The sequence below is a fragment of the Streptomyces pilosus genome, from assembly GCF_014649835.1.
Taxonomy (GTDB): Bacteria; Actinomycetota; Actinomycetes; order Streptomycetales; family Streptomycetaceae; genus Streptomyces; species Streptomyces pilosus.
Genome location: NZ_BMTU01000015.1, coordinates 55258 through 110303, shown reverse-complemented (window position 1 = coordinate 110303; position 55046 = coordinate 55258). Strand labels below are relative to the sequence as shown.

56 protein-coding genes and 1 tRNA gene are annotated in these 55046 nt (G+C 73.5%); 29 read left to right on the top strand and 28 right to left on the bottom strand.

Annotation, left to right across the window (positions count from 1 at the left end):
• Positions 1-72 precede the first annotated feature (72 nt).
• The gene (locus IE118_RS28905) at positions 73-2280 is read left to right on the top strand and encodes an aminoglycoside phosphotransferase family protein (RefSeq protein ID WP_373303239.1); all 2208 of its coding nucleotides are present in this window, start codon (positions 73-75) and stop codon (positions 2278-2280) included.
• Positions 2281-2286: 6 nt separating this feature from the next.
• On the opposite strand, the gene IE118_RS28900 is transcribed toward IE118_RS28905, so the two are convergent.
• The gene (locus tag IE118_RS28900) at positions 2287-3174 is read right to left on the bottom strand and encodes an NAD(P)-dependent oxidoreductase (protein ID WP_189561027.1); all 888 of its coding nucleotides are present in this window, start codon (positions 3172-3174) and stop codon (positions 2287-2289) included.
• A gap of 50 nt (positions 3175-3224) precedes the next feature.
• Between IE118_RS28900 and IE118_RS28895 the strand changes: the two genes are divergently transcribed.
• Positions 3225-3575 (top strand): winged helix-turn-helix transcriptional regulator, encoded by a 351-nt coding sequence (locus IE118_RS28895; RefSeq protein ID WP_189561026.1) that lies wholly within the window; start codon positions 3225-3227, stop codon positions 3573-3575.
• Positions 3576-3792: 217 nt separating this feature from the next.
• Positions 3793-5037, top strand: coding sequence for an aminotransferase class V-fold PLP-dependent enzyme (locus IE118_RS28890; RefSeq protein ID WP_189561025.1), 1245 nt, complete (start codon positions 3793-3795; stop codon positions 5035-5037).
• A 40-nt stretch (positions 5038-5077) separates the two neighbouring features.
• Here the strand turns inward: IE118_RS28890 and IE118_RS28885 are convergent, their stop codons facing one another.
• Together IE118_RS28885 and IE118_RS28880 are read right to left on the bottom strand one after the other, a co-directional pair.
• Positions 5078-5677: a DinB family protein gene (locus IE118_RS28885; RefSeq protein WP_189561024.1), complete on the bottom strand. Its 600-nt coding sequence runs from the start codon at positions 5675-5677 to the stop codon at positions 5078-5080.
• Complete coding sequence (locus IE118_RS28880) at positions 5674-6570, bottom strand: alpha/beta fold hydrolase (RefSeq protein WP_189561023.1); 897 nt, start codon at positions 6568-6570, stop codon at positions 5674-5676. Before IE118_RS28880 ends, IE118_RS28885 begins: the two co-directional genes overlap by 4 nt.
• 141 nt (positions 6571-6711) lie before the next feature.
• On the opposite strand from IE118_RS28880, the gene IE118_RS28875 reads away from it, so the two are divergent.
• The 3 genes from IE118_RS28875 (at position 6712) to IE118_RS28865 (ending at position 8483) form a co-directional block, all read left to right on the top strand.
• Positions 6712-7287 (top strand): helix-turn-helix domain-containing protein, encoded by a 576-nt coding sequence (locus IE118_RS28875; protein WP_189561022.1) that lies wholly within the window; start codon positions 6712-6714, stop codon positions 7285-7287.
• 79 nt (positions 7288-7366) lie between these two features.
• Positions 7367-8023 (top strand): hypothetical protein, encoded by a 657-nt coding sequence (locus IE118_RS28870; RefSeq protein WP_189561021.1) that lies wholly within the window; start codon positions 7367-7369, stop codon positions 8021-8023.
• A gap of 127 nt (positions 8024-8150) precedes the next feature.
• The gene (locus tag IE118_RS28865) at positions 8151-8483 is read left to right on the top strand and encodes a DUF2516 family protein (RefSeq protein ID WP_189561094.1); all 333 of its coding nucleotides are present in this window, start codon (positions 8151-8153) and stop codon (positions 8481-8483) included.
• A 45-nt stretch (positions 8484-8528) separates the two neighbouring features.
• Here the strand turns inward: IE118_RS28865 and IE118_RS28860 are convergent, their stop codons facing one another.
• The 3 genes from IE118_RS28860 to IE118_RS28850 all read right to left on the bottom strand — a co-directional run bounded on the left by IE118_RS28860 (position 8529) and on the right by IE118_RS28850 (position 12464).
• A complete protein-coding gene (locus IE118_RS28860) occupies positions 8529-9899 on the bottom strand; it encodes a PP2C family protein-serine/threonine phosphatase (protein ID WP_189561020.1) in 1371 nt (456 codons plus the stop codon).
• Positions 9900-10279: 380 nt separating this feature from the next.
• Positions 10280-11371 carry a C40 family peptidase gene (locus IE118_RS28855; RefSeq protein WP_189561019.1) on the bottom strand — a complete coding sequence of 364 codons (1092 nt, stop codon included), beginning with the start codon at positions 11369-11371 and terminating at the stop codon, positions 10280-10282.
• Between the two features lie 301 nt (positions 11372-11672).
• Positions 11673-12464, bottom strand: a complete 792-nt coding sequence (locus IE118_RS28850) for a class I SAM-dependent methyltransferase (protein ID WP_189561093.1) — start codon at positions 12462-12464, stop codon at positions 11673-11675.
• 233 nt (positions 12465-12697) lie between these two features.
• Here IE118_RS28850 and mshA point away from each other — a divergent pair, with 233 nt between their 5' ends.
• Both mshA and IE118_RS28840 read left to right on the top strand, forming a co-directional pair.
• Positions 12698-14035: a D-inositol-3-phosphate glycosyltransferase gene (gene mshA / locus IE118_RS28845; RefSeq protein ID WP_189561018.1), complete on the top strand. Its 1338-nt coding sequence runs from the start codon at positions 12698-12700 to the stop codon at positions 14033-14035.
• On the top strand, positions 14028-14561 hold the full coding sequence (locus IE118_RS28840) for a type III secretion system chaperone family protein (RefSeq protein ID WP_189561017.1): 534 nt from the start codon (positions 14028-14030) through the stop codon (positions 14559-14561). The genes mshA and IE118_RS28840 overlap by 8 nt, the downstream gene beginning before the upstream one ends.
• Here IE118_RS28840 and IE118_RS28835 read toward each other — a convergent pair.
• Positions 14515-15363, bottom strand: coding sequence for an AraC family transcriptional regulator (locus tag IE118_RS28835; RefSeq protein WP_189561016.1), 849 nt, complete (start codon positions 15361-15363; stop codon positions 14515-14517). The two genes, IE118_RS28840 and IE118_RS28835, sit on opposite strands and share 47 nt — an antisense overlap.
• A gap of 49 nt (positions 15364-15412) precedes the next feature.
• On the opposite strand from IE118_RS28835, the gene IE118_RS28830 reads away from it, so the two are divergent.
• Positions 15413-15835, top strand: coding sequence for a DUF2000 domain-containing protein (locus tag IE118_RS28830; RefSeq protein WP_189561015.1), 423 nt, complete (start codon positions 15413-15415; stop codon positions 15833-15835).
• A gap of 46 nt (positions 15836-15881) precedes the next feature.
• A complete protein-coding gene (locus IE118_RS28825; RefSeq protein ID WP_189561014.1) occupies positions 15882-16550 on the top strand; it encodes a GNAT family N-acetyltransferase in 669 nt (222 codons plus the stop codon).
• 9 nt (positions 16551-16559) lie between these two features.
• On the opposite strand, the gene IE118_RS28820 is transcribed toward IE118_RS28825, so the two are convergent.
• Positions 16560-17333: a methyltransferase domain-containing protein gene (locus tag IE118_RS28820; protein ID WP_189561013.1), complete on the bottom strand. Its 774-nt coding sequence runs from the start codon at positions 17331-17333 to the stop codon at positions 16560-16562.
• 58 nt (positions 17334-17391) lie between these two features.
• On the opposite strand from IE118_RS28820, the gene IE118_RS28815 reads away from it, so the two are divergent.
• The gene (locus IE118_RS28815; protein ID WP_189561012.1) at positions 17392-17604 is read left to right on the top strand and encodes a hypothetical protein; all 213 of its coding nucleotides are present in this window, start codon (positions 17392-17394) and stop codon (positions 17602-17604) included.
• A 230-nt stretch (positions 17605-17834) separates the two neighbouring features.
• Here the strand turns inward: IE118_RS28815 and IE118_RS28810 are convergent, their stop codons facing one another.
• Positions 17835-18056, bottom strand: coding sequence for a hypothetical protein (locus IE118_RS28810; protein WP_189561011.1), 222 nt, complete (start codon positions 18054-18056; stop codon positions 17835-17837).
• A 195-nt stretch (positions 18057-18251) separates the two neighbouring features.
• Complete coding sequence (locus IE118_RS28805) at positions 18252-19013, bottom strand: phosphoglyceromutase (protein WP_189561010.1); 762 nt, start codon at positions 19011-19013, stop codon at positions 18252-18254.
• Positions 19014-19189: 176 nt separating this feature from the next.
• On the opposite strand from IE118_RS28805, the gene IE118_RS28800 reads away from it, so the two are divergent.
• Positions 19190-20452 carry an MDR family MFS transporter gene (locus IE118_RS28800; protein ID WP_189561009.1) on the top strand — a complete coding sequence of 421 codons (1263 nt, stop codon included), beginning with the start codon at positions 19190-19192 and terminating at the stop codon, positions 20450-20452.
• Positions 20453-20510: 58 nt separating this feature from the next.
• On the opposite strand, the gene IE118_RS28795 is transcribed toward IE118_RS28800, so the two are convergent.
• Entirely contained in the window at positions 20511-20666 is a 156-nt protein-coding gene (locus IE118_RS28795; protein WP_189561008.1) for a hypothetical protein, read from the bottom strand.
• A gap of 348 nt (positions 20667-21014) precedes the next feature.
• Positions 21015-21716, bottom strand: a complete 702-nt coding sequence (gene phoU / locus IE118_RS28790) for a phosphate signaling complex protein PhoU (protein ID WP_189561007.1) — start codon at positions 21714-21716, stop codon at positions 21015-21017.
• Positions 21717-21915: 199 nt separating this feature from the next.
• Here phoU and phoR point away from each other — a divergent pair, with 199 nt between their 5' ends.
• The gene (gene phoR, locus IE118_RS28785; RefSeq protein ID WP_189561006.1) at positions 21916-23235 is read left to right on the top strand and encodes a two-component system sensor histidine kinase PhoR; all 1320 of its coding nucleotides are present in this window, start codon (positions 21916-21918) and stop codon (positions 23233-23235) included.
• Positions 23232-23912 carry a two-component system response regulator PhoP gene (phoP, locus tag IE118_RS28780; RefSeq protein WP_030829297.1) on the top strand — a complete coding sequence of 227 codons (681 nt, stop codon included), beginning with the start codon at positions 23232-23234 and terminating at the stop codon, positions 23910-23912. Before phoR ends, phoP begins: the two co-directional genes overlap by 4 nt.
• An 85-nt stretch (positions 23913-23997) precedes the next feature.
• Here phoP and IE118_RS28775 read toward each other — a convergent pair whose 3' ends face one another.
• Entirely contained in the window at positions 23998-24708 is a 711-nt protein-coding gene (locus tag IE118_RS28775) for a copper chaperone PCu(A)C domain-containing protein (RefSeq protein WP_189561005.1), read from the bottom strand.
• Between the two features lie 712 nt (positions 24709-25420).
• Between IE118_RS28775 and IE118_RS28770 the strand changes: the two genes are divergently transcribed.
• The 6 genes from IE118_RS28770 (at position 25421) to IE118_RS28745 (ending at position 31930) form a co-directional block, all read left to right on the top strand.
• Positions 25421-25903, top strand: a complete 483-nt coding sequence (locus tag IE118_RS28770) for a CarD family transcriptional regulator (protein WP_003953493.1) — start codon at positions 25421-25423, stop codon at positions 25901-25903.
• A gap of 356 nt (positions 25904-26259) precedes the next feature.
• Complete coding sequence (ispD, locus tag IE118_RS28765) at positions 26260-27036, top strand: 2-C-methyl-D-erythritol 4-phosphate cytidylyltransferase (protein ID WP_189561004.1); 777 nt, start codon at positions 26260-26262, stop codon at positions 27034-27036.
• Entirely contained in the window at positions 27026-27520 is a 495-nt protein-coding gene (gene ispF, locus IE118_RS28760; RefSeq protein ID WP_189561003.1) for a 2-C-methyl-D-erythritol 2,4-cyclodiphosphate synthase, read from the top strand. Before ispD ends, ispF begins: the two co-directional genes overlap by 11 nt.
• Positions 27521-27666: 146 nt before the next feature.
• Positions 27667-29067 (top strand): cysteine--tRNA ligase, encoded by a 1401-nt coding sequence (cysS, locus tag IE118_RS28755; RefSeq protein ID WP_189561002.1) that lies wholly within the window; start codon positions 27667-27669, stop codon positions 29065-29067.
• A 122-nt stretch (positions 29068-29189) separates the two neighbouring features.
• Positions 29190-30131: a 23S rRNA (guanosine(2251)-2'-O)-methyltransferase RlmB gene (rlmB, locus tag IE118_RS28750; RefSeq protein WP_189561001.1), complete on the top strand. Its 942-nt coding sequence runs from the start codon at positions 29190-29192 to the stop codon at positions 30129-30131.
• A gap of 140 nt (positions 30132-30271) precedes the next feature.
• Positions 30272-31930 (top strand): DoxX family protein, encoded by a 1659-nt coding sequence (locus tag IE118_RS28745; RefSeq protein WP_189561000.1) that lies wholly within the window; start codon positions 30272-30274, stop codon positions 31928-31930.
• Between the two features lie 199 nt (positions 31931-32129).
• On the opposite strand, the gene IE118_RS28740 is transcribed toward IE118_RS28745, so the two are convergent.
• The 4 genes from IE118_RS28740 to IE118_RS28725 all read right to left on the bottom strand — a co-directional run bounded on the left by IE118_RS28740 (position 32130) and on the right by IE118_RS28725 (position 35937).
• The gene (locus IE118_RS28740) at positions 32130-32861 is read right to left on the bottom strand and encodes a nucleotidyltransferase family protein (RefSeq protein ID WP_189560999.1); all 732 of its coding nucleotides are present in this window, start codon (positions 32859-32861) and stop codon (positions 32130-32132) included.
• 161 nt (positions 32862-33022) lie between these two features.
• Positions 33023-33481: a hypothetical protein gene (locus IE118_RS28735; protein WP_189560998.1), complete on the bottom strand. Its 459-nt coding sequence runs from the start codon at positions 33479-33481 to the stop codon at positions 33023-33025.
• Positions 33482-33670: 189 nt separating this feature from the next.
• Entirely contained in the window at positions 33671-34759 is a 1089-nt protein-coding gene (locus IE118_RS28730; protein WP_189560997.1) for an ABC transporter ATP-binding protein, read from the bottom strand.
• Between the two features lie 176 nt (positions 34760-34935).
• Positions 34936-35937 (bottom strand): helix-turn-helix transcriptional regulator, encoded by a 1002-nt coding sequence (locus IE118_RS28725; protein WP_189560996.1) that lies wholly within the window; start codon positions 35935-35937, stop codon positions 34936-34938.
• Between the two features lie 109 nt (positions 35938-36046).
• Here IE118_RS28725 and IE118_RS28720 point away from each other — a divergent pair, with 109 nt between their 5' ends.
• Positions 36047-36457, top strand: a complete 411-nt coding sequence (locus tag IE118_RS28720) for a DUF3224 domain-containing protein (protein WP_189560995.1) — start codon at positions 36047-36049, stop codon at positions 36455-36457.
• 85 nt (positions 36458-36542) lie between these two features.
• A tRNA-Thr gene (locus IE118_RS28715) sits at positions 36543-36616 on the top strand.
• A 41-nt stretch (positions 36617-36657) separates the two neighbouring features.
• On the opposite strand, the gene IE118_RS28710 is transcribed toward IE118_RS28715, so the two are convergent.
• Genes IE118_RS28710 through IE118_RS28700 form a run of 3 tightly spaced genes read right to left on the bottom strand, consistent with a single transcriptional unit; the run spans position 36658 to position 39775 of the window.
• The gene (locus IE118_RS28710; protein WP_189560994.1) at positions 36658-37545 is read right to left on the bottom strand and encodes an aminoglycoside phosphotransferase family protein; all 888 of its coding nucleotides are present in this window, start codon (positions 37543-37545) and stop codon (positions 36658-36660) included.
• Positions 37546-37585: 40 nt separating this feature from the next.
• Complete coding sequence (locus tag IE118_RS28705; RefSeq protein WP_189560993.1) at positions 37586-38560, bottom strand: zinc-binding dehydrogenase; 975 nt, start codon at positions 38558-38560, stop codon at positions 37586-37588.
• 54 nt (positions 38561-38614) lie between these two features.
• Positions 38615-39775 carry an NAD(P)-binding protein gene (locus tag IE118_RS28700; RefSeq protein ID WP_189560992.1) on the bottom strand — a complete coding sequence of 387 codons (1161 nt, stop codon included), beginning with the start codon at positions 39773-39775 and terminating at the stop codon, positions 38615-38617.
• Positions 39776-39936: 161 nt separating this feature from the next.
• Here IE118_RS28700 and IE118_RS28695 point away from each other — a divergent pair, with 161 nt between their 5' ends.
• Complete coding sequence (locus IE118_RS28695; RefSeq protein ID WP_189560991.1) at positions 39937-40614, top strand: pentapeptide repeat-containing protein; 678 nt, start codon at positions 39937-39939, stop codon at positions 40612-40614.
• 16 nt (positions 40615-40630) lie between these two features.
• Here IE118_RS28695 and IE118_RS28690 read toward each other — a convergent pair whose 3' ends face one another.
• Entirely contained in the window at positions 40631-41131 is a 501-nt protein-coding gene (locus IE118_RS28690) for a hypothetical protein (protein WP_189560990.1), read from the bottom strand.
• 50 nt (positions 41132-41181) lie between these two features.
• On the opposite strand from IE118_RS28690, the gene IE118_RS28685 reads away from it, so the two are divergent.
• Complete coding sequence (locus IE118_RS28685) at positions 41182-42606, top strand: M1 family metallopeptidase (protein WP_189560989.1); 1425 nt, start codon at positions 41182-41184, stop codon at positions 42604-42606.
• An 85-nt stretch (positions 42607-42691) separates the two neighbouring features.
• Here the strand turns inward: IE118_RS28685 and IE118_RS28680 are convergent, their stop codons facing one another.
• Complete coding sequence (locus IE118_RS28680) at positions 42692-43267, bottom strand: TerD family protein (protein ID WP_048459028.1); 576 nt, start codon at positions 43265-43267, stop codon at positions 42692-42694.
• A 164-nt stretch (positions 43268-43431) separates the two neighbouring features.
• Here IE118_RS28680 and arfB point away from each other — a divergent pair, with 164 nt between their 5' ends.
• A complete protein-coding gene (gene arfB / locus IE118_RS28675) occupies positions 43432-43869 on the top strand; it encodes an alternative ribosome rescue aminoacyl-tRNA hydrolase ArfB (RefSeq protein WP_189561092.1) in 438 nt (145 codons plus the stop codon).
• A gap of 241 nt (positions 43870-44110) precedes the next feature.
• Here arfB and IE118_RS28670 read toward each other — a convergent pair whose 3' ends face one another.
• A complete protein-coding gene (locus IE118_RS28670) occupies positions 44111-44695 on the bottom strand; it encodes a flavin reductase family protein (RefSeq protein WP_189560988.1) in 585 nt (194 codons plus the stop codon).
• Between the two features lie 316 nt (positions 44696-45011).
• Between IE118_RS28670 and cdgB the strand changes: the two genes are divergently transcribed.
• Positions 45012-46700: a diguanylate cyclase CdgB gene (gene cdgB / locus IE118_RS28665; protein WP_189560987.1), complete on the top strand. Its 1689-nt coding sequence runs from the start codon at positions 45012-45014 to the stop codon at positions 46698-46700.
• Positions 46701-46816: 116 nt separating this feature from the next.
• Positions 46817-47746, top strand: a complete 930-nt coding sequence (locus tag IE118_RS28660) for a carbohydrate-binding protein (protein ID WP_189560986.1) — start codon at positions 46817-46819, stop codon at positions 47744-47746.
• On the opposite strand, the gene IE118_RS28655 is transcribed toward IE118_RS28660, so the two are convergent.
• The 3 genes from IE118_RS28655 to IE118_RS28645 form a co-directional block, all read right to left on the bottom strand.
• Positions 47743-48672, bottom strand: coding sequence for a 1-phosphofructokinase family hexose kinase (locus IE118_RS28655; RefSeq protein ID WP_189561091.1), 930 nt, complete (start codon positions 48670-48672; stop codon positions 47743-47745). The two genes, IE118_RS28660 and IE118_RS28655, sit on opposite strands and share 4 nt — an antisense overlap.
• Positions 48673-48791: 119 nt before the next feature.
• The gene (gene nagA / locus IE118_RS28650) at positions 48792-49937 is read right to left on the bottom strand and encodes an N-acetylglucosamine-6-phosphate deacetylase (RefSeq protein WP_189560985.1); all 1146 of its coding nucleotides are present in this window, start codon (positions 49935-49937) and stop codon (positions 48792-48794) included.
• The gene (locus IE118_RS28645) at positions 49937-50929 is read right to left on the bottom strand and encodes an ROK family protein (RefSeq protein WP_189560984.1); all 993 of its coding nucleotides are present in this window, start codon (positions 50927-50929) and stop codon (positions 49937-49939) included. The genes nagA and IE118_RS28645 overlap by 1 nt, the downstream gene beginning before the upstream one ends.
• A gap of 119 nt (positions 50930-51048) precedes the next feature.
• On the opposite strand from IE118_RS28645, the gene IE118_RS28640 reads away from it, so the two are divergent.
• Positions 51049-52317, top strand: a complete 1269-nt coding sequence (locus tag IE118_RS28640) for an extracellular solute-binding protein (RefSeq protein WP_444545599.1) — start codon at positions 51049-51051, stop codon at positions 52315-52317.
• Positions 52318-52327: 10 nt separating this feature from the next.
• A complete protein-coding gene (locus IE118_RS28635; RefSeq protein ID WP_189560982.1) occupies positions 52328-52582 on the top strand; it encodes a DUF3263 domain-containing protein in 255 nt (84 codons plus the stop codon).
• Between the two features lie 73 nt (positions 52583-52655).
• Here IE118_RS28635 and otsB read toward each other — a convergent pair whose 3' ends face one another.
• Entirely contained in the window at positions 52656-53519 is an 864-nt protein-coding gene (gene otsB, locus IE118_RS28630) for a trehalose-phosphatase (protein WP_189560981.1), read from the bottom strand.
• A 56-nt stretch (positions 53520-53575) separates the two neighbouring features.
• The gene (locus IE118_RS28625) at positions 53576-54979 is read right to left on the bottom strand and encodes an alpha,alpha-trehalose-phosphate synthase (UDP-forming) (protein WP_189560980.1); all 1404 of its coding nucleotides are present in this window, start codon (positions 54977-54979) and stop codon (positions 53576-53578) included.
• Positions 54980-55046 lie beyond the last annotated feature (67 nt).

Here is a 55046-nt window from a genome sequence, read left to right as displayed (position 1 = left end):
ACCCCCGCGCGCGGGCCCGGAGATCCCGTGGCCAGCTTGTCGTGAGTCCCCTCGTACCTCCCGGAGCGGCCCGTGGGCGCAGCACCCCTTCCCCGACTCGCCCCCGGGGGACCCACAGCACCCGCGGTCACGGCCGAGATCTCCGACACCCGGATCCGCGCCGTCGTGCGACGCGCCGTCCGGGACGGGCTCGCCGGCGGCGGCCGGCACCACCGGCACCACGTGCTCCCGCTGACCGAGCCGGAGGCACGGCTGCTGGGACGGGAGGCAGGGACCTGCGTGACGGTCCGGATCCGCCGGGCCGGGGCACTGCCCGCCGGAATCATCACCTGGGACGACGAGGAGGAGATCCTGGGCGCGGTCAGGGGGATCCTGCCGCACGTGCCGCAGTGCCTGGCCAAGGGGCCCGGCTTCGCCATCCACAGCCATGTGGAAGGGGTGCCGCTGTCCGCCGTCTGCGGGGACGACCAGCCCGTGGACACGCCGCTGATCAAGGACCTGGCCGGGTTGCTCGCCCGGCTGGCCCAGGTGCGGCGCGGTGTCCTCCCGCCCCTGCCCTCCTGCTGGCCCCGCAACGACACCGACAGCCAGGGCTTCCTGCGGACGCTCGCCCTTCTGGCCGACCGGCAGATCCGCCGGCCCCATGAGGCCGCCTTCGGCGGGCTCTTCGCGGCCCTGGGCATCCCGGAGGACGCCCTGCCGGGGCTGGCCGGCCGGGCGCCCCTCATGGCGCGGCGACCGTACAGCCTGCTCCACGGCGACCTGCACCGTGACAACGTGATCGTCGCCCCCAGCGGCACGCTCCCCCTCGTCTGCGTCGACTGGGAGCCGGCGACCTACGGCGATCCGCTCCACGGCCTGGCGACCCACCTGCTGCGCACGCGCTACCCGGACCACCAGTGGCCGGAGGTGATCGCGGCGTGGGAGGAGGCCGTGCGGCGCGTCCGCCCCGCCGCCGTCAACGGGCTCGCCAAGGACCTCGGCCACTACCTGGCCTTCGAGCGGGCGCAGTCCGTCTTCCCGGACGTCGTGCGGGCGGCGCGGTCCCTGGAGGGGCACTTCTCGCAGCAGAACCTGGACGCGGCGACGGCAGAGGTCGGCCGGGCACTGGAGGCGGCCGCCGCACCCCTGCGCCTGCGGAACGTGCCCGGTGAACGGGAGGTCGGACGGGCGCTGTTCCGCTGGCTGGCGTCCCGCCGCCGGGGCCGGGCGGACCGCGGCCTGTCCGCCCGGGCCTTCGGCTGGCAGCCGGACCGGCGGCTGTCCCTGCCCGCCGACTTCCCCGAGACGGCCGTCCGGAACGCCCTGGCCGTGGAGGGCGCGGCCCCCGCGAGCCGGGTCTTCAGGGGCACGGCCCACCTCAACACCGTGGTGCGGGTGCCGGGCGTCGAGCATCCCGTCGTCGTACGGCGGAGGCTGCCCGGGGCCGGCGGACAGGAGCCCCGCTTCCTCAGCGAACACGCCGTGCTGCGCGCCATCGAGGAGGCGGCCGTCGCCGTGGCGGCGCCGAGAGCGCTGGCCCTGGGGGCGACGTACCTGAACGACCCCTTCGCCATCCACACCTACGTGGGCCCGCGCGACATCGACCGTCCTCCGCGCCACCCCGTGAACGGCCTGCTGCCGCACGAGGCGGACGGACTCGTGGACCAGCTCCGCGCCCTGACCCGGGTGGACTACCGGCAGCTCGACCCGGCGGCCGGGGAAGGGGGCTTCTACCGCTGGCTCAAGGACCAGCTGGTCCGTCTCGTCAAGGGACTGCCCAGCAGGACGCAGCAGCTCGGCCGGCAACTGGGACTGCCGGACGCCGAGCGGCTGGACCAGATCCTGTCCCGCCAGGAGGTCGGACACCGGGAGCCGTCGCTGCTGCACGGCGACCTCAACCCGTGGAACCTCGTCCGCCGTGACGACCCGTACGCGCTGACCGTCATCGACTGGGAGATGGCCCTGGTCGGCGATCCCCTCTACGACCTGGTCCGGCACATGCACCTCACCCCCACCCGGCCGGAGATCCGGGAGCGGATGTTCCGCCGCTGGGAGGCGGGCCTGCCGTCCGAGTACACCCGGGACTGGCGCGGGGACTGGCAGGCCTACCGCCGGCTGGAGATCGTGCGCTCCGCCTACATCGACCTGGACCGCATCGTGACCGGCGCGAGCCTGGACGCGCCCAACGTCCGCCGCGCGGTGAGCTCCTACGCGGCGACCCTGGCCGTCGCCGGTGGCTCGCTCGGCCTGCCCCTCCGCCTCCCGGCCCACCCGGACTTCGCCCCGGTGCGGACGTAGGGGCCGTCAGCGCCGCGCGATCAGCTCGGCGACCCGCGTGTACCCGTCCGTGCCGTGGCCCAGGGCGATGACACGGCGGGCCTGGCCCTCGACGACGCGCATGACGCTCGCGTCGATGCCGTGGGCCTCGGAGGCGTGGACGACGTGGGCCATCGTGGACACGGCCGAGGTGACCGGGTTCAGTTCGCCGGAGTACGTGCCGGCGTCGGCGTCGGCCGCGAACTCGGTGAACAGCGGCGGCAGGATCGCGGCGATGCCGTGGGCGAAGGGGGCCAGTTCCGCGCCGGTGACGCCCTCGGCCCGCGCCAGGGCGAGGGCGTGCGTGTAGCCGGCCATCGCCGTCCAGAAGATGTCGAGCAGGGCGATGTCGTACGCGGCGGCCCGGCCGGCGTCCTCGCCGAGGTGGGTGTGGGTGCCGCCGAGCGCCGCCAGTACCGGCCGGTGCTCCTCGTACAGGTCGGCCGGGCCGCTGTGCAGGAACACCGCGTCGGCGGTGCCGATGGTCGGCGTCGGGGTCATGATCGCGCCGTCCAGGTAGCGGACGCCGTGCCGGGCGGCCCAGTCGGCCGTGTCCCGGGCACGGCCGGGGGTGTCCGCGCTGAGGTTGACGACCGTGCGGCCCTTGAGGGCGGTGGTGACGGCGGCCCGGCGCAGAACGGCGTCGGAGGCGTCGTAGTTCACCACGCAGACGACGGTCAGCGGGGCGGCGGCCACCGCCTCCTCGGGCGAGGCGGCCGCGACCGCGCCCCGGGCGACCAGCTCGCCGTCCCTTCCCGGGGTGCGGTTCCAGACGGTGGTGCGCACGCCCGCGTCCAGGAAGGCGGCGGCCAGCGCTCGGCCCATCGGGCCGAGACCGAGGACGGTCACGGAGGGGCGGGAGGTGGACTCGGACATGGGACAACTCCGTTAAGGTAAAGGTGTATTGGTGAGGAAAGGGGCGCGCTGTGGTGCACCGGCGGCACGATCCGGACGTGTGCGGGGTGACCGCCGCGATCGCCGTGATCGAGGGCAAGTGGAAGACCACGCTGCTGTGGCTGCTGGAGTCCGGCCCGCACCGGCCGGCCGCACTGCGGCGGAAGGTGCCCGGACTCAGCGAGAAGGTGCTGACCGACGCCCTGCGCGAGATGGAGGCGGACGGTCTGGTGCACCGGGAGGTGTACGACGTGCTGCCGCCGAAGACGGTCTACTCGCTGACCGGGTTCGGCCGTGAACTGGCCGGGGCGCTGGGGCCCGTGTCGGACTGGGGGCACCGCCGCCTGGAGCGGCTGGCCGAGGCCGTCCCCCCGGCCTCCTAGGCCGTCCCTCCGGCCGTCTGAAAGCCGTCCGCACCACCTCGCTCCCTCCGCGCGCCCCGATCGGCTCACCACCAGGCTGGACCAGCCGCGGCGGGGTGCCAAGTACGCACAAATAAGTGGGTGTGTCCCGGCCCGGGACGACCGCGGTGTCCCCCGGGACGGGTGAGGACCTGATACTCGGTCCGACAGTGGGATGTCCCTCGCGGATGGGAGTCATGTGAGCGAGACCGAGGTCACCACCGCACCCCGCCCCCTGCTGCTGGCCGACGGCCGGCCGGCGGCGCGGGCGTGGTCGCTGGACCCCGCCCTGCGCCACCTCAACCACGGCTCCTTCGGTGCCGTACCGCTGGCCGCCCAGGAGCGGCAGCAGGAGCTGCGGGCGGAGATGGAGCGCGCGCCGGTGGTGTGGTTCCCGGAGCTGCCGGGCCGGATCGCGGCGGCCCGGATCGGGCTGGCGGCCTTCCTGGGCGCGGACCCCGGCGACCTCGCCCTGGTGCCGAACGCGAGCGCCGGAGCGAGCGTCGTGTACGCCGGTCTGGAGCGGCGGGACGGCGGGGAGATCGTGGTCACCGACCACGGCTACGGCGCCGTGACGACGGGCGCCGAGCGGCTCGCCCGCCGCTGGGGCGGCCGGGTGCGCACGGCGAGGGTGCCGCTGGACGCGGACGAGGAGGTGGCGTACGAGGCCGTGACGGCCGAGGTGGGGGAGCGCACCGCGCTCGTCGTCGTCGACCAGATCACCTCGGCGACCGCCCGGCGCCTCCCGGTGGAGCGGATCGGCGCCGCGCTGCGCAGGCGCGGCGTCCCGCTGCTCGTCGACGGCGCGCACGCACCCGGACTGATCGCCGCCCCCCTCGCGGGACTGGCCTGCGACTTCTGGGCGGGGAACCTGCACAAGTGGGGCTGCGCGCCGCGCGGTGCCGCCGCCCTGGTGGCGCGCGGTCCGCTGCGCGACGGCCTCCACCCGCTGATCGACTCCTGGGGCGCCCACGACCCCTACCCGGACCGCTTCGACCAGCAGGGCACGGTCGACGCCACCTCGTACCTGGCCGCCCGGACGTCCCTCGACCTCATCGAGTCCGCCTGGGGCTGGCCCGCCGCCCGCCGCTACATGGACGAGCTGGCCGGGTACGGCGAACGGGTCGTGGGCGCCGCGTTCACGGCGCTGACCGGCGAGGACGCCCGGGTCGACGTCGGTATGCCGGTGCCCGGGATGCGGCTGGTGCGGCTGCCCGACGGCCTCGCCGGCAGCCGCCTCGCCGCCGACGCGCTGCGCGACCGGGCCGCCGGTGAGCTGGGCGTCGAGGCCGCGTTCACCAGCTTCGGCGGGGTCGGTTACGTGCGGCTGTCCGCGCACGTCTACAACACCGCCGAGGACTACGAGTACTTCGCCGAACGGTGCGTACCCGTGCTCGGCGAGTGGGCCCGCGCGGCACGCGCCCAGCGGCACGGCACCGCCTGACGCGGCCCGGCCACGGCACCGGCCGGGGCCGGCGCCCCGGTCAGGGTTCCCGCCCGGCCTCGCGGGCGGCGCGCTCCAGCCGCTCGCGGTAGGCCTGCCACCAGGCCGGGTCGGTGGACGGCAGGCCGGTGCCGGTCCCGGCCGTTCCCGCGGTGCCGTCCAGCAGTTCGCGCAGGATGTCGGCGTGGCCGGCGTGCCGCTGGGTGTCGGCGATCACGCGGACCACGGCGTGGTGCAGCGTCACCCCGTCCCCGCCGTCCGGCCACCACGGGACCCGGCCGGGCGTGTCCAGCGGCAGGGCACCGATGGTGGCGTCCGCGTGCGCCCACGCCCGGCGGTACAGCGCCACGACGGACGCGCGTGACTCCTCGGCGGTGGCCCACATGTCGGCGTTGGTCTCCGCCGCCTCCGCCAGCCAGGGCAGGGGCTCCCCCGACGGACGGCCGAAGGTGTCGCCGAGGTAGCCGAGCTCCACGCCGGCCGCGTGCTTCACCAGCCCCAGGAGGTTGGTGCCGGTCGGCGTCATCGGCCGGCGGACGTCGTACTCGGAGAGGCCGTCGAGTTTCCACAGCAGGGCGTCGCGGGCCGACTGGAGGTAGTGGAGCAGGTCGGCCCGCGCGGCATCCTCCGGCGCGGTCACGCGGCCGGTCCGTCCTCCGCGGGCCGCCGCGCGGCACTGGCGGGCACCGCGAGCTCCGACAGCAGCGCGGCGGCGGGCCCCGGGTGGACGAGCCAGTGCAGGTGACTCCCGTCCAGGGTGTGGACGTCGAAGGGGTTGTCGGGGGTGAGCGCGTCGGCTTCGCGGATCATCCGGTCCTGCACGGCGGGCGGCACACTGGCGTCGGCGGCCAGGCGGACGTACGTCCGGGGGATCCGGCCCCAGGTGGCGGCCCGCGCCCGGTCGGCGGACGTGCCGGCGTCGAGGTTCTCGTCGGGCTGGAAGGTGTTCAGGAAGGTCCGGAACTCGTCGTCGGTGAGGTCGGCGGCGAACGCCTGCTTGAACGCGGCGAGCGCCCCCGGGTCGGCGGTGCGGAAGTTGGTGCGGAGCAGGCCCAGTTCGGCCGGGTTCCCGACGAGCGCGGCGGCGAAGGCGCCCGGGTCGACGTCCGCCATCTCCGGCTCGGCGTAGTAACCGCCGACGTCCAGGGTGACGGGGCACCAGGCGGAGACGTAGACGATCCGGTCGATCAGCTCGGGCCGGGCGTTGCCGACGGCGGTGATCGTGGCGCCGCCCCGGCTGTGGCCGACGAGGACGGTGGGCCCGTTCCGCCTGGCCCGTTCGAGGACCTCGATCACGCGGGCGGCGTTGTCGGCGAGGGTGACGCCCTTGATGCCGCCCGGCTCCGCGCCCAGGGCGTCCAGGTCCTGGGGAGCCTGGTAGGCGGCGGGGAAGGTCGCCTCGAAGCCGTGCCCCGGGAGGTCGACGGCGACCGAGCGGTGCCCGAGCAGGCCGAGCTCGGCCTGCAACGGCGCGAAGGAGAACGAGTTGGCGAAGGCCCCGTGGACGAGGACGAAGGTCGGTGTGTTCGGCATGCCCCAGCGTCCAACACGACGATCACCGCCACAAGATCACATCACGCCACCCGCCGTCGGCCGCGTGCCCCGTTCTGTGGCGCGGCGCACTTTTGCAAGCAGGTGCTTGCAATAGTTAGCGGGGTCGTGCAGGGTGGAGACATGGCATCGCTCAACGTCGGCAATCTCGGTGAGTACCTGCGCGAGCAGCGGCGCAACGCACAGCTGTCGCTGCGGCAGCTCGCCGACGCCGCCGGGGTGTCCAACCCGTACCTCAGCCAGATCGAGCGCGGACTGCGCAAGCCCAGCGCGGAGGTGCTGCAGCAGGTCGCCAAGGCGCTGCGGATCTCCGCCGAGACGCTGTACGTCCGGGCCGGCATCCTCGACGCGGAGCGCGACCGGGACGAGGTGGAGACCCGCGCCGCGCTGCTGGCCGACCCCACGCTGACCGAGCGTCAGAAGCAGGTGCTGCTCCAGATCTACGAGTCCTTCCGCAAGGAGAACGGGTTTGGCGGCGCCGAGGACGGTGAGGCGACGGAGGACATCGGGACGGCGGAAGCGGCCGGGGTGTCCGCGGCCGCCGACGCGGACGCCCGCGCGGTGGACGTCCCGCAGGGCGATGCCGTGATACGCCGGAGCCGTACGGCCCGCGGGGGCTCGTCCGGCACGGGCCGGCCCGGCGCGGCCGGCGGAAGCGACAACGACAGCGACAGCGATCCGCGGCGGACGGCCGGCTAGCCGGACCAGGGCACCGGCCGCCCACCGCGGACCACACACCAACCCTCAGCCGAGAACGACATCCGGGAGAACCATCACCATGGCCATCACCGACGACCTGCGCAAGACCCTCAGCGACCCGACTCCGCTCTACTTCGCCGCCGGCACCGCCGACCTCGCGCTGCAGCAGGCCAAGAAGGTGCCGGCCCTGGTGGAGCAGCTGCGCGCCGAGGCCCCGGCCCGCATCGAGGCCGTGCGCAACACCGACCCCAAGGCGGTCCAGGAGCGGGCCACCGTCCGCGTCCGGGAGACGCAGGAGACCCTCCAGGCCCGGGTCGGCGAGCTCATCGGCTCGCTCGACACCGACCTGAAGAAGCTCGGTGAGAACGCCCAGGACCTCGCCCTGCGCGGGGTCGGCATCGCCGCCGAGTACGCGGTCAAGGCCCGGGAGACCTACGAGAAGGTCGCCGAGCGGGGCGAGCAGACCGTGAAGACGTGGCGCGGCGAGGCCGCCGAGAGCATCGAGGACATCGCCGTGGCCGTCGAGCCGTCCCCGGAGCCCGTCACCGAGCCGAAGCCCGCGCCCCGGCCGCAGCCGGTCGAGGTCACCGGTGACAAGCCCGCCGCGGCCACCGGCGCCAACGGCTCCGCCAACGGCGCCACGAACGGGTCCGCCGAGGCGGGCAAGCCCGCCGCCGCCAGGAAGCCCCCGGCGCGCAAGCCCGCCGCGAAGAAGACCACCCCGCCCGCGAAGTAGGACGGGCCGGGGCGACGGGCCGGGCACTTACCGGAAGCCCGGCCCGTTCCCCGGATAGCCGGACCGGGGTTGCGGGTACGGTGACGGCGTAGATGACGAGCCGAGTCGGGTGGTGGACGTAGTGCTGATGCAGGGCTTCGCCGGGTTCATGTGGCTGCTGAGCATGGCCCTGATCGTGTTCAGCGGTTTCGCGCTGATCGACGCGGCCACGCGCCGTGAGGACGCCTACCGCGCGGCGGACAAGAAGACCAAGCCGTTCTGGCTGATCATCCTCGGCCTCGCCTTCGTGGTGAACCTGGTCTTCAACATCCTGTCGTTCCTGCCGATCATCGGTCTGATCGCGACCATCGTGTACATGGTCGACGTCCGTCCGGCCCTGCGCGGGCTGTCCGGCGGCGGCCGCGCCCGCGGCGGCTCCAGCAGCGACGGCCCCTACGGCCCGTACAACGGCAACCGCTGATCCAGGGCGGGGCGGTCCCCGCGCCGGGAAGGGCGCGGGGACGGCTCACACGCCCCGGTCCAGCAGCAGCACCGCCACGTCGTCCGTCAGCTCGCCCCCGTTGAGGTCCCGTACCTCGTTGACGGCGGTCCGCAGCAGTTCCTCACCGCGGAGTCCCGCCGCGAGCTGCCGGCGGATCATGTCCACCATGCCGTCCTGGCCGAGCCGCTCACCGGTGTCGCCGACCCGGCCCTCGATCAGGCCGTCGGTGTAGAGCATCAGGCTCCACTCGGCGCCCAGCTCCACCTGCGTCCGCGGCCAGCGGGCGCCGGGCAGCAGTCCGAGCGCGGGTCCGTTGTTGTCGAACGGCAGCAGGCGCGCGGGCGTCCCGGGGCGGGCGACCAGGGGTGAGGGGTGGCCGGCCAGGCACAGGCCCGCCCGGCGGCCGTCGGGCGCGATGTCGACCGTGCACAGGGTCGCGAAGATCTCGTCGTCCGAGCGCTCGTGCTCCAGCACCTCCTGGAGGGTGCCGAGCAGCTGGTCCCCGCACAGTCCCGCCAGGGTCAGCGCGCGCCAGGCGATCCGCAGCTCCACGCCGAGGGCGGCCTCGTCCGGGCCGTGCCCGCAGACGTCGCCGATCATGGCGTGCACGGTGCCGTCCGGGGTGCGGACGACGTCGTAGAAGTCCCCGCCGAGCAGGGCGCGCGAGCGACCGGGACGGTAGCGGGCGGCGAACCGCAGCGAGGAGCCGTCCAGCAGGGGCGTCGGCAGCAGGCCGCGTTCCAGCCGGCGGTTCTCCTGGGCGCGCACCCGGCCCTCGGCGAGCCGCCGCTCGGCGGAGTCGGACCGCTTGCGCTCCACCGCGTAGCGGATCGCGCGGCTCAGCAGCCGGCCGTCCAGCTCGTCGCGGACGAGGTAGTCCTGCGCGCCCACCCGTACGGCCTCCGCGCCGCGCTCGGTGTCGTCGGCACCGGTGAGGGCGAGGACCGCGTGCCGGGGCGCGAGTTCCAGTACGTGCTTGAGCACGGCGAGCTCGTCGCCGTCGCCCGTGCGGCCCGGAGCAGGCAGCGCGAGGTCCAGCAGGATGCAGTGGACGTCGTCGGTCAGCAGCCGCTCGGCCTCGGTGAGGTTGCGGGCGGTGCGGACGCGGATCGGCTTGCCGGACTGGTCGAGCAGGTCCGGCACGATCGGTGAACCACCGGGGTCGTTCTCGATCAGCAGCAGTGTGAGGTTGGTGTGGGCGGCCGTCTCGGACCGGTCCGGCGCGGTGCCGGTGCGGTCCGCGGCGCCGCTCCCGGACGTCGGGGCGGCCGTGTGCGGGGCCGCCGTCCTGGCCTCCGCGGAGTCCTGGACGGAGCCGTTGCGCTGTGCGGCGGCCGGCGCCTGACCACCTTCCGCGGCCGGGATCGCTCTCTGCCGCGGTACGGGTGCGGGCATTGTTCCGGGTTCCTTCCCTCCCCCCGAGGGCATGGCGGGGGCGACGGATCTCGACCCTGTCCCCGGCTCTCGGCTCTGCGTGCCAGCCGGGGCTGCCCCTTCGAACGGGGACGATAGCGGTTGACGGCGCCGCAGCGGAATGCCGTGAGCCACCCCGTTCCGCCGGCGGCCCCTGTCATATGCCGCGTTTGCTACCGCAGTTGGACAGGCCGCGGGCGCCGGGCGGATGACGAACGTCACGTCCCGCGCCGCGCGACCGCAAGATCGACGTGCCGTGGGTCACTTTGCCCCCGTATCCGGGGCGTTGAGCGGATCGGGGCGGTGCGGCCGGCCGGCCGGTGCGGGCGGCGCGGGACGCCGCGCCCGCCGGCCGGTCCGCGTCAGTTCGCGGTCGCGTCCGGTCGTACGACCCCGAGGATCGGCATCGAACCGGCCCCCGCGAGCGTCACCGCCCGTCCGGGGCGCGGGGCGTGCACCATGACGCCGTCGCCGACGTACATGCCGACGTGGCTGGCGTCACCGAAGTAGATGATGAGGTCGCCGGGCCGCATGTCCTTCACGTCGACGTGCTCGAGCTGCTGCCACTGCGCCTGTGACGTGCGCGGCATGCCCCGTCCCGCCGACACCCAGGCCTGCGAGGTCAGTCCGGAGCAGTCGTAGGTGTTGGGCCCCTCGGCGCCCCACTGGTACGGCTTCCCGATCTGCGCGGTGGCGTACGCCACGGCCTTCTTGCCCTGCTCCGTCGCCTTGCCGTCGATCTCGTCGAGGATGCCGGAGCCCAGCCAGCTCGCCTGGGCCCGGGCGGCGGCCTGCTTCTCCAGCCGGACCAGGCGCTCCCGCTGCTCCTGCTCCAGTTCGGACTCGACCTTCTCGGCCGCCTCGATCTGCTTCTCGATCTTCCGCTGCGCCGTGGCCCTGGCCTTGCGGCCCGCCTCCAGCTTCGCCCACTGGGCGTCCGCGTCCTGCTTGTACTGCTCCAAGTCCTGCTGGGTGCGGGTCATTTCCCCGAGCAGCCCCTTGGTCGCGTGCTCGCCCCGCCCGACCCTGCCCGCGCCGTCGAGGAAGTCCTGCGGGTCGTCGCTCAGCATCAGGCGGGCCTCGGGCGGCAGTCCGCCACCGCGGTACTGGGCGGCGGCCGCGGCGCCCGCGCGGCCCTTGAGCTCCTCGAGCCTCTCCCGGCCCTCGACGATCTTCTCCGCCAGCCGGACGATCTCGGCGGACTGCTCGCGCGCCTTCTCCTCGGCGGCGTTGTACTCGTCGGTGGCCAGGGCCGCCGCGCGGTAAAGCTTGTCGAGCTTCTCGCGCACCGCTTCGAGGTCCTTGTCGCTGACCACCACGGTGACGCTCGCGGTCGTGCCCGGGGGCGGCGGGGGAGTGGGCGCGGCGAACGCCGTACCCGGTGCGGCCAGCAGGGTGACCGCGCAGACCACCGTCACGGCCGCCGTGAGCAACCCGCGCCTGCCCGTCCCCATGACGCCACCCCCACCTGATTAACCGTCAGTAACATCTGGTCGTCGTGGGGATGCTGCCATGCCGACGCGCGAAACGACAGAGGAAGTACGTCCCGACTCTCCCCACCCGTCATTCCCGGGCACGGTGCCGGCCCCGTCAAGGTGACGAACGACTCACGGAGAACGTTCCCGTGGAGTGGGGGCGTTCGTGCGCCCCTGGGCGAGCCTGCTTCGGTCCGACGCGGCGCGGGTCGAGTCGGGCTCGGCGCGGGCCGGCGGTGCGGACCGGCCCGGACCGGCCCCGCGCGTCGGCCGTGCGGGGTCAGCCGCGCGGGGCCAGTGCCTCCCAGCGCACCGTGATCTCCCCCTGCCGCCAGCGCGCCGGGCCGTCCGTCACCGGCCAGTCGGCCGTCAGGTCCCGGGCCGTCCGGATCCAGCGCTGGCGTGCGCCGTACGAGGCGTAGGGCGCGGCGGCGGCCCAGGCGCGGTCGAAGTCGCGCAGGAAGGCGTGCACCGGCTCGCCGGGGACGTTGCGGTGGATGAGGGCCTTCGGCAGCCGTTCCGCCAGGTCGGAGGGGCGGTCCAGGGAGCCCAGCCGGGTCGCGAAGGTCACCGTGCGCGGCCCCTCGGGCCCGAGCGCGACCCAGACGTGCCGGCGTCCGATCTCGTCGCAGGTGCCTTCGACCAGCAGCCCGCCGCGGCTGCCCGTCACCGGGTCGGCGGGCGCCAGCCGCGCGCACAGCCGGCGCCACACGGCGGCCACCTCGGCCTCGTCGTACTGGCGCAGCACGTTCGCCGCGCGGACCAGCGCGGGCCGTCCCGGTACCGGGACCTCGAAGCCGCCGCGCACGAAGGCCAGCCCCTCGCGCTCGTACGGCCGGGCCGCGGCGACCCGCGCGGGTTCGATCTCGACGCCCACCACCCGGGTGCGCGGTGCCGCGGCGCGCAGCCGGTCCAGCAGCTCGACCGCCGTCCACGGCGCGGCGCCGTACCCGAGGTCCACGGCGACCGGATCCGGCGCGCGGCGCAGTTCCGCGCCGTGCGTGGCCGCGATCCAGCGGTCCATGCGGCGCAGCCGGTTGGGGTTGGTGGTGCCGCGCGTCACCGTGCCCACGACGGGGAGGGAGGCGGCGCGGACGGTCATAGGCACGAGGGTAAGGGGACACCCGGCCGGTCCGGTGGCCACGCACCCATCCCTCGAACGGTTGAGCGAGAACCGGTAATGATTCGGCAAAGTCCGGGGCCGGGGAGCCCCGCCGGAAATGGGAACGGAACCCTCCGGTGTTGAGGACTCCGAGGGCCCGGACGACCCTCCGAGAGCCGTGCCGCAGCGAGGAGGAACGCCACGTGAGCCAGTACATCGCGAGGCTCGGGCGGCGCTCCCCCGCCGCACCGTCGCGGCTGCGCCTGCACCGCAGGCCGCGCCGCGTGGCGATGCTCTCCGTGCACACCTCCCCGCTCCACCAGCCGGGCACCGGCGACGCGGGCGGCATGAACGTCTACATCGTGGAGCTCGCGCAGCGCCTCGCCGCGATCAACATCGAGGTCGAGATCTTCACCCGGGCGACCGCCGCCGCGCTGCCGCCCACCGTCGAGCTGGCCCCCGGCGTCCTCGTCCGGCACGTCGACGCGGGCCCCTACGAGGGCCTCGCCAAGGAGGAGCTGCCCGCCCAGCTCTGCGCCTTCACCCACGGCGTGATGCAGGCCTGGGCCGGCCACCGCCCCGGCCACTACGACCTGGTCCACTCCCACTACTGGCTCTCCGGCCACGTCGGCTGGCTCGCCGCGCAGCGCTGGGGCGTCCCCCTGGTGCACGCCATGCACACCATGGCCAAGGTCAAGAACGCCAACCTGGCCGACGGCGACACCCCCGAGCCGGCCGCGCGGGTCATCGGCGAGACCCAGATCGTCACCGCCGCCGACCGGCTGATCGCCAACACGACCGGGGAGGCCGACGAGCTCGTCCGGCACTACGCGGCCGACCCCGGCAAGGTCGCCGTCGTGCACCCCGGGGTGAACCTCGGCCGCTTCCGCCCCGCCGACGGCCGCGCCGCCGCGCGGGCCCGCCTCGGCCTGCCGGGCGACGCCCTGATCCCCCTCTTCGCCGGACGCATACAGCCCCTCAAGGCCCCCGACGTCCTCCTGCGCGCGATCGCCGCCCTCCTCGACGACCGCCCCGAGCTGCGCTCGCGCATCTGCGTCCCCGTGGTCGGCGGCCCCAGCGGCAGCGGCCTCGCCAAGCCGGAGGGGCTGCAGAAGCTCGCCGCCCGGCTCGGCATCGCCGACGTCGTGCGTTTCCACCCGCCCGTCGGGCAGGAGCAGCTCGCGGACTGGTTCCGCGCGGCGTCGGTGCTCGTCATGCCCTCCTACAGCGAGTCCTTCGGCCTGGTCGCCATAGAGGCGCAGGCCGCGGGCACCCCGGTGCTCGCCGCCGCGGTCGGCGGCCTCCCGGTCGCCGTGCGGGACGGGCACACCGGATTCCTCGTGCAGGGGCACGACCCGCGGGCGTACGCCGGGGTGCTGCGCGACTTCGCCGACCACCCGCACCTCGCCGACCGCATGGGCGAGGCCGCCACCCGGCACGCCCAGTCCTTCGGCTGGGACACCGCGGCCGCCGCCACCGCCGACGTCTACACGGCCGCCACCCAGGCCCACCGCCGTCACGTACGCTCGCACCATGGCTGACAAGGCGACGGAAGCAGAGCAGCAGCGGGCGGCGCAGGTCATCGAGGGTGTCCTGAAGGACGCCGAACTCGACTGGGAGAGCCCGGCACCCGGCACTTACGTGGTCAAACTCCCCGGCACCCGCAAGCTGTCCACGACCGTCTCCCTCATCGCCGGCCGGCACACGCTCTCCCTCAACGCCTTCGTCATCCGCCACCCCGACGAGAACGAGGCCGGCGTCCACCGCTGGCTCCTGGAACGCAACCTCAAGCTGTTCGGCGTGAGTTACGCCGTCGACCCGCTCGGCGACATCTACGTCACCGGCCGGCTCCCGCTGCCCGCCGTCACCGCGGAGGAGGTCGACCGGCTCCTCGGCCAGGTCCTGGAGGCCGCCGACGGCAGCTTCAACACCCTGCTGGAGCTCGGGTTCGCCTCCGCGATCCGCAAGGAGTACGACTGGCGCGTCTCACGCGGCGAATCCACCCGCAACCTGGACGCCTTCACCCACCTGCTGGAGCGCCCGTCGCCCGGTAACGCCCCGGAGTGACCCCCACCAGCCGCCGGAAGTGCCGGGTCAGATGGGCCTGGTCGTAGAAGCCGGTGGCGACCGCGACACCGCTCACCGGCCACCCCTCCAGCAGCATCCGCCGGGCCCGCCCCACCCTGCGTGACATCAGGTACTGGTGCGGCGCGATGCCGTACGCCGTGCTGAACGCCCGTACCAGGTGCGCCGGATGGGCGGACAGCAGCGCGCCCGCCTCCGCCAGGGCGAGCCCCTCCACCACCCGCGCGTCGAGCAACTCCCGCAGCCGCCGCGCCAGTACGGGATCCCGCCGCGGCGCCGCCCCGGCCTCCCGGGACCGCAGGTGCTCCCGCAACCGCTCCCCGACCAGCGTCAGCCGGCTCTCGGCCTCCAGCTCGTCCCCCGGCCGCACCAGCGCCGCGTGCACCTGCCCGACCCGCCGGCGCAGCACGGGGTCGCGCAGATCGGGCCGGTCGACGGCGGCCCCGATGAGGTCGTCCCCCAGCCGGCTCCCGTCCAGGTACAGCACCCGCTTGCGGAACCCGCCGGCGGTGGCGGGGGCGCCGTTGTGGGGGACGTGGGGCGGCAGCAGGGACACCGTGTCGTGCGGGGTGCCGTGCTCGTGCCGGTCGAGGTCGTACCGTACGGCGCCGTCGTCGACGATGAGCAGCGTCCACGCGTCGTGCACGTGCATCGGATAGGCGTACTCGGTGAAGCGGGCGTGGAAGACCTCGACGACACCCGGCACGCCCGGCCGCCACGCGGTGACCGCCGCGCCGGGGCCCGCCGTACCGGAGCCCGCCCGGGGGGTCGCCTTCGAAGGCATGCAAACAACGTACAAGACCGCGGCGCGCCCGGATCGGCAGTCTCGGCGCATGAACACGAGCCCCCGCTTCGACACGAAGATCGCCGTCCTGCTGCGCGAGGACCTGGAGCCCTGGCAGCGCCTCAACGTCACCGCGTTCCTGGTCAGCGGCCTGGGCACCCAGGCACCCGAGGTGGTCGGGGAGCCGTACGAGGACGCCGACGGCGTGCCCTACCTGCCGATGTTCCGCCAGCCGGTGCTGGTCTTCCAGGGCACGAAGGAGGTCCTGAAGGCGGCCCACGCGCGCGCCCTGACCCGGGCCCTGCCCCGCGCGGTCTTCACGTCCGACCTCTTCTCGACGGGCCACGACGAGGCGAACCGGGCGGCGGTCCGGGCGGTCGGCACGACGGACCTGGACCTGGTCGGCCTGGCCGTGCACGGCCCGCGGAACGCGGTGGACAAGGTACTGAAGGGGGCGAGCATGCACCCGTGAGACACACGACGTGCCCCCGGGGCCGCGGCCGTGTTCCAATCGCCGGATGACGAGGATCGCACCCGAGCTGATACGACGCTGGCTGACCGGCTGGACGGTCGCCCGCTCCCTGCCCGGGGCCGAACCGGCCGGGTCCGCCGGGGACGGTCTGCGGTCGGAGTGCCGCCAACCCGGCCGCGAGGTCGAGGTGTTCGCGCTGCGGGCGGACGAGGACCCCGGGTCCGTGACACGGCTGGCGGCGGCGGTCGCCGCCGCACGGCAGGTCACCTGGCTCACCGTGCCCACGCTGCGCCCGGGCGCGGTGGAGTCCGCCGTCGACGCCGCCGGACTGGAACTGCACCGCCGGTCCGAATGGCTCATGACGACCGATCTCACCGGGCACCCGCGACACGCCCCCGCCGCGCCGTACGGGATCGAGGCGCGCACCGAGGGACCCGTCACGGAGGTCACCCTCCGCGGCCCCACCGGAGAGGTGGCGGCACGCGGCACCGTCGCCGTGGTCGGCGCGGACGCGACGGTCGACCGCGTCGAGACGGACCCGGAACACCGCCGGCGCGGCCTGGGACGCGCCGTGATGGGCGCCCTGGCGGAGGCCGCCCTGGCCCAGGGGGCCCGTACCGGTCTCCTGCTCGCCAGCGAGGAGGGCCAACGCCTCTACTCCTCCCTCGGCTGGCACCACCGGGCCGACGTCCTGATCGCCCGGGGACCGGCGTGACCGGGCGGGTCAGCGTGAGCAGACCACGCTGACCAGGGTGAACGACGCGTAGAAGGGACCCCGGGACAGGGCGGAGAACCAGGCGTGGCCGCGGCCCCGGTCGATGTGACCCGCGTCGACGGCCCTCCGCAGGTTCCGGCCGAGCCCCAGGGTGTGGTCGGCCTCGTCGAACGAGCGGAAGACGGGGGTCGTGGCGTCGACCGCCTCGACGTGGAAACCGGCCTGTTCGGCGAGGCGGGCGAGGCTCCGGCCGATGGTCGCGTTCCGCACCACCTCCGCCGTGGTGTACCGGGTGAAGGCACGGCTGGTGTCGAGGTCGTCGGCGTCGACGATCAGCGTGTCCCAGTCGGGTTCGGCCAGGCCCACCAGAGCGCCGGGCCGGGTGACGAGGTGGAGCTGCGCGAGCGCCCCCGCCGGGTCGGCGACGTGCATGAGGACGCGGTCGGTCTTGGCCCGGTCCATCGTCCCCGGCTCCACGGGCAGCGCGTGGACGTCCCCCGAGCGCAGTTCCACGGGGCGCAGGCCCTGCGTGCGGGCGCGGGCCCGGTCCAGCATCGCCGGGTCCCGGTCCACGCCGATCACGGTCCCCCCGTCACCGACGCGTTCCGCCAGCGCCGGCAGGTCCGTCCCCGGGCCGCAGCCCGCGTCCAGGACGGCGTGCCCCTCCCGGATGTCCAGCAGGTCGAGCATCCGCCGCTTGTACGCGCGCCCGGCGTCACCGGCGGCGGCCCGCAGCATGTAGGAGGCCTGGTCGGGCGTGGGCACCCCGAGAGTCGTCGACATGGACGCAGTCAAGCACCCGTGCCCCGTCCGGTTCAGCGGTTCGTCCTATCGTGATCGCATGACACGACGACGACGCCGGTGGGTGGTACTCGGCTGGTGGACGGCGTGGTGGGCCGCCGTCACCGCTCTCTTCGTGTTCCTGGGTGCCGTCACCGATCAGCCGATCGGCCTGGCCGGCAGCGCGGCGGGTGCCGCGTTCGTGATCGTCGTGGGCGAAGTCGCCGACCGCTTCCGGCGACGCTTCCCCTCGCGCCGCAGGACCGGCCGCTAATTCAGGTGGTATGACGCGGGTGGTTCCTGTCCCTCCTCGGGCCCGTAGGCCTCGTCCTCCCCGAACTCGGGGCTTTGGAAGGGATTGGTCACCGGGGGCGGCGATGCCGCGGCGGGACCGCTGGGCTGAGTCTCCGGAGCGGAGAACAGCGAGGTCAGGTCGATGAGAACGCTCTCTTTCGGTACAGGCCCCCGAGGGGGCCTGGTGTGCCGTGACCGGGCACAGCGGTACTACAACTTGGTCATCTTGGAATAAGGGCTCAGGATCCGCAGCTGCGCGGAACCGAAGTCCACGAGCACGGCGATGCCGTCCTCGATGCCGATCACCCGGCCGAGGCCGTGCACGTCGTGGGTGACCTGGTCGCCCACGGCGAAGTGCTTGGGAGCCGGTGCGACCGCGGCCTTGAAGGGGCTGGTGGGCAGATGGCGCTTCGAAGCATGAGGTTTAGTCATCACCCCCCAGTATGCGACCCCGACACCCCCACCCGCTGTGGCCACCGTCTCCCATCCTCATCCCGTTCGTGCCACCACGCCCCCGCCCCGTGCGGAAACCGCAGGCCGGCGGCCTGATCACGCCCCGCCAACGGAAAAGCGACAAGCCCCCTGCCCGCGAAGAAAGCGCGGACAGGGGGCTCGACAGCGTGAGGGCTACTTCTTCTTGCCCTGGTTCTTGACGGCCTCGATGGCGGCTGCCGCTGCTTCCGGGTCGAGGTACTTGCCGCCGGGGGTGACCGGGTTGAAGTCGGCGTCGAGCTCGTAGTACAGGGGGATGCCCGTCGGGATGTTGAGGCCCGCGATGTCGGCGTCCGAGATGCCGTCGAGGTGCTTGACCAGGGCGCGCAGGCTGTTGCCGTGGGCGGCGACGAGGACTGTGCGGCCGGTGAGGAGGTCGGGGACGATCGAGTCGAACCAGTACGGGAGCATCCGGACGACGACGTCCTTCAGGCACTCCGTGCGCGGGCGCAGCTCCGGCGGGAGGGTCGCGTAGCGCGGGTCGGCGAACTGGGAGTACTCGGCGTCGTCGGCGAGCGGGGGCGGCGGGGTGTCGTAGGAGCGGCGCCACAGCATGAACTGCTCCTCGCCGAACTCCGCGAGGGTCTGCGCCTTGTCCTTGCCCTGGAGGGCGCCGTAGTGGCGCTCGTTCAGGCGCCAGCTGCGGTTCACCGGGATCCACAGGCGGTCGGCGGACTCCAGTGCGAGCTGCGCGGTGCGGATCGCGCGCTTCTGGAGGGAGGTGTGGAGCACGTCGGGCAGCAGGCCGGCGTCCTTGAGCAGCTCGCCGCCGCGCGTCGCCTCCTTCTCGCCCTTCGGGGTGAGGTTGACGTCCACCCAGCCGGTGAACAGGTTCTTCTCGTTCCACTCGCTCTCGCCGTGGCGGAGGAGGATCAGCTTGTACGGTGCGTCGGCCATGGGCCCGAGCGTAATCGACGCCCCTCGGGCGTCGCGCGCCCCGCCCGCTGGGCGGACGGCCGGCGGGGCCCGTTAATCGGCTGGTGTTGCCGCCGCCGACGAATGTAAGTTGTGCTGGCCACTTCGGCCGCTTACATCTGCACACCAGGGCGCACCTGGGTTCCACGGGGGGTCACATGCCAGTCGCCGGAGTGAGACGTGCTCTGCGGGAGTCCGTCTCGGGGCTTCCCCGCGCGTTCTGGTGGCTGTGGCTCAGCACCCTGGTGAACCGGCTCGGCGCGTTCGTCGCCACCTTCATGGCGCTCTACCTGACGCTGGACCGCGGGTACTCCGCGTCGTACGCCGGTCTCGTCGCCGCGCTGCACGGGCTGGGCGGGGTGATCTCCTCGCTCGGTGCCGGGGTGATGACCGACCGGCTGGGGCGGCGGCCCACGCTGCTCGTCTCCCAGACCGCCACCGCGCTGTCCGTCGCGCTGCTCGGCTTCGTGCGGGACCCCGTCGCCATCGCGGCCGTCGCGTTCCTCGTCGGCATGGCCTCCAACGCCTCCCGGCCCGCCGTGCAGGCGATGATGGCGGACATCGTGCGGCCCGAGGACCGGGTCCGGGCCTTCTCGCTCAACTACTGGGCCATCAACCTCGGTTTCGCGATCTCCTCCGCGGGCGCCGGGTTCATCGCCGAGGTCAGCTACCGCGCCGGGTTCCTGATCGAGGCGGGGATGACGCTCGCCTGCGCGGTGCTCGTGTTCGTGAAGCTGCCCGAGTCCCGGCCCGCGGAGGACCCCGCGGGCCCCGCGGGGGAGAAGGACTCCGTCTCGCTGGGGACCGTGGTGCGCGACGGGCGGTACATGGGCGTCGTCGGGCTGTCGTTCCTCATCGCCCTCGTGTTCCAGCAGGGGTACCTGGGGCTGCCGGTCGCCATGGGGGCGGCGGGGTTCTCGCCCGCCGACTTCGGCCTGGCCATCGCCGTCAACGGGGTGCTGATCGTCGTCCTGCAGCTGCCCGTCACCCGGTTCATCGAGAAGCGGGACCCGCGGCAGCTGCTCATCGCCTCGTCCCTGCTGGCCGGGTACGGGTTCGGGCTCACGGCCTTCGCCGACTCGGTGGCCGTCTTCGCCCTCACCGTGTGCGTGTGGACGCTCGCCGAGATCGTCAACGCGCCGACCCAGACCGGGCTCGTCGTCGCGCTCTCCCCGGTGCACGGGCGCGGGCGCTACCAGGGCATGTACACCATGTCCTGGGCGGTCGCCGCCCTGGTCGCCCCGCTGATGTCCGGGTTCGTCATCGACCACTGGGGCGCCGCCTGGCTGTGGGGGACGTGCGCCGTCGTCGGCACGGTCGCCGGCCTCGGGTACGCGCTGCTGATGCGCGGCCTGCCGGGGGAGGGCGCGCCGACGGTGGTCACGAAGCCGGAGCCGGCACCCGAGGTGCGGGCGTCCTGAGACGGGGCGAGGGCCCCGGCGGCCGGGTCGGCGCCGGAGCCCTCCGTGACGTACCGCGTCAGCCGCACTGGCACGGGTTGCCCGACTGGCACCCGCAGCCGCAGCCGGAGCCGCAGCCGCAGGCGGCGATCAGGGTGAGGTGTCTGATCTCGGCCGGCTGCTCGGTCTCGCGCTCCTGCGTGGGGTCGGGCGTCGTGCCGGGGGATTCGGCCATGGGTCCCTCCTCGGGGCTGGGGCCTGCGCACACCTTCGCCCAGTGGATGCCCACCCCCCTGGGCGCATCAACGGCGCATTGAGGCTCGTGAGCGCCCCGGCCCACCCGCGCGCGCCGGGCCACCGAGCCGCGCGCGCCGGGCCGTACAAGCCGAGCCGTGCCCGCCGAGCGACCGAGCCGCGCGCGCCGGGCCACCGAGCCGCGCGCGCCGGGCCGTACATGCCGAGCCGTGCCCGCCGGGCGACCGAGCCGTGCCCGCCGGGCGACCGAGCCGTGCCCGCCGGGCCACCGAGCCGTGCACGCCGAGCCGCGCGCGCCGGCCCGCGCGCACCGCCCGGCGAGCCGCGGTCAGGCCTCCTGCGCCCCCGGCACCGTCGGGATCTCGGTCTGGAGCTCCGCCTGGATCTCGTCCGCGTGCTCGCCCGTGACCAGGTAGACGACCCGCTTGGCGACCGAGACCGCGTGGTCGGCGAAGCGCTCGTAGTAGCGGCCCAGCAGCGTGACGTCGACGGCCGTCTCGATGCCGTGCTTCCAGCGGTCGTCCATCAGGTGCTGGAACAGGGTGCGGTGCAGCAGGTCCATCGCGTCGTCGTCCTGCTCCAGCTGGAGCGCCAGGTCGACGTCCTTGGTGATGATCACCTCGGCCGCCTTCGCCATCAGGCGCTGCGCGAGCTGACCCATCTCCAGGATGGTCGCGTGCAGGTCGCGCGGGACCCCGCGGTCCGGGTAGCGCAGCCGCGCGAGCTTCGCCACGTGTTGGGCGAGGTCGCCGGAGCGCTCCAGGTCGGCCGACATCCGCAGCGAGGTGACGACTATGCGCAGGTCGGTCGCCACCGGCTGCTGGCGCGCCAGCAGCGCGATGGCCCGCGCCTCCAGCTCGTGCTGGAGCTCGTCGACCTTCTGGTCGGCCTCGATCACGTTCTCGGCAAGCTTCAGATCGGCGTCGAGGATGGCGGTCGTGGCGCGCCCGATCGCCGAGCCGACCAGCCGGGCCATCTCCACCAGACCGTCGCCGATCGAATCCAGTTCCTCGTGGTACGCGTCCCGCATCAGGCTTCCTCTCGTACGTCTGTCCGGGCTTCAGGGGCCTGGGCTCCTGCCCACGCTCCCACGTTCCGTCCCCTACGCGTCCGGTTCCGTCACCCCAAATGAACCATCCCTGGCTCCAAGGTGAACTCTGGGCGACGAGTGTTCGAGGTCGCCCACCGACGGCTGTGGGCACCGGCCGCGCCATGCCTAACCTGGACGCATGGACGTGAACGCGGCGGTCGCCGCAGTGGCAGCGATCGCCGGAGTGCTCACCGGCGTCATCGCCATGCTCGCGGTCCGCTTCAGCGAACGCGAACAGAGACGCCCCACGCGCACCTCCCTGCACACCGACCCGGTCCTCCCCCCGGGCGTGGACACGGTGCTGTCCGTGCTGCGCTCGTCCGCCGTCGTCCTCGACGAGGCCGACGCGGTGGTCAAGGCCAGCTCCGCGGCGTACGCCCTCGGACTGGTCCGCGGCGGCAAGCTCGCCGTGGAACCCATGCTCAAGATGGCCCGCGACACCCGCCGCGACGGCGAGATACGCCAGGTCGAGCTGGACCTGCCCCGCCGGGGGACCGGACGCGGCGAGGCCCTCGCGGTGTCCGCGCGGGTGGCGCCGCTCGGCTCCCGGCTCGTCCTGCTGCTCGTCGAGGACCTCACCGAGGCCCGCCGCATCGAGGCCGTACGACGCGACTTCGTCGCCAACGTCAGCCACGAGCTCAAGACGCCCGTCGGCGCGCTCTCGCTGCTCTCCGAGGCCGTGATGGACGCCTCCGACGACCCCGAGGCCGTGGAGCGTTTCGCCGGCCGCATGCAGATCGAGGCGACCCGGCTGACCAACCTGGTGCAGGAACTCATCGACCTCTCCCGGGTGCAGAACGACGACCCGCTGGAGGACGCCGAACCCGTACGCGTCGACGAACTGGTCGCCGAGGCCATCGACCGCTGCCGGCACGCCGCGGGCACCAAGGAGATCACCATGGCCGCGGCGGGCGCCGACGACCTGCGCATCTGGGGCAACCGGGGCCAGCTCGCCGCCGCGCTCGGCAACCTCGTCGAGAACGCGGTCAACTACTCGCCCGCCCGCACCCGCGTCGGCATCGCGGCCCGCACGGTCGTCCAGCCCGGCGGGGACCTGATCGAGATAGCCGTGACCGACCAGGGCATCGGCATCTCGGAGAAGGACAAGGAGCGCGTCTTCGAGCGCTTCTACCGCGTCGACCCCGCCCGCTCCCGTGCCACCGGCGGTACGGGACTGGGCCTCGCGATCGTGAAGCACGTGGCCGCCTCGCACGGCGGGGAAGTCACCGTGTGGAGCGCCGAGGGCCAGGGTTCCACCTTCACCCTGCGGCTGCCGGAGGCCCGTGCCGCCCGCGACCGTGCCCACCGGATGTCCCACCGGGACGACGACACCGAAGGCCTCGACGGCGAGGCCGGAGGGGCGTCCCACCCCACCCCCCACGGTTCCGCCGACCCATCCCCCCACTCTTCCGATCCATCCGCGTACGCAACGCTTCCCTCCCCGGAGGTCCTTCCGTGACCCGAGTGCTCGTCGTCGAGGACGAGGAGTCCTTCTCCGACGCCCTGTCGTACATGCTCCGCAAGGAGGGTTTCGAGGTCGCCGTCGCGACCACCGGGCCCGACGGACTCGACGAGTTCGAGCGCAACGGCGCCGATCTCGTCCTCCTCGACCTGATGCTGCCCGGGCTGCCGGGCACCGAGGTGTGCCGCCAGCTGCGCGGCCGCTCCAACGTCCCCGTCATCATGGTCACCGCCAAGGACAGCGAGATCGACAAGGTGGTCGGGCTGGAGATAGGTGCCGACGACTACGTCACCAAGCCGTTCTCCTCTCGCGAGCTGGTCGCCCGCATCCGCGCGGTGCTGCGGCGTCGCGGGGAGCCGGAGGAGGTGGCGCCGGCGGCCCTGGAGGCCGGGCCGGTGCGGATGGACGTCGACCGGCACGTGGTCACCGTGGGCGGCACGAAGGTCGACCTGCCGCTGAAGGAGTTCGACCTGCTGGAGATGCTGCTGCGCAACGCCGGGCGGGTGCTGACCCGGATGCAGCTCATCGACCGGGTCTGGGGGGCCGACTACGTCGGCGACACCAAGACGCTCGACGTGCACGTGAAGCGGCTGCGGGCGAAGATCGAGCCCGATCCCGGGGCGCCGCGCTACCTGGTGACGGTGCGGGGGCTGGGCTACAAGTTCGAGCCGTAGGCCGGCGGACGCCCGCGGCCGCCCGTGACGACACGAAGGGCGGGCCCCCACCCGGGGGCCCGCCCTTCGTGTGCCGGTGCGCCGGTCAGTGGCCGGAGGACTGACTGGCGGAGGCGGCGTCCGTCGGGGTCTCGGAGCCGGAGTCCGAGGAGCCGGAGTCCGAGGAGCCGGAGTTCTCCTCGCCCTCGCCCTCCGGGTTGTCGGCGGCCTCGTCCGTGCCGCCGTCGGCCGGCTCGTCGGAGGACTCCGCCGAGGGCTCGGACGAGCCGCCCGGCGCGGACGGGATGTCGCTCGGGCCCCACTCCTCGAAGAACTTCTCGGCCGGGTAGACGATCGCCCGCAGGCTCACCTCACCGGTCTCGCTGAAGGTGAAGGTGACCCGCTGCGCGTTGCCGTCCCGCACGGCCTCACGGCTGCTGGGCAGGACGGCGGAGGCGTTGCCCTCGCCGCCGATGATCAGCCGGCCGCCGGCCGGGACGGTCAGGCTGCCGCCCTCGGCGGGGGTCAGCTCGGCGGTCTTGCCGGTGCCGGGGAGGGTGATCGACTCCAGCGTCTGGTCGGTGCGGCCCTCGTTGAACAGCGTGGCGGAGACGACGGCGGGGCCGGTCGACTCCAGGTCCGGCTGGGTCACCACGATGGCGTTCTGGACCTTGATGTCACCGACCGACGTCGCGGCGTTGTCCGGCTGGATCTCCAGGGTCTGGGCGTTGTTGCCGGCCGCGCACGCGGAGAGCGAGGCGATCGAGAACGCGATGGCGGCGGCGGCGAGTGCGCCGCGTCGAAGGCTGCTGCTCACGGCGGCGGCAACTCCTTGACTCGTCGAGCGTTTGGCGACCCGGGTAAAGCCGCCCTAAGTATCTGTCAGCGGCCTCAGGTTACCGAGCCGTTCCCGCGGTGCCGCACCCGACCCTCCCGATGGGCGCGGGTTAGCCCGGGAAGCGGTGCGCGGGCCGGCCGGCTTCACCCGATCACCGGCCGCCGCGGCACACGGGTCCTCTCGCGTCCCACCCGCCCCGTCCCACCCGTCCCGTGAACCACAACCGACCCGTTGGTAAACACCCGTCACTTCCGCCCCGGGAGAGTCCGCGAGTGGCGAACCGCTGCCGCTCCGGACCGGTTCATTCGTCCGCTCGCGTATTTCCGCCGGGGAATGAGGGGGCGGTCGCGGAATTGATCACCGGTCGCCGATCCCGGAGCGTGTGATCAATTCCTGAATCGACCGGAACCCGGCCGGGTTCACCGAACGGAGTAGCGAAACTCGAGCATCCGGAACCGGACATATGGGGACGTTCGGCCGCTTGTGTGAGGCTTCCGGTGTGTGTGACGTGCCCGATTCGCGCGTGCCGGAGAGCCGCTCCGACCTGCGAATACCTGCTTCCGCTAGGCGTCCGCAGCACGTTCCTGTTGCAGTTGTCAAGCCCCGAGAATGGCCCTGACCTGCGAAAACGCCATTCAGAAGACGCCGTATCCGTGTTACCCTGGATAGCCACGGAAGGGGTACCTGTCACATGACGTTCAAGGTTGGCGACACCGTGGTCTATCCCCATCACGGGGCCGCGCTGATCGAGGCTATCGAAACTCGCCAGATCAAAGGCGTGGACAAGACCTACTTGGTGCTGAAGGTCGCCCAGGGTGACCTGACGGTACGTGTGCCAGCGGACAATGCGGAGTTCGTCGGCGTGCGTGATGTGGTCGGTCAGGACGGGCTGGACCGGGTCTTCGAGGTGCTGCGCGCACCGTACGCGGAGGAGCCCACGAACTGGTCCCGTCGCTACAAGGCAAATCTCGAGAAGCTCGCCTCGGGCGATGTCATCAAGGTCGCGGAAGTCGTGCGTGACCTGTGGCGTCGTGAGCGCGAGCGCGGACTCTCCGCCGGTGAGAAGCGCATGCTCGCCAAGGCGCGTCAGATCCTGGTCAGCGAGCTCGCCCTCGCTGAGAACACCAACGAGGACAAGGCCGAGGCCCTGCTCGACGAGGTGCTCGCCTCCTGAGGCCCGCCTCCTGAGTGACGGTTCCGCTCGCGCTCGGCGGAGCGCAGCAGCCCACACTCAGCAGACCGAAATGCCGCACACCGAAATGCCGCGGTGCCCGATGACGTCATGACTGTCGCCGGGCGCTGCGGCATCTTCGTACCCGGACGCCGTACGTACGCTGCTTCTGCGCCGTGGTGAGGTCCGTGTCGTCACTCACGCCCCCACCCTGCGTGCCGGGCCCGGGCGGTCGACTCGACCAGAATCACGGAAGGGGCTGGTCAAGGCGGACGCCCGGCACTCCCCCCGCTCCGGGAGCAGGGGGTACGCCCAGGCCATACCCACGTAGGCCGAGCACACAAACCTGACAGGAACCGATGTCTGCCGATCCGCTCACCCCGCCGTCCCCGACCCCCGCATCAGGCCGTCCGGCCACCCGTACGGCGGCCGTCATCCCGGCCGCCGGCCGCGGCGTGCGCCTCGGCCCGGGCGCCCCCAAGGCGCTGCGCGCCCTCGGCGGCACGCCCATGCTCATCCACGCGATCCGCGCGATGGCCGACTCGCGCGCCGTCTCCCTGGTCGTCGTCGTGGCCCCGCCCGACGGCGCCGCCGAGGTCAGGACGCTGCTCGACGCGCACGCACTGCCCGAGCGCACCGACTTCGTCGTCGTCCCCGGCGGTGACAGCCGCCAGGCGTCCGTGAAGCTCGGCCTGGACGCGCTGCCGCCCGGCTACGACATCGTCCTGGTGCACGACGCGGCCCGCCCCCTCGTCCCCGTGGACACCGTCGACGCCGTCGTCGAGGCCGTCCGTGACGGCGCGCCCGCCGTCGTCCCCGCCCTGCCCCTCGCCGACACCGTCAAGCAGGTCGCGCCCGCCCCGGGACCCGGCGAGCCGGAACCCGTGGTCGCCACCCCCGACCGGTCCCTGCTGCGGGCGGTGCAGACGCCGCAGGGCTTCGACCGGGCCACCCTCGTGCGCGCGCACGAGACCGTGAAGGACGACGTCACCGACGACGCGAGCATGGTCGAACAGCTCGGGCTCACCGTCGTCACGGTCCCCGGTCATGAGGAGGCCTTCAAGGTCACCCGCCCCCTCGACCTCGTCCTCGCCGAGGCGGTCCTGGCCCGCAGGAGGCTCAACGATGGCTTCTGAGCCGTACCCCCTGCCGCGGGTCGGCATCGGCACCGACATCCATGCCTTCGAGGACGGCCGCGAGCTGTGGTGCGCCGGCCTGAAGTGGGAGGGCGAGGGGCCCGGCCTGGCCGGCCACTCCGACGCCGACGTCGTCGCCCACGCCGCCTGCAACGCCCTCTTCTCCGCCGCCGGCCTCGGCGACCTGGGACAGCACTTCGGCACCGGCCGGCCCGAGTGGTCCGGCGCGTCGGGCGTCACCCTGCTCACCGAGGCCGCGCGCATCGTCCGCGCGGCCGGTTTCCGCATCGGCAACGTCGCCGTGCAGGTCGTCGGACCCCGCCCGAAGATCGGCAGACGCCGGGACGAGGCGCAGAAGATCCTGACGGAGGCGGCGGGCGCCCCGGTCTCGGTCTCGGGCGCCACGACCGACGGCCTGGGCTTCCCGGGACGGGACGAGGGGCTGATGGCGGTGGCGACGGCGCTCGTCGTGCCCGAGGGGTGACGGACCCGCCCCGCGGGGGCGCGGGCCGTGCCGGGCGCGGCCCCGCCACGCGGGCGTGACAGGCCCCGCACCAGCCCACGCGTGACATGCGCCCTCGAAAACGCCGGAGGCGCACCGCACACGTCCGCGCCTACTACCCTGGTGTCGTGACTATTCGCCTGTACGACACCAGCGCCCGGCAGATCCGTGACTTCACCCCGCTCCAGCCGGGTTGCGTCTCGATCTACCTGTGTGGTGCCACCGTGCAGGCGGCACCCCACATCGGGCACATCCGCTCGGGCCTGAACTTCGACATCATGCGCCGCTGGTTCGAGTACCGCGGCCTGGAGGTGACGTTCGTCCGGAACGTCACCGACATCGACGACAAGATCATCGCGAAGTCCGCCGAACAGGCCCGCCCCTGGTGGTCCATCGGCTACGAGAACGAGCTCGCCTTCGACGACGGCTACCGGGCCCTCGGCTGCCTGCCGCCCACCTACGAGCCCCGCGCGACCGGCCACATCACCGAGATGGTCGAGATGATGCGCGGCCTCATCGAGCGCGGCCACGCCTACGAGGCCGACGGCAACGTGTACTTCGCCGTCACCTCGTACCCCGAGTACCTGAATCTCTCCAACCAGGAGCTGGACAACCTGCTCCAGCCGTCGGGCGAGGGCGAGACCGGCAAGCGGGACCCGCGCGACTTCGCGATGTGGAAGGCGGCCAAGCCCGGCGAGCCGAGCTGGGAGACGCCGTGGGGCCGCGGGCGCCCCGGCTGGCACCTGGAGTGCTCGGCGATGGCGCACAAGTACCTGGGCAGCGCCTTCGACATCCACGGCGGCGGCCTCGACCTGATCTTCCCGCACCACGAGAACGAGATCGCCCAGGCTAAGGCCTACGGCGACGAGTTCGCCCGCTACTGGGTGCACAACGCCTGGGTCACCATGAGCGGCGAGAAGATGTCGAAGTCGCTCGGCAACTCGGTGCTCGTCAGCGAGATGGTCAAGCGCTGGCGGCCCATCGTGCTGCGCTACTACCTCGGCACCCCGCACTACCGGTCGATGATCGAGTACAGCGAGGAGGCCCTGCGCGAGGCGGAGTCCGGGTTCGCGCGGATCGAGGGCTTCGTGCAGCGCGTGACCGAGCTGGCGGGGGGCGCCGTCGAGCCCGCCCGCGAGGTGCCGCCCGCGTTCGCCGAGGCGATGGACGACGACCTGGGCGTCCCGCAGGCGCTCGCCGTCGTGCACACCACCGTCCGCCAGGGCAACAGCGCGCTGGCCGCCGACGACAAGGAAGCGGCCGTCGCCCGGCTCGCCGAGGTCCGCTCCATGCTCGGGGTGCTCGGCCTCGACCCGCTGGACGCCCAGTGGGCCGGTGAGGGCGACCGCGGCCAGGACCTGCACGGCGTGGTCGACACCCTGGTCCGCATGGTCCTCGACCAGCGCGAGGCCGCCCGGGCCCGCAAGGACTGGCCCACCGCGGACGCCATCCGCGACCAGCTCGGCCAGTCGGGACTGGTCATCGAGGACGGCCCGCAGGGGCCGCGCTGGAGCCTCGGCCCGCGCTGAGGCCGGGCCCGCCAGCTCGCTCCGGCCTGCCCGTTCGAAGATCGACTGTGCCGTCCGGGCCTCCGGGCGGCACACTTCACAGACGTACGCACCACTCACGACTTCACGGAGACGGATACCTCATGGCCGCGAACAACCGCCGCATGTCCGGCAAGAAGGGCGCGCAGGTCGGCAGTGGCGGCCAGCGACGCCGGGGCCTCGAAGGCAAGGGGCCGACGCCGCCCGCCGAGATGCGCAAGGGACACGCCAAGCAGCGTGCCGCCCAGGCCAAGGTGCGCCGGGCCACCGGCCGCACCCCGCAGCGACGCGGCGGGGGCCGTTCGGCCTCGGAGCTCGTCGTCGGCCGCAACCCGGTCGTCGAGGCGCTGCGCGAGGGCGTGCCCGCGTCCACCCTGTACGTGCAGCAGTTCATCGACAACGACGAGCGGGTGCGCGAGGCGCTCCAGCTCGCGGCCGAGCGCGGCGGCATCAACCTCATGGAGGCGCCCCGCCCGGAGCTCGACCGCATGACCAACGGTCTGAACCACCAGGGTCTGGTCCTCCAGGTCCCGCCGTACGAGTACGCGCACCCCGAGGACCTGGTCGCGCACGCCCACGACGAGGGGCAGGACCCGCTGATCGTCGCCCTCGACGGGGTCACCGACCCGCGCAACCTCGGCGCGGTCGTCCGGTCCGTCTCCGCCTTCGGCGGCCACGGCGTCGTCGTGCCCGAGCGCCGCGCCGCCGGGATGACCGCCGGCGCCTGGAAGACGTCCGCGGGCACCGCCGCCCGTACGCCCGTCGCCCGCGCCACCAATCTGACGCGCGCGCTGGAGGCGTACAAGAAGGCCGGGATCGCGGTCGTCGGCCTGGCCGCCGACGGCGAGGCCGAGATCGGTGCGCTGGACGCCCTGGGCGGCCCGGTCGTCATCGTCGTCGGCAGCGAGGGCAAGGGCCTCTCCCGCCTGGTCGGCGAGACCTGCGACTTCCGCGTGCGGATCCCGATGCCGGGCGGCGCGGAATCGCTCAACGCCGGTGTGGCCGCCGGGATCGTGCTGTACGAGGCGGCGCGCCGACGGGGCTGAGCCCTCGCACCCGGACGGGGGAACGGGTGTGCGGGTTCATCACCCGGACGGGGGATTCCGGGTGGTGCGGGCAGGCTTGACGCGGTCCGGACACATCCGGCCGGTCAAGGCAGTGTCCTAACGCCATGTCACTCGGTTAGATGAGTGTGGACACCAGAACACCCCGCACACCCACGGGGGACCGCTCGTCCGGCCTCGACGACGTCCCCGCGCTGAGCATGGTGAAGGTGCCGAGCGATCCGGCGCAGGTCATCGTCAATCACGCCAGCTTCCGCGTGCAGCTGGGCGTCTCGGCGCGGCGCGCCACCTCACCGCGCATCGTCCGGTACGCGAGTGCCGTCGAGGACACCGCCCGCATCCCCGTCGTCACCAGCATGGGCGCGGCGGGGCAGCCCGCCGCCCGCCGCCGTCCCGTCGTCTGGAGCGGCCGGTCCGCCCCCGACGACACCGGCGCCCACCGACTGCTCCAGGCCGTGCGGCAGCACGAGGGCGTCCGCCACGCCGACGACCTGTTCACCGACTCCGGGGCCACCCGCGTCCTGCCCCGGACGGGCACCGGGTACGACCACGACGACGGCCCGGACACCCAGCCCATCGAGGTCCCGTTCGTCGGCGCCCAGCGCCGCCACCGCGACGGGCCCCTGCTCCCGCCGATGCGCCAGGTCGGCAGCGCCGACGACGAACCCGGCTACGACCACCCCCACGACGGTCACCCGGACTACGACGACCCCGCCCACGACGACGCGTACGGGCCCGGCGGCCACCGCGGCCGGCGGCACGGCGACGACCCGGCCCGGCACGCCTACTACCCCGGCCGCCGGATGAACCTCGGCGTCGTCCTGCTCCCGCTGCGCGTCTTCCTCGGCGGCATCTCCGTCTACGCCGGGATGAGCAAGCTCTGCGACCCCCTCTACTTCGAGGGCGGCAAGCGCGGCTCCATGGTCAAGTGGCTGCACACCCTGCATCCCTGGGAGGTCGCCGAGCCGCTGCGCCAGTTCGCCCTCGAGCACCCCATCGGCTCCGGACTGGCCATCGCCTTCGCCCAGATCGTCGTCGGTGTCCTCACCGTCCTCGGCTGCTGGCAGCGGCTGGCCGCCGTCGTCGGGGCCACGCTCTCGGCGGCGCTGCTGGTCACCGTCAGCTGGAAGAGCGTCCCCGCCTACGAGGCGCCCGACATCATCTACCTCGCCGCCTGGTCGCCGCTGATCATCGCGGGCGCCCCCGTCTACTCCGTCGACGGCCGCCTCGCGGGCGGGGCCTGGCGCCGGCTCGGCCCCCGCGCGGACATCTGGGAGCTGCGGAGCCACGTCCTGCGGCGCGGTGTCCTCATCACCTTCGTGGTGTGCGGGCTGACCATGCTCGTCGGCTCGCTCCTCGGTGGAGCCGTCCGCGACGCCGACCGGGTCGTCGTCCCCGGCCCCGGCGAGGCCCCGCGCAACGAACTCCCCGGATCGCCGCTGCCGGAGGACTCCGCGGCAGGGCGCGAGGAGGAGCGGACCCCGTCCGCCTCCACCTCGCCCACCCGGGACGCCACGAACTCGGAAAGCCCGTCCGCCGGGACCACCAGCCCCGGCGCGACCCAGGGCGCCGGGTCCGCCACCGGCGCCCCCAGCCAGAGCCAGGGCAGCAGCGGGGAGGCCCCGCCGCAGCAGTCCTCCCCGGTCGACCAGGCCCCGAGCACCACCACCGGCCCGACCTCGGGCGGCGGTGGCTCGGGAGGCAGCGGGGGCGGCGACCCGAGCGGGGACGAGGGCGGTTCCTCCGGGCGGCCGGGGCTCGTCGGCGGCCTCCTGGGGTGACACCCCCGCGCCCCCGGCGCGTACGACGGAGGGGTCCCGCACGGTGCGTCCGTGCGGGACCCCTCCGTCGTGAGGCGTTCGCGTGGTGGGCGTTCGGGGCGTGGGTGTGAGCGTTCGCGTGGGGGTTCGGGGGTGTTCGCGTCGGCGGACCGCGCGCGCCGCCGGCCGGCCCGGCCGGTGCGTCCCGTGCGGCCGGACGTCAGCGACCCTGTGCCGCCAGCTCCTTCGCCGCCTCCGTCAGATCCTTCGCGGTGTCGATCGCCCGCCAGTAGGAGCCCTGGGGGATGGGGAACCCGGCGAGGCTGCGCTCACGGGCGAGGCGGGGGAACGTGGTGCGCTCGTGGTCGCCGCGCTCCGGGAGCAGACCGGCGAACTCGGCGGAGAACACGTACACACCCGCGTTGATCTCGAACGTCGACGGCGGGGCCTCGATGAAGTCGGTGATGTGACCGAAGCCGTCGGTGCGCACCGCGCCCCACGGGATGCGCGGGCGGGCCAGGGCGAGCGTCGCCACGGCGTCCCGCTCGGTGTGGAAGTCGGCCATGTCGCGCAGCGAGAACCGGGTCCAGATGTCGCCGTTCGTGGCGTACCAGGGCCGGTCCGGGTGGGGCAGGTGGGCGGCGGCGTACTTCAGGCCGCCGCCGCGGCCGAGGGGCTCCGTCTCGACGACGGTGGTGACGGAGACGGGCAGTTCGGTGCTGTCCAGCCACTTCTGCAGCACCTCGGCGAGGTGACCGCAGGAGACGACGACGTCGGTGACGCCCTCCTCGGCGAGCCAGGTGAGCTGATGGCCGATGATCGGGGTTCCCGTGCCGGGGATCTCGACCATCGGCTTGGGCCGGTCGTCGGTGTACGGGCGGAGCCGGGAGCCCTGGCCGCCGGCCAGGATGACGGCTTGGACGGGGCGGGAGACGGCACGCGGGTCGGTCATGACCGGAACTTTACGCGGCGCCGGGCCGGGGGCCGCCGGGGTCCTGTCGGTGCCGTGCAGGTGCCGTGCAGGTGCCCACGCTCGGTTTCGCGGAGCGTGGGCACCTCCCCGGGCACCGGGGGAGGCACGACCGCCCACGGGGGCGGTTGTGCCGGGTGGGGTCAGCGGGTGGCCTTGACGACTCCTGTGGCGAAGGCGGTGTCGCAGACCGGGCGGGCGTAGGACTGGGCCTTGGTCGGACCGTAGACGCGGACCGCTGCCCGGCCCAGGGAGCGGGCGATGGAGGCGCAGTGCTCGGCCAGGGACGGCCGGTCGTCGACCGCCTGCTGGAGCTGGGTGAGCGCCGCGCCCGGGTCCTTCTCCTGGAGTTCGATCAGCAGCTTGTCGCGCAGCACGTCCTGCGGGGCGCGCGCGTCGGCCCGCGACGAGGCTCCGGAGGCGGCGGCGGTGTCCGCGACGGGGAGCACCGGACTCGCGGGCGTCCCCGACCAGTTGACCCCCGCGACCGCGAGAGTCCCGGAGAGCACCAGGACGACGGGCAGGACGAGGGCGAGGGAACGGCCGATCCGGCGGGCAGGGCCCCGACCGCGTCGCGTCTGAGGGTGAAGGGAGTGCGTCACGCGTGTGAGGGTAGCGCCCGGTAGCGGCGATGAAACATTCCGTCACCGTTACGAGGGACACGGAACTCCCGATTCCGAGCGGTGTGTTGACGTACGCGCTCGAAATGCGTGCTTTGCCGGGGTATTTGTCGACAACGCGAAGGGCCCCGCGGTGTTCCGCGGGGCCCTTCGACGTCGGTGCGGTCGCTCTCAGTCGGACAGGCGCGCGCCGGACGACGTCGAGAACACGTGGGTCTCGCCCGCGCGCGGCACGACGTGCAGCTCGCTGCCCTTCTCCGGGACGTCACGGCCGCCGACGCGGACCACGATGTCCTTGGCCTCGCCGCCGAGCTGCGCGGTGCCGTAGACGAACGCGTCGGAGCCCAGCTCCTCCACGACGTTCACGGTGACCGCGACACCCAGGTCCGAGTCGGGGCCGGCCACGTCGAAGTGCTCGGGGCGCACGCCCACGGTGACGGTCTTGTCGCTGGTCGCGGAGAGCGCGTCACGCTGCACCGGCACCACCGAGTTGCCGAACTTCACGCCGCCGTCGGTGACGGGGACCTCGATCAGGTTCATGGCCGGGGAGCCGATGAAGCCGGCGACGAAGAGGTTCGCGGGCTTGTCGTACATGTTGCGCGGGGTGTCGACCTGCTGGAGCAGACCGTCCTTGAGGACCGCGACACGGTCGCCCATGGTGAGGGCCTCGACCTGGTCGTGGGTGACGTAGACGGTGGTGATGCCCAGACGGCGCTGGAGCGACGCGATCTGCGTACGGGTCGACACGCGGAGCTTGGCGTCCAGGTTGGACAGCGGCTCGTCCATGAGGAAGACCTGCGGCTCGCGGACGATGGCGCGGCCCATGGCGACACGCTGGCGCTGACCGCCGGAGAGCGCCTTCGGCTTGCGGTCCAGGTACTCGGTGAGGTCGAGGATCTTCGCGGCCTCCTCGACCTTCTGCCGGATCTCCGCCTTGTTGACGCCGGCGATCTTGAGCGCGAAGCCCATGTTGTCGGCGACGGTCATGTGCGGGTAGAGCGCGTAGTTCTGGAACACCATGGCGATGTCCCGGTCCTTCGGCGGCAGGTGGGTGACGTCGCGGTCGCCGATGCGGATGGCGCCGCCGTTGACGTCCTCGAGCCCCGCGAGCATGCGGAGCGAGGTGGACTTGCCGCAGCCGGACGGGCCGACGAGGACGAGGAATTCGCCGTCCGCGATCTCGATGTCCAGGGCGTCGACGGCGGGCTTGGTGGAACCGGGGTAGATCCGGGTCGCCTTGTCGAACGTGACAGTGGCCATGCTGAATGGTCCCCTTCTACCGGCAGGAACGTGCCGGACGATCCGAGTAGGAAGGTGATGCCACGACGGTGTTCCGTTGTGGTGAGGTCCACATGGGTGAACTGGCACAGGACGGTACCTGGCGTTCACCTGCTTGTCAGCAGTTCCAGGGCGGTGAATTCCGCGGAAACTTTCGATCACGGGTGTGACTGTTCGGTTTCGTGAGGGGGTGAATCGCCCGCGTACCGGTCCGCCAGCACCGCCACCGCCGCCGCGACCGCCCGGCGCAGCCCGCTCGGCCCCAGCACCTCCGCCTCGACGCCGAGCCGCAGCAGGTCGCCCGTGGCCACCGCCTCCGACTCCACGGACAGTTCCACCTCGACCCAGCCCTCCGCGTCCGGCGGCCCCGCGTCCGCGAGCGCCCGCGCCCCCGCCGCCCCGAACTGCATCGGCAGCAGCTTCCGCCCGCGCGGCGACAACCGCAGCCGGGCCGTGCCCTGCCGTGTCGCCGCCTCCATCCGCCGGGAGGACTCCGTCCAGTAGGCGGCCAGGTCGAACCCGGCGGGCCGGGTGAACTCCCCGCCCGTCTCCGCCACCGCCCGGAACCGCGACACCCGGTAGGTGCGCACCGCGTCGTCCGCCAGCGCCACCAGGTACCAGATGCCGCCCTTCAGCACGAGTCCCAGCGGTCCGAGGTCCCGGTGCACCTCCCCGCGCCAGCGCCGGTACCGGGTCCTGAGCACCCTGCGCTCCCACACCGCCCGCGCGATCGGCTCCAGGAACGGCACGGGGTCGGCGTCCCGGAACCAGGCCGGCGCGTCCAGGTGGAACCGCTCGCGCACCCGCCGCGCCCGCTCGGCCGGCTCGCCCGGCAGGGCCGCCTCCATCTTCAGCTGGGCGCTGGCCAGAACGGGGCCGAGCCCCAGGTCGCCGGCCGGTCCCGGCAGCCCGGCCAGGACCAGCGAACCGGCCTCCGCGTCCGTCAGCCCGGTCAGCCGGGTGCGGTAGCCCTCCACCAGGCGGTAGCCGCCCTCCGGCCCGCGCTCGGCCCGTACCGGGACCCCGGCGGCGCCCAGCGCCTCGATGTCCCGGTAGACGGTGCGCACGGACACCTCCAGTTCGGCCGCCAGCCGGGGCGCGGTCATCCGGCCGCGGTTCTGCAGCAGCAGGAGCAGGGCGAGGAGGCGGTCGGCACGCATGGCGGCGATTGTGCCCGCCGTACCTGACAGGAGGTGTCAGGTACGGCCGGGAGGGTGGGACGCAGGGACGGCCACCGGGCACGTCCGTCACCTCGGAAAGGGAACCTCCATGCCGACCACCCAGGTCACCGGCCACTTCACCTTCGCCGACTGGAAGGAGCAGCCCGTCACCCCGGAGGGCGCCCTGCCCCGGCTCGCGCACGCCACGGTCACCAACGCCTTCTCGGGCGGCATCGAGGCCGAGGCCACCACCTGCGACTACTCGATCACCTACCTGACGGCGACGACCGGTGCCTTCGCGGGCATGGAACTCCTCACCGGCCGCGTCGACGGCCGCGAGGGCACCTTCTCCCTCGAGGAACGCGGCCGGTTCGCGAGCGACGGCACCGTGCACTGCGTCCTGGAGGTCGTCGAGGGGTCGGGCACCGGGGAGCTGACGGGCCTGCGCGGCACGGGCGGCTTCACCTACCGGCACGGCGACACGAAGGTGCCGTACACCTTCGCCTACGAGGTGGAGTGAGCGGACGGGACCACTCCCACAAGTGCGTGGCCGGGCGAAAGCGCCACTGTGTACAGTGGACCAGCCTTCGCGCGCGCCGCGCGACGCCTCCTTAGCTCAGATGGCCAGAGCAACGCACTTGTAATGCGTAGGTCGTCGGTTCGAATCCGACAGGGGGCTCCTTGGAATCCCAGGCGGGACCGTGTCCGGCCTGGGATTTCTCATGCCCCGTGGGCGCGCAGGCGGCGGGCGATCTCCAGGTCGTGGTCGTCGAGGGGGCGGCCTTCCTCGGTCTCCCAGAGGCAGTTCTGCAGCACCCGCCCGTACGTCCACGCGCGGGCACGGTCCCGGTCCAGGGCGAGGACCTCGGTCATGGCGTCGAAGCGCCACAGGACGTCGTCGGGGGCGAAGTTGTTGGCGAGGGCGGGCCAGAGGTCGAAACCCGGGTCGCCCGCCAGGGGTTTGGGGTCGATGGCGAGCCAGGGGGCGCGGTCGGCGGCGAGGACGTTCTCGTCGTGGAGGTCCCAGTGCAGCAGGCGGTCGCCGGGTTCGCCGGCGACCTCGCGCACGGCGGCGGCGCAGTCGGCGACGAGGCGGCGGGCGGCCGGGTCGGGGATGCGGGCCAGGGCGGCGGGGGTCCGGTCGAGCATGGCCGGCGCGATGTCGCGGAGGTGGCGCATGCCGGGCGGGGCCGGAGTGGCGTGGAGGCGGGCGAGGAGGCGGGCGACGACCAGCACGCCCTCGTGGACGTCCGGCTGGTGGGCGAGCATGCGGGCGGAGTCGAGGCGCTCCAGGAGCATGGTGCCGGTGGGTTCGTCGTGGTCGAGGAGGCGGACGGCTCCGTCGCCGTTCCACAGGCGCAGGGCGGTCGGTTCGCCCTCGCTCTCATGGTCGCGGATCTGGAGCTTCAGTACGGCCGGTGAGCCGTCGGCGCGGTCGACGGGCAGGACCAGGGCGCTCACGCCGTGCATGGGCGCCCCGGTGACGCGCAGGTCCCAGCGGTCCAGGAAGGCGGCGGCGAGGCCGGGGAGGGCGGCGACGAAGGCGCGGCCTGCTTCCTTGTTGTACTTCTCCTGGGCGGCGGCGAGTTCCGGGGGGACGTCGATCACGTCGGCACCGTACCCGGCCGCACGTCGCGGGGGCGCCCTTTCACGGTTCCAGGACGACCTTGCCGGTGGTGCGCCGGCCCTCCAGGGCGCGGTGGGCGGCGGCGGCCTCGGAGAGGGGGAAGCGGTGGACGGCGGGGGTGAGCCGGCCGTCGGCGGCCTGGGCGAGGGCGCGGAGTTCGAGGGTGCGCACCGGGTCGGCGCCGCCGGCCCTGCGCATCATCTCGGGGCCGAGGACGTTGGTGGAGAGCCCTTCGACGAGGTACGGGCGCTCACTGGTGAGGCCCTGGGAGGACCAGCCGAAGACGATGTGCCGGCCGTGGGGGGCGAGGAGGGCGACCGCGGTGCGGGCGACGTCCCCGCCGACGCCGTCGTAGACGAGGGTGACCTTGCCGCGGTGGGCGTCGAGGAGTCCCGGCCAGTCCGGGTCCGTGTAGTCGACGGCGAGGTCGGCGCCCGCCGCTGCCGCCCGCGCCGTCTTCGCGGGGCCGCCGGCCAGGCCGATGACGGTGGCGCCGGCGTTCTTGGCGTACTGCACGAGGAGGGTGCCGATGCCGCCGGCCGCGGCCGGGACGAGGACGACGTCCCCGGGGCCCGGTTCGGCGAACTGCACGATCCCCATCGCCGTGCGGCCGGTGCCGATCATGGCGACGGCTTCGGCGAAGTCGAGGGTGTCCGGGATCTCGTGGAGGCGGCCGGCGTCGGTGACGGCGAGTTCCGCGTAGCCCCCGGGGGCGAAGCCGAGGTGGGCGACGACGCGGCGGCCGAGCAGGTCGGCGGGGGCGCCCTCGCCCAGCGCGTCGACCACCCCGGCGATCTCGCGGCCGGGGACGGTGGGGAGGGTGACCGGGGCGGGGCCGGGGCCCCGCATGCCTTCCCGCAGGGCGGTGTCGAGGAGGTGGACGCCGGCCGCGCGGACGGTGACGCGCACCTGGCCCGGTCCCGGCCGGGGGTCCTCCACCTCCTCGTGGGTGAGGTTCTCGGCCGGGCCGAAGGCGTGCAGTCGGATGGCGTGCATGCGGTGCCCCCCAGGGGTCGGTTCGTGCGCCGTTGCGGACCCCACGGTGCGGCCTCAAGCGTGCTTGAGGTCAAGGGGGTTCCGGCCGAGGGCGAGGGAGACGGCCGTCAGGGCGCTGTTGAAGGACACCTCGCTGAGCACGCCGGGTGCGGCGACCTGGTCGCCGGCGAGGAGGACGCCGTCACCGCGGTCGACGGCGGGCCGGTCGCGCCAGCTGGTGCCGGGCGGGTCGACGGCGCCGGTGCGGCCGTTCGCGATCGCCTGGCGCCGCCAGGTCACCCGCTCCCGCCAGCCGGGGAAGGCCAGGTCGAGGAGTTCCTCCGCGCGGGCGGTGCCGTCCGCCCCGGACTCGTGCGGGGCGATGGGGATCTGGCCCTGGACGAGCTGTTCGCCGGCGGGGGCGAGGGTGCGGTCCTGGGCGGTGAAGCGTTCCAGCCAGCCGGGCGCGTCCAGGTCGGACACGACGAAGGCGTCGCCGCGCCGGGTGCGCAGGGCGAGGTCGACCAGGACGGTGCGGCCGCTGGGCCAGGTCAGTGAGGGGTCGCCGAGGAGGCGGCGGGCGGAGGCCAGCGAGGTGGCGACGACGACCGGGGTGTCGGTGGGCAGGGTGTCGACGCGGGAGAGGGTCTCCATGCGGACGCCGAGGTTCCATGCGTGGGCGGCCATGCGGTCGATGAGACCGCCCCAGCCGCCGCGCGGGTAGTGGGCCTCCGGGGGGAGCCGGGTGGCGCGGCGCAGGCGCTCCTGCACGAAGGCGGCGGACAGCGAGCCGGGGTCGTGGTGGAAGAGCGCCACCGCCGCGTAGTGGGCGGCGGCCCGCGCGCCGTCCTCGCCGGCGATGCCGGCGGCCCAGCTGTGGAAGTCGGTGTCGACGGGGGCCCGGTCGGTGGATCGGCGGAGCAGCCTGAGCAGGGCGAGCGGCGGGGTGCGGCGCAGGGTGCCCCGGTGGCGGAGGCGGAAGCGGGCCATGTCCGGGGCCGGGACGGGGGCGAGCGGGCCGATGAGGCCGCGCCTGCGGAGCCAGCTCCAGTGGGGGCCGCCGTTGTAGAGGGCGTGGGGCCCCTCGTTGGTGCGGTAGGGGCCTTCGGCGGTACGGGCGCGGCCGCCGAGGGTGTGGTGGGCTTCGTGGACGGTGACCTTGGCGCCCGCCTCCGCGGCGGAGATGGCCGCGGTGAGTCCGGCGAAGCCGCCGCCGACGACGGTGATGCGGTGCATGGCTGGGGTCTCCCTTGCTCGGACGTGCTCGGACGTGCTCGGACCTGCTCGGATCGCCTTCCGGCTGTGCCATGGAGACGGAACGAGGGCGCCTGGATGTGACATGCGTGGCGTTGTCGCAGGTCGGGGCGTTTGTCAGTGGTGGGGTGCAGCATGGGCGCATGGTGAGGCGAGCGGCGGGCGGTCCCGGAGTGAAGGCGGCGCGGCGTCCGGAGCTGCGGTTGCCGGCGCCCGAGCGGTTCGAGGGGGGCCGGCTGGAGCCGGACGGGGACTACGACGGCCTGGAGTTCCGGGAGGAGGACCTCACCGGGCAGGACGGCGGAGGGGCGCGTTTCCTGGACTGCGCGCTGCGGGGGTGCGCGCTGGACGGGACGCGGTTGTCGCGGGCGCGGCTGCTGGACTCGGTGCTGGCCGGGGTCCGGGGGGTGGGCACCGATCTCGCGGAGGCCACGCTGCGGGACGTCGAGCTGACGGACGCGCGGCTCGGCGGGACGCAGCTGCACGGGGCGGTGCTGGAGCGGGTGCTGGTCCGCGGCGGGAAGATCGACTTCCTGAACCTGCGGGGTGCGCGGCTGAAGGACGTGGTCTTCGAGGGGTGCGTCCTGGTCGAACCGGACTTCGGCGGAGCGCGGCTGGAGCGCGTGGAGTTCGTGGACTGCGCGCTGAAGGGCGCCGACCTCTCGGGTGCCACCCTGAAGGACGTGGATCTGCGGGGCGCCGCGGCGCTGGAGATCGCGAGGGGGGTGGACCGGCTGTCCGGGGCGGTGGTCAGCACCGCCCAGCTGCTGGACCTGGCGCCGGTGCTGGCGGCGGAGCTGGGGATCGGGGTGGAGGGGTGAGGGGCCGGGGCCCGGGTCACTTCAGGCGGGGATAGCGGGCCTGGAGGGTCCAGATGGCCGGGTTCTCGGCGAGGTCGTCGTGGAGATCGGTGAGGTCGGCGACGAGGTCGTGCAGGAAGTCGCGGGCCTCGCGGCGCAGGGCGGAGTGGGAGAAGGTCAGCGGGGGCTCGGAGGCGGGCAGCCATTCCGCCTCGATGTCCACCCAGCCGAAACGGCGCTCGAAGAGGAGACGGTCGGTGGACTCGGTGAAGTCCAGCTCCGCGTACTGGGGGCGGGAGGCGCGGGAACCGGCCGGGTCCCGGTCGACGGCCTCCACGATGTCGCACAGCGCCCACGCGAAGTCGAGCACCGGCACCCATCCCCACGCCGTGGACAGCTCACGGTCCGTCTCGGTGTCGGCGAGGTAGACGTCGCCGCAGAACAGGTCGTGGCGCAGGGCGTGGACGTCCGCGCGGCGGTAGTCGGTCTGCGGGGGGTCGGGGAAGCGGTGGGAGAGGGCGTAACCGATGTCGAGCACGTGGGTGATGGTGTCACGGTCCGGCGCACCGGCCCCCATAGGATCCGGGAGTGCGCTCCTCCCGCCCCCGCTCCGGCCCCCGCGGTGTCGCCGCCGCGCTGCTCGCGGCGTCGCTGGCGGCGTGCGGAAGCGGTGCGGGGAGCGGCTCCGGCGGGCCGGGCGGCCCGGGGGCGGGCGACCCGTACTTCCCGCGGTCCGGCAACGGGGGCTACGACGTCCTCCACTACGCCCTCGACCTCTCCTACGAGCCGCGCGCCCACCGCCTCACCGGGGCCGCGACGATCACCGCCCGCGCGACGCGGGACCTCACCGCGTTCCACCTCGACCTCGAAGGGCTCGACGTCGGGACCGTCACCGTCGGCGGGGCGGACGCCCGGTGGAGCCGGGACGGCCAGGAGCTGGTCGTCCGGCCGCGCGAGGCCCTCGACCGGGACGCGCGCTTCCGGGTCGTCGTCCGCTACTCCGGCGCCCCGCGGACGGTGACCGACCCGGACGGTTCCCAGGAGGGCTGGCTGCGTACCGCCGACGGGGCGCTGGCCCTGGGACAGCCGGTGGGTTCGATGGCGTGGTTCCCGGGCAACCACCACCCCTCCGACAAGGCGACGTACGGCATCGCGGTGACCGTGCCGAAGGGGCTGCGGGCGGTGTCCAACGGGGAGCCGGCCGGTGAGGAGACGAAGGACGGCCGGACGACCTACCGGTGGCGCACCACCGAGCCGATGGCGAGCTACCTCGCCACCGTCGCCATCGGCCGGTACGGGATCGGGCGGACCACGACCGGGAGCGGGCTGCCCGTGTACACGGCCGTCGACCCGGAACAGGCGGACGCGAGCCGCGCGGTCCTGGACCGGCTGCCCGAGGTGGTGGACTGGGCGGAGCGGACCTTCGGGCCGTACCCGTTCTCCTCCGCCGGGGCGATCGTCGAGCGTCCCGAGGACGTCGGGTACGCCCTGGAGACGCAGAACCGCCCGGTCTTCCCCGGCGCCCCCGACCTGGCCCTGCTGGTGCACGAGATCGCCCACCAGTGGTACGGCAACTCCGTCTCCCCGCGGACCTGGCGGGACATGTGGCTGAACGAGGGCTTCGCGACCTACGCGCAGTGGCTGTGGCAGGAGGACCACGGCGGCGGCAGCGCGCAGCAGACCTTCGACGCCCTGTACGCCGGCGGGTACTTCCCGGACGCGGGGACCAACGAGGCGCTGTGGGCGTTCCCGCCGGCCGACCCGCCGGACGCGGCGAGCATCTCCGCCACGCCGGTGTACTGGCGCGGCGCGATGGTGCTGCACAAGGTGCGGCAGCGGGTCGGCGACGAGGCGTTCGGCGCGCTGCTGAAGGGCTGGGCGCGCGAGCACCGGCACGGCAACGCGGACACCGCCGCCTTCACGGCGTACGTGGAGAGGTCCGCCACGGAGGAGGACTTCGACGGGATCTGGGAGGAGTGGCTGTACGGGGAGGGGCGGCCGGAGCGGCCCTGACCGGTGTCCGTACCGGCCGGAGCCCCGCCTCCCGCGGGAAGCGGGAGGCGGGGCTCCGGTACGGAAGCGGTGTCCGCCGGACGCGTCAGACGTTCACACCGAAGTCCTGGGCGATGCCCACGAGACCCGAGGCGTAGCCCTGGCCGACGGCGCGGAACTTCCACTCCGCGCCGTTGCGGTACAGCTCGCCGAAGACCATGGCGGTCTCGGTGGCGGCGTCCTCCGACAGGTCGTAGCGGGCGATCTCGGCCCCGCCGGCCTGGTTGACGATGCGGATGTAGGCGTTGCGGACCTGGCCGAAGTTCTGCGAGCGGTTCTCGGCGTCGTAGATCGAGACCGGGAAGACGATCTTGTCGATGTCGGCCGGGAGGGCGGCCAGGTTGACGTTGATCGCCTCGTCGTCGCCCTCGCCCTCGCCGGTGCGGTTGTCACCGGTGTGGACGATGGTGTTGTCCGGGGTCTGCTTGTTGTTGAAGAACACGAAGTGGGCGTCCGAGTAGACCTTGCCCTGCGTGTTGACCGCGATCGCCGAGGCGTCGAGGTCGAAGTCCGTGCCGGTGGTGGTGCGGACGTCCCAGCCGAGGCCCACGGTGACGGCGGTCAGGCCCGGAGCCTCCTTGGTGAGCGAGACGTTGCCACCCTTGGACAGGCTTACAGCCATTGTTGGGAGTCCCTTCCCTCGTTTACGTACGGCTAGAAGCTACAGCTACCACTCTGAACGCGGAGAGGGGTACGCGAGGTTCCAGCTCGCTTTACTTTCTTTACCCGGGTTTCGTGCGGGTCGGCGGGATATTCGGGTGACGTGGACCGGTCGGGCGCGGGAACCTGTGGGGCATGTCCGGTCCGTATGTCATCCGCGGCTCCGTCTCCCTGCCCGAGGCCGAGCTCATGTGGCGTTTCTCGCGGTCGTCCGGGCCGGGTGGGCAGCACGTCAACACCAGCGACTCCCAGGTCGAGCTGCGCTTCGACCTCGCCGCGACCGAGGCGCTGCCCGAGGTGTGGAAACAGCGGGCGCTGGAGCGGCTGGCGGGGCGGCTGCACGGCGGGGTGGTCACGGTGCGCGCGTCGGAGCACCGGTCGCAGTGGCGCAACCGGGAGGCGGCGGCGGTGCGGCTGGCGGCGCTGCTGGCCGAGGCGAGTGCGCCGCCGCCGAGGCCGCGGCGGCCGACACGGATTCCGCGCGGGATCAACGAACGGCGGCTGCGGGAGAAGAAGCAGCGGTCCGAGACGAAGCGGGGGCGCTCCGCGCGGGACTGGGGGTGACCCCCGCCGTCCCCGGGGCGTGGCCCCGGACCCCGGTCGCGTGGTTCGCCCGGCACGGGGTCACCGCTCGGTGAGTCCGGTGGGTCTCCGCGGGTTCGCTGTGGCCGGTCGCGCGGTTCCCCGCGCCCTTGACGGGGGTGTGGGTCGGCCCCGCCGCCGGCGCAACTGCGGAGTGCAGGTCCGGTGCGCGGAGGTCGTCGCGGGTGGGCGCGCGTTCACCCGTCCGTGATCGGGCGGGGTGTCAGCCCAACTGGCGGTAGCGGCCGCGGAAGTACGTCAGGGGGCCGCCTTCCGCGCTGGGTACGCGCGCGGTCATGACGCGGCCGATCACCAGGGTGTGGTCCCCGGCCGCCACCCGCTGCTCGGTACGGCACTCCAGGGTGGCCAGCGCGCCGCCCACCAGGGGCGCGTCGCTGTACTCGCCGCGCTGGTAGGGGATGTCCGCGAACAGCAGGCGGTCGCTGATGCGGCCCTTCATCGCGAAGCGGCCCGCGATGTGCCGCTGGCTCTCGGAGAGGACGGAGACGGCCCACACCGGCTGCTCCTCGAGGAGCTCGTCCATGCGGGAGCCCTCGCGCAGGCTGACCAGCACCAGCGGCGGGTCCAGGGAGACGGACAGGAAGGCGGTCGCGGTCATGCCGACGTCCTCGCCGGCCGGTGCGTCCGGGTCGTCCGGGTCCAGCGGCGGTTCCTGCGCGGTCACCAGGACCACGCCGGCGGCCAGACGGGACATGGCGGCGCGGAACTCGTCGTTGCTCACCCCCTCAGCATGCCGGGCGGGGGGCGGAACGGTGATCGCGGGCGGGGCGGCAGGAGTGTTCAGCACACCGGGAACGCTAATCTCCGCTTCACGGGCACAGCATCGGACCCCGGCCCGAACCGGGACCTAGGACCAGCGCCCGAGCCGGGTACGGGTCCCGCCCAACCGCCGCAAAAACCGTGTTCGGCAAAGGCGCGGGGAAACGGCGGAAAGACCACGCAATTGTTCACGTTTAGCTGTGACTTGAGTCACAAGGGGCAGATATTGTTGACCCTGTGTACCGAGTGGGCAGCGCGCTGTGATTCAGTGGCGGGGAAGCTGGTACGACGATACGCCGAAGAGAACCCTTGATTCGCTCCGAGGTCTCGGGGGGAGGGCGCGGATGGAGACCGAGTCGGAACCCTACGTCCGTCTTGCGTCGCTGCGGCAACTGCACCAGGCCATGGCCGACATGAACACGGCACGCAGCCTCGCGGACACGTTGCAGACGGTCGCGGACGGTGTGGTGGGCGCCCTCGGGTACGAGCTGGCGGCCGTCAACCTCGTCCGTGCCGACGGTGATCTCGTGGTCGCCGCCCTGGCCGGGAACTCCGCCGCCGAGGCCCTCATCACCGGCCGGGCCGGCTCCCGCGAGTCCTGGGACCGCCGCCTGAACATGGGCGAGCGCTGGGGCGACCTGATCTTCATACCCCACACCGAGGGCTGGGTCCTCGACGACGACGACGTCCCGCAGTGGTACACCGACGGGCCCGCGCCCCGCTTCGAGGACGAGTGGCACCCCTCCGACCGGCTCTTCGCCCCCATGTACGCGCCCGGCCCGCAGGGCGGCGGCACCTCCGGCGAACTGGTCGGCGTGCTCTCCGTGGACCGCCCGCGCAACGGCCGGCGGCCCGGCGCCTGGGGCCGCGAGGCCCTCCAGATGTACGCCTTCCAGGCCGCCATCGCGATCAGCAACGCGCGTCTACGTGCGAACATGCAGCGCGCCCTGGTCCGCCTGGAACGCGAGCAGCAGGCGCTCAGGGCCAGCGAGGAGAGCTTCCGGCAGGCCTTCGAGTACGCGCCCTCCGGCATGGCCATCGCCGAGATGGGCGGCGACCAGCACGGCCGCATCCTGCGCACCAACGACGCCCTGTGCCGCCTGCTGGGCCGCCCCGCCTCCGCGATGCGCCGCTACGCCTTCTCCGACCTCGTCCACCCCGAGGACATAGGCACCCTGCTGCGGACCTCCGCCGAGGGCGGGCGGGCCGAGCTGCGCCTCGGCCGCCGCGACGGCACCTACGTATGGGTCTCGCTGCGCAACTCCGTCGTCGCCGACGCCGCCGACGGCCCCCGCTTCCTGCTCACCCACGTCGAGGACATCGAGGAGCGCAAGCGCCGCGAGCTCCAGCTCGCCCACCGCGCCTCGCACGACTCGCTCACCGGACTGCCCAACTCCGCCGAACTGCGGGCGCGCCTGGCCTCACGGCTGTGCCGGCAGCAGCCGCAGAGCGCGCTGCCGGCCGACGTCGACTCCATGGACCCCTACGAGTCGTTCGACTCCCACGACGCGGCCTACGGGCCGCCCGTCTTCGACCGGGGGCACGACTTCGACTTCCCGCCGGACACCGAGGGGTACGACGGGTTCGACCGCCACGTGCACACCGTCGCGCCCGCCGCCGAGTTCGACGACGGCGCCAAGGGGCTCGCGGTGCTCTTCTGCGACCTCGACGGCTTCAAGTCGATCAACGACCGGTTCGGGCACAACGCGGGGGACGCGGTGCTCATCGAGGTCGCCCGCCGGCTCAGCAACGGCGTGCGGGACGGCGACACCGTCGCCCGGCTCGGCGGCGACGAGTTCGTCATCCTCGCCGACGGGCTCGGGCGGGCCGACGCCCAGGACCTCGCCGTGCGGCTGCGCAACGAGATCATCCAGCCCATCCGGGCCGAGGGGCGGGCCGTGCGGGTCGGCGCCAGCTTCGGCATCGGGTGGGCGCACTGCGGGATGACGGCGGACGAAGTGCTGAAGTCCGCTGACGAACGGATGTACGTCGAGAAACGATCTCGTCCCAAACAGCACAGACGTGCGGGATGATGCGCAGGTCAGTGAGTTGATGCGGTCGACGTCACCCGATTGGCTCAGGGGGACCGGGTAGGCTCGCCTTCTCCGCACACGAACCGCACCCGATCCGCAGCTAGGAGCACCAAGGGATGACGCCCGGCAACAACGGCGCGAGCACGCCCGAGGACGACGACCCGTTCGGCTACCTCTACGCCGACGGGCAGGCCAACGGAGCCCAGCCGCCGTCCGGGGGCTACGGCTACCCGAACTCGGTCAACCGGGTGCGGCCGGTCGGAACCCGGCAGTACGGCCAGTCGGCGCCCGCTCCGCAGGCACCGCAGCAGCAGGGCGCCTACGGCCAGCCGAGCGCCCACTACGCCGCCCCGGAGACCCTGCCGGGCGGCGCCACCACGACCCAGTCGCACCAGCCGTCGCACGGCGGTGGCGGCCGGGGCCGCGGACCCAACACCAAGGGCCTCCTCATCGGCGCGATCGCCGTGGTCGCCGCGGTCGTCGTCGGCATCGGCATCGCCATGCTCGGCGGTGACGACGACAAGGGCGGCGACCAGGCCGACGCGAGCCCGACCCAGACCCAGGACGAGAGCAAGCCGAGCCCGACGGCGAGCGAGGGCGGGTCGGACGACGAGAAGGCCGAACTCCCCACCATCGACGCGAAGGCACTCCGCCTGGACGGGGGAGCGGCGACGGCCTCCGACGTCAAGGGCGCGAAGGCCGACGGCGGCGTCTACGTGACGGGCTTCAACCAGGTGGGTGCCAAGGTCACCTGGACGGTCAACGGCATCAAGGAAGACACGTACCGCTTCTACGCGCGCTACGGCATCCCCGGCGCCGACGCCGACGCCACCCTGATCGTCAACGGCAAGCCGGCCTCCCGCCCGCTGAACATGAAGAACTTCGGCGGGACGCCCGAGGGCGACTTCGAGAAGGGCTGGCAGACCACCTGGGCCAACGTCAACCTGGCCGACGGTACGAACACCATCGAGGTCGTCTGCAACCAGGGCAACAAGTGCAACGCGAACCTCGACCAGTTCTGGCTCGAGGACGAGCCGAACGCCTAGGCCGCGTTCGATTCCCTGGTCACCGTGACGGTGGGGAGGAACTTCTCGTAGGTGGTGCGGTCGAACTCGCCCGCTGCGGGGGAGAGGACCGTCGCCGCCGACAGGGCCACCGCGCGGGACAGGGCGGCCGGCCACGGCTGCTGCTCGACCAGGGCGGACAGCAGGCCCGCGACGGCCGAGTCGCCCGCGCCGGTGGGGTTGCCGCGGAGGCGGGCCGGCGGGGCGGCGTGCCAGCGCGAGTCCGGGGTGACCGCGAGGAGACCCTGCGCGCCCAGTGAGGCGACCACCGTGCCGGCGCCCCGGCGGCGGGCGTCCAGGGTGGCGCGCAACGGCTCGTGGGAGCCGGTGAGTTCGGCCAGCTCGTCGGCGTTGGGCTTGAGGATGTCGGGGCGGCCGGCCACTCCGCGGCGCAGCGCCGATCCGCTGGTGTCCAGGAGCGTCGGGACCCCGGCCGCGCGGGCGGTGCGGATCAGGCCCGCGTACGCGCCCACCGGGACGCCCGGGGGCAGGCTGCCGCACAGGGCCACCGCCGACGCCGACGCCAGCAGGTCCCCGTACACCTCCTGGAACGCCGACCACTCGGCGTGACTCACGGTGGGGCCGGGCTCGTTGAGCTGGGTGGTGTCGCCGGAACGCCCGTCGACGACGGCGACGGTGCGCCGCGTGGTGCCGGTGACCGGGACGAGCGCGTCCGTCAGGTGCGGCACCTCGGTGAGCAGGTCGCGCAGGACGCGTCCGGTGGTGCCGCCCGCGAAGCCGGTGACCGTCACCTCGTGGCCGAGGGCGGCGAGCACCCGGGCCACGTTGACGCCCTTGCCGCCGGGGCGTTCCGTCACCTCGGAGACCCGGTGGGAGGAGCCCGCCCGCAACGCCGGTATGCGGTAGGTGATGTCGAGAGCGGTGTTCAGCGTGACCGTGAGGATCACCTGGCCGACCTCCCCTTTTGCCTGCGCTTCCACGTGTCCCGGGGCCACGATCATGCCAAACGCAGGGCGGTCGGCCCAGCCCTCGGGCCGACCGCTCTGCGTCACGACTGCGGGACGGATCAGTCCAGTTGGGGATCGACCACCCATTCCCCCCGGCGCATCACGCCCACCAGGTCGAAGCCGGCGTCCAGAACCACCAGGTCGGCGTCCTTCCCGGGCTCCAGGGAACCGATCCGGTCGTCCAGGCCGAGCAGTCGCGCCGGGTTGGCGGAGATCGCCGCGACGACGTCCTCCACGGGCAGCCCGTCCACCGTCACCGCCCGCTTGAAGGCACGGTCCAGGGTGAGCGTGGAGCCGGCGATCGAGCCGCCCTCCACCAGCCGGGCCACCCCGTCCGCGACCTCGACCTCCATCGGGCCCAGCATGTAGCGGCCGTCGCCGAATCCGGCCGCGTCCATCGCGTCGGTGATGAACGCGACCCGGTCCCGGCCCGCGTGGTGGAAGGCCAGCCGGAGCGTGGCCGGATGCAGGTGCGTGCCGTCGTTGATCAGCTCGACGGTGACCCGTTCGTCCTCCAGCAGCGCGGTGATCGGGCCCGGGGCACGGTGACCGAGCGGGGGCATCGCGTTGAACAGGTGCGTGGCGACCGTCGCGCCCGCGTCGACGGCCTGGAGGGTCTGCTCGTAGCTGGCGTCGGTGTGCCCGACGGCCGCGATCACCCCGTGCTCGGCGAGCAGCCGTACGGAGTCCAGGCCGCCGGGCAGCTCGGTGGCCAGCGTCATCATCCGCGCCTGCCCGTGCGCCGCGTCGATCAGCTTGCGCACCTCGGCCGGGTCGGGGTCGCGCAGCAGCTGCTCGTCGTGCGCGCCCTTGCGGCAGGGGGAGATGAACGGCCCCTCGAAGTGGATGCCGGCGATGTCGCCCTGCTGGGCCAGCTCCGCCAGCATCCCGGCGTGCCGGGCGAGGAAGTCCAGGTCGCCGGTGACGGCGGAGGCGACCAGCGTGGTGGTGCCGTGCGCGCGGTGGGTGCGCACGCCCTGGAGGACGTCCTCGGCGGTGCCGCCCGCAAAGGAGGCACCGCCGCCACCGTGGTTGTGGATGTCGACGAAGCCGGGGACCAGCCAGTGGCCGGAGAGGTCGAGGGTCTCGGCGGACCCGGGTGCCGTGGCGGCGATCCGCGTGCCGTCGACGCTCACACGGCCGTCGTCCACGGTCCCGGTGGGCAGGACCACCCGGGCACCGGCGAGAACCTTGGTGGGGGCCATCAGGTGGTTACCTCCGAGGGGTCAGTGGGGTCAGTGGGGTCAGTGGGATCGGTCGGACCGGTCGGACCGGTGGTGCCGTCGATCAGGTCCCGGGCGAGCAGCCCCGCGCCCAGGCATCCGGCGGTGTCCCCCAGGGTCGCGGGGACCAGGGTGGGCAGCTTCTGGAAGGTGACCCGCCGCCGGACGGCCTCCCGCAGCGGTGTGAACAAGGTTTCCCCCGCCTCGGCGAGCCCGCCACCGATGATCAGCGCCCGGGGGTCCAGCAGGGTGAGCGCGGTGACCAGCCCGTCGGCGAGCGCGTCCACCGCCTCCTGCCACACCTGACGGGCCCGCGCGTCACCGGACTCGACGGCCTTCGCGCAGTCCGCCGCGTCGGCGCCCGGGTCGCCGCAGGCCGCCGCCCACGCCTCACTCACCGCCGCCGCGGACGCGTACCGCTCCAGACAGCCGCGCTGCCCGCACGGACAGGGGGCGCCCCCGGGCCGTACGACGATGTGGCCGATCTCGCCCGCGAAACCGTGCGCGCCCGCCTCCACCCGGCCGTCGATGCCGATGGCGCCCGCGATCCCGGTGCCCAGCGGCACGAAGAGGAAGCGGTCGGCGCCCCGGCCGGCTCCGATGCGGCCCTCGGCGAGGCCGCCGGTGCGCACGTCGTGGCCGAGGGCGACGGGGATGCCGCCGAGCCGCTCGGTGAGCAGCGCCCGCAGCGGGACGTCGCGCCAGCCGAGGTTGACCGCGTGGACGGCGACGCCCCGCGCCTCGTCGACGATCCCGGGAACGGCGACGCCGGCGGCGACCGCGGCCTCGCCGTGCCGGTCGATGCCGTGGGCGCGCAGTTCGGCCGCGAAGTCGAGGATGCCCGCGACGACCGCCTCCGGTCCGCGGTCGCGGCCGGTGGGTCGGCGCGCCCGGTGCAGCAGCTCGCCGTCCGCCCCGATCAGGGCGGCCTTCATCCCGGTGCCGCCCACGTCGAGGGCGATGACATGTTTCACGGGAAACAGTGTGGACCGGGGACCCACAAGAGGTCTAGTCCACTCACGTGGTGTAGACCTTATTCCGACTATCGAAAAGTTTCGGGACGGCGCGGAGCGCCGGGGCAGGGGCAGGGCACGTGCAGCGGCGGGTCAGGACGAGGACGATCGCGGCGATGTCCGCGCTGGGGCTGACGGGGGTCCTCGGTGGGTGCGGAGCCGGCGGCGGGTCGTCCGACGTGACGCTGACCCTCGTCGCCGCCGACTACGGCACCAGCGCGGACACCAGCTCCAAGAAGTACTGGGCCGACCTGGTCGAGCGGTACGAGTCGGACCACCCCGGGGTGAGGATCGAGGTCAGCGTCCACTCCTGGAACGACGTCGACCGCGAGGTCAAGGAAATGGTGGACGCCGGGGAGGCGCCGGACATGGCGCAGATCGGCGCGTACGCCGACTACGCGGCCGAGGGCAAGCTCTACCGGGCCGGCGACCTGCTCTCCATACCGGTCCAGGCCGACTTCCTCTCCCAGCTCGCCGAGGCGGGACAGGTCAACAGCGTGCAGTACGGCATGCCGTTCGCCGCGTCCACGCGCGTGCTGTTCTACAACAAGGACCTGTTCGGCAAGGCCGGTATCACCCCGCCGACCACCTGGGACGACATCGCCGAGAACGCCGAGGCGCTCGACGCGGAAGGCGTGAAGTACCCGTACGCGCTGCCGCTCGGACCGGAGGAGGCGCAGGCGGAGACCATGCAGTGGATGCTCAGCGGCGGTGGCGGCTACACCGAACTCGGCGGCAGCTACGGCATCGACTCCACGGAGAACGTCGCCACCTTCACCTGGCTGCGGGACGAACTGGTCGGCAAGGGCCTCACCGGTCCCGTCGAGCCCGGCAAGCTCGACCGGGCCGAGGCGTTCGAGGCGTTCGCCGCCGGTGACGTCGGCATGCTCAACGGGCACCCCTCGCTGATGGAGGCGGCCGGGAAGAAGGGCGTGAAGTACGGCATGGTGCCGACGCCCGGCGTCGACGGCGCGAGCGGCTCCACGCTCGGTGTCGCCGACTGGATGATGGCCTTCAACGAGAACGGCCACCGCGACGAGGTCGGCGACTTCCTCGACTTCGTCTACAGCGAGGAGAACGTCCTGAAGTTCTCCCGCGACTACAACCTGCTGCCGGTCACCGGCTCCGCGTCCCGCGCGATGGCGGCCGGCGGGCAGGACAAGGACCTCGCGCCGTTCCTGGAGCAGCTGCCGACCTCCGAGCTCTACCCGGTCGGGAACACCTCCTGGGCGTCGGTCAACGCGGCGGTCAAGAAGCAGATCGGCAAGGCCGTGGAGCCCGGCGGCAGCCCCGCGGGGGTCCTGGGCACCCTGCAGGCGGCGGCTTCGCGCGCGGAGAGCGCGGAGTAGCCTGCGGGGCATGGAACAGGGGGACGACGAAGCGGGTGGGCGCGGGCTGGGCCGGCGGGAGCGGGACATCCTCGCGCTGGAGCGCCGGTCGTTCGCCGGGCCCGGGGCGAAGGAGCGGGTGATCCGGGAGGAGCTGGGGCTGGCGCCGGTGCGGTACTTCCAGCTCCTGAACGCCCTGCTGGACGATCCGCGGGCGCTGGCCCACGACCCGGTCACGGTCAATCGCCTGCGCCGGATACGGGAGCGGCGCCGCGGGGAGCGGTGAGGGCGCGTGGCTTCGGACGCCGGTGTGCCTTCCCCCGCCGCCCCCCTTCCCGTCGGCGGGGGGCGTGAACCAGTCAGGGCATGCGGTCCGCCAGGGTGCGCAGGAGGTGGACGACGCCGGAGGGACCGTCGGTGATCAGGTCCGCGCGTTCCCGGAGCTCCGTGACCTCCTCGCTGCCGCTGCAGACCAGGAGGCCGGGCGTGCCGGTGGCGCGGAGCTTGTCGACGGCCGTGAAGGCGGCGAGGTCGCCCAGGTCGTCGCCCGCGTAGAGGACCGAGCCGGCGCCGATCTCCCGGGCGTACTCCAGCAGCGCGACCCCCTTGTCCATGCCGGGCGGGCGCAGCTCCAGGACCATGCGGCCGGGCTCGACGACCAGACCGTGCCGGGTGGCGAGGTCGGTGAGCGGCTCGCGCAGGGCCTCGAAGGCGGCCTGCGGATCGGCGGCCCGGCGGGTGTGGACGGCGACCGCCCGGCCGCCCTTCTCCTCGATCCAGGTGCCCTGCCACGCCCCGAAACGGTCGAGCAGCCCGGGCAGTTCCGCGCGGGCGGTGGCGACGCCGGGGTGCGGGGCGGGAGCGGTGACCGTCCCCGTCACGGCGTCCCAGCGTTCGGCTCCGTAGTGGCCGAGGACGACGAGGTGCTCCAGTCCGGGGACGCCCGCGAAACCGCCGTTGCGGACCGCGACGCCGGCCGGCCGGCCGGTGACGACCGCGACGGCGGCCACCTTCGGGGCGAGCGCGGCGAGCGCGGGCACCGCGCCGGGGTGCGCGCGGGCCTGCTCCGGGTCGGGCACGATCGGCGCGAGCGTTCCGTCGAAGTCGAGCCCGATCAGCGCCTTGCCCGGATGGGAGAGAAGCGCTTCGAGACCCTCCCGCCCGGCCTGCGTGGCGGGCGTCGGCAGGGTGCTCGGGTCCGTGGAATCCGTGTGGCTGGCCATGAGCCCAACCTATCCGCGGTCGCGCCCTCGCACGCCTGCCCGACCGGCCGTACCGCTCAGTGGGACGCCGGACCGCCCCGCAGCGCGTCGAGCTGGTCCAGGAACCAGCGGGCCGGGGGCAGCGCGGTCGCCGCGGCGGCCAGGCGCTTGGTGCGGTCGGTGCGGTCGCCCGGGCCCATCGTCAGGGCCTCGTGCAGCGCGCGGGCGGTGTCCGCGACGTCGTACGGGTTGACCGTGATCGCGTCCTCGCCCAGCTCCTCGTGGGCGCCCGCCTCCCGCGACAGGACCAGCGCGCAGCCCCCGTCGGAGACCACCGGCACCTCCTTGGCGACCAGGTTCATGCCGTCGCGGATGGGGTTGACCAGGGCCACGTCCGCCAGCCGGTACGCGGCGAGCGAACGCGCGAAGTCGTCCTTGACGTGGAGCACGACCGGCCGCCAGCCGGGGGTGCCGTAGCGCTCGTTGATCTCCTCCGCGACCCGCTGCACCTCGGCGGTGTAGTCGCGGTACACGGCGAGGTCCTGCCGGGAGGGGTAGGCGAAGGCGACGTGCACGACGCGTTCGCGCCACTCGGGGCGGTCCTCCAGGAGCTGCCGGTACGCCAGCAGGCCCCGCACGATGTTCTTGGACAGCTCGGTGCGGTCGACCCGGACGATCGCCCGGCGTCCCTCGCCGATCTCCTCCCGCAGCGCGGTGATCCGCTCCTCGACGTCCGCCTCGTGGGAGCGGGCGCGCAGGAAGTCCGCGTCGGCGCCCAGGCCGTGCACCCCGATCTCCGTGTCGCCGGGCCCGCCCGCGAACCGCTCGCAGCACGCGGTGAACGCGTCCGCCCAGCGGTGGGTGAGGAAGCCGAGCCGGTCGGCGCCGAGCATCCCGCGCAGCACCTGGCGCGCGATGTCGTCGGGCAGCATCGCGAAGTACTCCGGCGGCGCCCACGGGGTGTGCGAGAAGTGCCCGATGCGCAGGTCGGGGCGGAGCTCGCGGAGCATCCCGGGGACGAGGGTCAGGTGGTAGTCCTGCACCAGGACCGCGGCGCCCCGCGCCGCCTCCTGGGCCAGCGCCTCGGCGAACGCCCGGTTGTAGTCCTCGTACGACGCCCACTGGCGGCGGAACTCCGCGTCGAAGACCGGTTCCAGCGGTGTCTGGTACAGCATGTGGTGCACGAACCACAGCACCGAGTTGGCGATCCCGTTGTACGCGTCGGCGTGCACGTCCGCCGGGATGTCCAGCATCCGCACGCCGTCCTCGCCCACCCCGCGCCGCACCGCCTCGCGGTCGCCGTCGGACAGTGCCGAGCACACCCACAACGCGCCCGCCTCGGGGCCGATCGCCGACAGCCCGGACACCAGCCCGCCGCCGCCGCGTCTGGCCCGCAGCGACCCGTCGTCCGCGACCTCGTACGAGACCGGTCCCCGATTGGAGGCGACCAGCACCTGAGCAGCACCGAAGCTTGAAGCCATACGCCTCAACCTAGCCCGGCCCCCGGAACCTCAAACGTGCCACCGCGTCACCCCGGCGGCGATTCGG

Bases quoted from the DNA above. Each gene is read 5' to 3' on its own strand.
- IE118_RS28900 (WP_189561027.1), bottom strand. From the start codon at position 3,174: ATGTCCGAGTCCACCTCCCGCCCCTCCGTGACCGTCCTCGGTCTCGGC.
- IE118_RS28880 (WP_189561023.1), bottom strand. From the start codon at position 6,570: ATGCCGAACACACCGACCTTCGTCCTCGTCCACGGGGCCTTCGCCAAC.
- IE118_RS28875 (WP_189561022.1), top strand. From the start codon at position 6,712: ATGGCATCGCTCAACGTCGGCAATCTCGGTGAGTACCTGCGCGAGCAG.
- IE118_RS28870 (WP_189561021.1), top strand. From the start codon at position 7,367: ATGGCCATCACCGACGACCTGCGCAAGACCCTCAGCGACCCGACTCCG.
- IE118_RS28865 (WP_189561094.1), top strand. From the start codon at position 8,151: ATGCAGGGCTTCGCCGGGTTCATGTGGCTGCTGAGCATGGCCCTGATC.
- IE118_RS28860 (WP_189561020.1), bottom strand. From the start codon at position 9,899: ATGCCCGCACCCGTACCGCGGCAGAGAGCGATCCCGGCCGCGGAAGGT.
- IE118_RS28855 (WP_189561019.1), bottom strand. From the start codon at position 11,371: ATGGGGACGGGCAGGCGCGGGTTGCTCACGGCGGCCGTGACGGTGGTC.
- IE118_RS28840 (WP_189561017.1), top strand. From the start codon at position 14,028: ATGGCTGACAAGGCGACGGAAGCAGAGCAGCAGCGGGCGGCGCAGGTC.
- IE118_RS28835 (WP_189561016.1), bottom strand. From the start codon at position 15,363: ATGCCTTCGAAGGCGACCCCCCGGGCGGGCTCCGGTACGGCGGGCCCC.
- IE118_RS28830 (WP_189561015.1), top strand. From the start codon at position 15,413: ATGAACACGAGCCCCCGCTTCGACACGAAGATCGCCGTCCTGCTGCGC.
- IE118_RS28825 (WP_189561014.1), top strand. From the start codon at position 15,882: ATGACGAGGATCGCACCCGAGCTGATACGACGCTGGCTGACCGGCTGG.
- IE118_RS28820 (WP_189561013.1), bottom strand. From the start codon at position 17,333: ATGTCGACGACTCTCGGGGTGCCCACGCCCGACCAGGCCTCCTACATG.
- IE118_RS28815 (WP_189561012.1), top strand. From the start codon at position 17,392: ATGACACGACGACGACGCCGGTGGGTGGTACTCGGCTGGTGGACGGCG.
- IE118_RS28810 (WP_189561011.1), bottom strand. From the start codon at position 18,056: ATGACTAAACCTCATGCTTCGAAGCGCCATCTGCCCACCAGCCCCTTC.
- IE118_RS28805 (WP_189561010.1), bottom strand. From the start codon at position 19,013: ATGGCCGACGCACCGTACAAGCTGATCCTCCTCCGCCACGGCGAGAGC.
- IE118_RS28800 (WP_189561009.1), top strand. From the start codon at position 19,190: ATGCCAGTCGCCGGAGTGAGACGTGCTCTGCGGGAGTCCGTCTCGGGG.
- IE118_RS28795 (WP_189561008.1), bottom strand. From the start codon at position 20,666: ATGGCCGAATCCCCCGGCACGACGCCCGACCCCACGCAGGAGCGCGAG.
- phoU (WP_189561007.1), bottom strand. From the start codon at position 21,716: ATGCGGGACGCGTACCACGAGGAACTGGATTCGATCGGCGACGGTCTG.
- phoR (WP_189561006.1), top strand. From the start codon at position 21,916: ATGGACGTGAACGCGGCGGTCGCCGCAGTGGCAGCGATCGCCGGAGTG.
- IE118_RS28770 (WP_003953493.1), top strand. From the start codon at position 25,421: ATGACGTTCAAGGTTGGCGACACCGTGGTCTATCCCCATCACGGGGCC.
- ispD (WP_189561004.1), top strand. From the start codon at position 26,260: ATGTCTGCCGATCCGCTCACCCCGCCGTCCCCGACCCCCGCATCAGGC.
- ispF (WP_189561003.1), top strand. From the start codon at position 27,026: ATGGCTTCTGAGCCGTACCCCCTGCCGCGGGTCGGCATCGGCACCGAC.
- rlmB (WP_189561001.1), top strand. From the start codon at position 29,190: ATGGCCGCGAACAACCGCCGCATGTCCGGCAAGAAGGGCGCGCAGGTC.
- IE118_RS28745 (WP_189561000.1), top strand. From the start codon at position 30,272: ATGAGTGTGGACACCAGAACACCCCGCACACCCACGGGGGACCGCTCG.
- IE118_RS28740 (WP_189560999.1), bottom strand. From the start codon at position 32,861: ATGACCGACCCGCGTGCCGTCTCCCGCCCCGTCCAAGCCGTCATCCTG.
- IE118_RS28730 (WP_189560997.1), bottom strand. From the start codon at position 34,759: ATGGCCACTGTCACGTTCGACAAGGCGACCCGGATCTACCCCGGTTCC.
- IE118_RS28725 (WP_189560996.1), bottom strand. From the start codon at position 35,937: ATGCGTGCCGACCGCCTCCTCGCCCTGCTCCTGCTGCTGCAGAACCGC.
- IE118_RS28720 (WP_189560995.1), top strand. From the start codon at position 36,047: ATGCCGACCACCCAGGTCACCGGCCACTTCACCTTCGCCGACTGGAAG.
- IE118_RS28705 (WP_189560993.1), bottom strand. From the start codon at position 38,560: ATGCACGCCATCCGACTGCACGCCTTCGGCCCGGCCGAGAACCTCACC.
- IE118_RS28700 (WP_189560992.1), bottom strand. From the start codon at position 39,775: ATGCACCGCATCACCGTCGTCGGCGGCGGCTTCGCCGGACTCACCGCG.
- IE118_RS28695 (WP_189560991.1), top strand. From the start codon at position 39,937: ATGGTGAGGCGAGCGGCGGGCGGTCCCGGAGTGAAGGCGGCGCGGCGT.
- IE118_RS28680 (WP_048459028.1), bottom strand. From the start codon at position 43,267: ATGGCTGTAAGCCTGTCCAAGGGTGGCAACGTCTCGCTCACCAAGGAG.
- cdgB (WP_189560987.1), top strand. From the start codon at position 45,012: ATGGAGACCGAGTCGGAACCCTACGTCCGTCTTGCGTCGCTGCGGCAA.
- IE118_RS28660 (WP_189560986.1), top strand. From the start codon at position 46,817: ATGACGCCCGGCAACAACGGCGCGAGCACGCCCGAGGACGACGACCCG.
- nagA (WP_189560985.1), bottom strand. From the start codon at position 49,937: ATGGCCCCCACCAAGGTTCTCGCCGGTGCCCGGGTGGTCCTGCCCACC.
- IE118_RS28635 (WP_189560982.1), top strand. From the start codon at position 52,328: ATGGAACAGGGGGACGACGAAGCGGGTGGGCGCGGGCTGGGCCGGCGG.
- otsB (WP_189560981.1), bottom strand. From the start codon at position 53,519: ATGGCCAGCCACACGGATTCCACGGACCCGAGCACCCTGCCGACGCCC.
- IE118_RS28625 (WP_189560980.1), bottom strand. From the start codon at position 54,979: ATGGCTTCAAGCTTCGGTGCTGCTCAGGTGCTGGTCGCCTCCAATCGG.